Here is a 57,671-nt window from a genome sequence, read left to right on the forward strand (position 1 = left end):
CGCTCCACGATCCTCGCCGCCACCGCCGGCCTGCTGATGTCCCTGGACGGCATGCACTTCGTCCTCTCGCGGGCCGCGCTGCTGGACATCTTCCTAATGTTCTGGATCGTGGTCGCCTTCTACTTCCTGGTCCTGGACCGCGAGCAGCGGCGCGCGAGGTGGCTGGCGGCGCTGGAGCGCGGCGTCGACCCGAGCCGCCCCGGCCCGGCCAACCGGCCTCGCCTCGGCGTCCCCTGGTACCGGCTGGCCAGCGCCGTCTCGCTGGGCCTCGCGTGCGGCGTCAAGTGGAGCGCGCTGTGGTATGTGCTGCTCTTCGTCGCGCTGACCCTGATCTTCGACATCAGCGCCCGCCGCGCGGCCGGGTCGCGGCACAGCGTCCGGGACGGCATCCTCGACGACGGCCGCTGGATGGTCGTCATGGTGGGTCTCGCGCTGGTGACGTACCTCGCGACCTGGACCGGCTGGTTCCTGTCCGACGACGGCTACTTCCGGCACTGGTACGCGCAGGCGAACGGCCGTCCGAGCGACCGGCCGATCATCGACCCGCTGCTCAACCTGTGGCATTACCACCATGAGGCGTACAAGTTCCACACCGGGCTGAGCTCGAAGCACCAGTACCAGTCGTGGCCGTGGATGTGGCTGCTGCTCGGCCGCCCCGTGGCGTTCTACTGGAACACCGACGGGCCGTGCGACGCGAGCAGCTGCGCGTCGGAGATCCTGCTCCTCGGCACGCCCGTGCTGTGGTGGTCGTTCCTGCCGGCGCTGCTGGCGCTCGGCTGGCTGGCGATCGCCCGCCGCGACGGCCGGGCCTGGCTGATCATGGTCTGCGCCCTGGCCGGCATCGTGCCGTGGTTCCAGTCGATGCCCGAGCACCGCACGATGTTCTACTTCTACGCGCTGCCCGCCGAGCCCTTCCTGGTCCTCGCCGTGGTGTACGTCCTGGGCGCCATCATCGGACCCCCGCGGCACGTCAAGCCCGCCAGCGACCACCGGCTGATCGGTTCGATCGTCGCAGGTGCGTATGTGCTGCTCGTAGCGGCATGTTTCGCCTATTTCTATCCGATCTATAGTGGAATGGACATTACGTACACTGAATGGTTCTCCCGGATGTGGCTCGGCTCCCGCTGGGTGTAACTCCGACGGGAGCCTGGGTATCACCTGACTCGACGGACTGCCTTATATTATTTGCCGCACGGCAAGCAAAGGCTTCGGTCGCGATGGTGAAGGGTCACATGTCCGGCGTTGGCTCCATCGAGAAGGCTTTGCGCACTGCCCCACCGGATCGGTTGGTGGAGGTGCTCGACGCCCACCTGAGTGCGTCACACGGGACGAAGAGCAGCACCGTGTGGCTCGCCGACTACCGCTCGACCTCGCTGTCCCCCAGCGGCGTCGAGCCTGACGGCGTTGACGACCTGCTGGCGTCGGCCACCAGAGCGTTCGCCAGCCAGACGGTCGTCGTGGACGCCCGCGAGGGGCAGTCGCTGGCCCGGCTGCACCTGCCGATCACGGCGTGGGGCGAGCGCGTCGGCGTGCTCAGCGTGGTGCTGGACGCCGACCGGACGCAGCAGGCGCGGGAGGGGCTGCGCGAGCTGGCCGGCACCTTCGCCGTGGCGTTGCAGGCGGTGTACCGGCGGACCGACCGCTACCACATGGACCGCCGCCGCAACGGCAGGCTGACGATGGCCGCCGAGATGCAGTGGGACCTCCTGCCCGCCCGGGGCTACGACCAGCCCGGCGTGAAGCTCGCCGGGCAGCTGGAGCCGGCGTACGCCGTCGGCGGCGACCACTTCGACTGGTCCATCAACGGCGACTGGCTCACCGTCACCGCCCTCAACGGGATGGGCACCGGCCTGGACGCCGCGCTGCTCACCACCCTCGCCGTCAACGCGATGCGCAACGCCCGGCGGTCCATCCCCACCGGCCTCAGCGCCCCCGGCGACCTCGCCGACCAGGCCGTCCTCGCCGCCGACGCGATCTATTCGCAGTACGGCGGCACCCGCCACGTGGCGACCCTCCTGCTGTCGCTCAACCTCGCCACCGGCGACCTGCGCATCATCGACGCCGGCTCGCCCCGCATGCTTCTGGTCCGCGGCGGCCAGGTCCGCGACATGGTCCTCGACCCGCAGCTGCCGCTCGGCATGTTCGGCGACACCAGATACGTCGAGGAGCAGGAGCGTCTCCAGCCCGGTGACCGCGTCTTCATCGTGAGTGACGGGGTGCACTCGGCCACCCGGCCGAACGAAGCCGCGTACGGTGAGCGGGAGTTGAGCCGTGCCATACGATCGACCCGGTTGCAACCACCGGCCGAGGCGATCAGCAGCGTCATGCGGAGCCTGCGTGACTATCATGCAGGCGCAGAGCTCGCCGACGATGCGCTGATCGTCTGCCTCGACTGGTCGCCCAGAGCCGACCCGTGATCCCCGCGAACCCCGGAGGACGACGTGCGGACCCGACCCTCACCGCACCCGGCTGGCAGTGACGACGCGGCCTCGATGGCCGCTGCCCTGGTCGACGCCGCGGGCCAGGCACTGGTGCTCGCCACCAGCGCCGCCAACGACAACTCCGGCGTGTCCGCCGCCCAGCTCCGCGTCCTGGGCGTCGTCGACCAGGCCGGCTCGATCAACCTGACCCAGCTGGCGATCGCGCTGCACACCGCCCCGTCGTCCGCCAGCCGCCTCTGCGACCGCCTCGAGGCCGCCGACCTGCTGCGCCGCACCAACGACGACCGCGACCGGCGCGAGGTCTGGCTGGTGCTCACGCCCACCGCCCGCCGCCTGCTCGACGGCCTGGGCCGCCAGCGCCAGGAGACGATCGCCGCCGTCCTGCGCCGCATGTCCCCGGACGACCGCGCCGCCCTGGTCCAGGGCCTCCAGTCCTTCTCCCACGCCGCCGGCACCCCCGTAGCCGACTCCTCCAAGGCCCAGGCCAGCTAGCGCTGCAATTCCCCCACCGCCGCCGCGCCGCCCCCGGCGGGGATGCTGTGCTTCCACCCCACCGCCGCCGCCGCGCCGCCCCCGGCGGGGATGCTCACCCGCACCCCGATGCGCCGCTCCGCGCCGCACTGCCCGCGCCGAGACGCGAGCCAAGCCAAGCGGCGCACGCGCGCCGCATCCGGTGGGGCCGGCCGACGCGAGTGCCCGGCTTGATCCAAGGACAGATCTGGCCGCCCGCACAGCCACGGTTGTCCTTGGATCACGTTGAGCTTCCCCCGCGACGGCACTGCCGCCCGGCCCGGGCGCTGGCACTGCGTCCGCCGCCGTGATCCATGGACGGATCTGGCCGTCCGCGCGGCCAGGGTTGTCCTTGGATCACACGGTCGGCCCCGCGACGGCGCTGTCGCCTGGTCTGGGTGCTGGTGCTGTGTCCGCCGCTGTGATCCATGGACGGATCTGGCGGTGTCCGCGGCCGGGGTTGTCCTTGGATCACATGGTCAAGGTCGGCGTCGGTGCGGGCGGGCGGGTGTCGAGGTGGGCCTGTGTGCGTGCGCGGCGTCTGGGGGCTGGTTGTCGCGGGTGCGTGGCTTGATCCAAGGACGGATCTGGCCGTCCGCGCGGCCAGGGTTGTCCTTGGATCATGTGGTCGGGTCCGGCGACGGGGTTGTTGCCTGGTCCGGGTGCGGTGGTGCGTCCGGCGCTGTGGCCCAGGGGTGGATCTGGCCGTGTGGGCGGCCACTGCTCGCCCGCGCCGCCACAGACGTTGATCAATGCCCGACTATGCGGTTTTTGTCCATAGATGTTGTGCGATCTGCCCGCGATTCAGAGATCGAACTGTGGATGGATCGCGCAGCGTCTATCGGGAGGAGGGGCGTGTGCGGGTATTGATCAACGCATGTTCGCTGGGGGTGGGCTGGGGGTGACGGGTTCGTGATCCGGAAGGGTTTGTGCAGCCCAGGGGTGCAGGCTTCCGGAGCATGGGGAGCCCGGGCACTGCGGCGGGCGGCCACCGGATGCGGCGCGCACGCGCCGCTTGGTCTGCCTCGCGCCATGGCGCGGGCAGTGCGTCGCGGAGCGGCGCATTGGGGCTGCGGGTGAGAATCCCCGCCGGGCCCCGCCGCGGCAGCGGTGGGGGGAATTACAGCGTCACAGGTCGAACCAGTGGTCTTCCTCGCGGGCGTCGGTGACCTCGGCGCCGGGGGCCCAGGCCTCGTAGAGGCCGCGCTCCACGCAGTGGGCGCCCAGGCGGGCCACCGCGTCGCCGTCGGGGCGGCTCAGGCGCAGGCGCAGCCAGTCGCCCTCCTCGCGGATGACGGTGCAGGGCGCGTCGCGCCAGGTGGCGGAGGGGACGCGGCGGGCCAGGGCGTCCAGCGGGTAGCGGGCGGCGCGGGTCTTCGCCGCGATCCGGAACTCGCCCGGCGGGTCGACGATCGCCTCGTAGACGTTGTCGCGGTAGCGGCCGACGTACCGGCTCAGGGGAGTGGTGGTCGGGAAGTACTCCTGGTCGGCGGCGATCGTGTCCGGCAGGAGGTGGCGCCACTGCGGGCCGTGCATGCGGCTCCACGCGCGCTGCTCCGGTAAGTACGTGTAGAGCGTCACCTCGGTGCCGTCGCTGGTGTAGGCGACCAGGGACGTGTTCGCCGGGACGGGGAGCTCGGCCAGGTCGCGGGTCACGAACTCGGGCACGATGTGCCGGCCGCTCGGGCTGAAGCCGGTGCCGATGACAGGGGAGCCGAGGCGGTCGTGCGGGGGCATCGAGACCAGGCCGCCGTACGAGTCGGCGAAAGGCACGTCGTAGTCCCACGGGTCCACGGCCCGCCAGCGGATCGCGAAGACGACGTCTTCGGGGGAGGAGGACGAGCTGAGGATCGCCAGGTCCTGCGGGGTGCGCAGGTGGGCGACGTCGAAGGCGCGGTAGCAGAAGCCGCTGATCGGCCAGCCGCGCAGGTGGCCACCGAGCTGCCGGCCGGTCAGGAATTTGATCATGCGGGTGCCGCGGCGGACCGTGGCCGTGCGGCGGATCGGGGCGATCCACTCGGCGGCGGACGGGGTCTGCGTGAGCTTGTGCAGGCCGGTCCAGTCCAGCGTGCGGGTGACGGGCATCAGCAGCGGCTCGTCCTCGTACACGGACAGGCCGCCGGCGACGACCTCCGTGACGTGCACGAAGCGGCGGAACGGCCAGCGGGCGCCCGGCCGCGGGTTGGGCAGGAAGCCGGGAGCGGGCTGCGTCGCGTACACCTCGAACGCCGCGCCCTGCGCGATCTCCTCGGCGGGGTAGGTGGTCCCGTCGAGCGTCACGCTGTGGGTCGCGGACCCTGCTGTATGCCCGATGACTGTCACCTTCGCGACGCTAGGACCGCCTGGTGAACGAATCGTGAACGCGGAACCGGAGGTGGCATGCTTATGGCCGATGAGTGAGCGAAGCGAGCGAATGATGTTGCAGCGTCTCGTGCCTCGCGGTGCCGGTGAGCGAAGCGAGCCGGCGCCGTGAGTGGGAGAAGACACAGCCGGCAGGGGGAGTTTCCCCCTGCGCCGGAAGCATTGCCGGTCGCGGTGCTAGACAGCCACACCCACATCGACATCACCCTGGAGGGTGACGGACAAAACGGGCCGTCGACGGTCGCGGAGGCGCTGGACCGGGCGAAAGCCGCCGGGGTCGACCGCCTCGTGCAGGTCGGCGTCGACGTGGAGTCGTCGCGGTGGGGTGTACAGGTGGCCGAGGAGCACCCGGACGTCGTGGCGACCGTCGCGCTGCACCCGAACGACGCACCGCGGCAGGCCGACCTGGACGGCGCGCTGCGGGAGATCGAGCGGCTCGCCGCCCACCCGCGGGTCCGCGGGATCGGCGAGACCGGGCTGGACTACTTCCGCACCGGCGACGACGGCCGCAAGGCCCAGCACGAGAGCTTCCGGGCGCACATCAGCATCGCAAAGCGGCACGGCAAGACCCTCGTCATCCACGACCGCGACGCGCACGACGACATCCTGCGGGTCCTCGACGAGGAGGGCTCGCCCGACCAGGTCGTCCTGCACTGCTACTCCGGCGACGAGGCGTTCGCGCGGGAGTGCCTCGACCGGGGGTACCTGCTGAGCTTCGCCGGCACGCTCACCTTCGGCAACGCGAAGGACCTGCGCGCCGCGGCCGCGATCACGCCGCTGGACGGGCTGCTGGTGGAGACCGACGCGCCGTTCCTGACCCCGGTGCCGTTCCGCGGCCGGCCCAACGCCAGCTACCTGATCCCGCTGACCGTCCGGGCCCTGGCCGAGGTGGCCGGGCACGACCTGGACACGCTGTGCGCCGCGATCTCGGCAAACGGCACCCGAGCGTTCGGCGAATGGCGATGACGCTGCTCGGCCCGGCGGAGATCCGGGAGCTGGCCGCGGAGCTGGGCGTGCGGCCCACCAAGCAGCTCGGGCAGAACTTCGTCCACGACCCCAACACCGTCCGGCGGATCGTGCGCGCCGCCGAGCTGAGTGCCGACGACGTCGCGCTGGAGGTCGGTCCGGGCCTGGGCTCGCTGACCCTGGGGCTGCTGGAGGTGGCGGACAAGGTCTGCGCGGTGGAGATCGACCCTGTGCTCGCGAAGGCGCTTCCGGCCACCGTACAGCGGTTCGCTCCCGAGCAGGCCGGGCGGCTGCACGTGATCGAGGGCGACGCGCTGCGGGTCGACGTCGACCAGAAGCCGACCGCGCTGGTGGCGAACCTGCCGTACAACGTCGCCGTGCCCGTCGTGCTGCACCTGCTGGCCACGCTGCCGTCGCTGCGCAAGGGCCTGGTCATGGTGCAGAAGGAGGTCGCCGACCGGCTCGTCGCGGGTCCGGGCAGCCGCGTCTACGGCGTCCCGAGCGTGAAGCTCGCCTGGTACGCGACGGCGAAGCAGGCCGGCAAGGTGCCGCCGAGCGTCTTCTGGCCGGTGCCCAACGTCGACTCGGGTCTCGTCGCGTTCACCCGGCGGGAAACACCGCTCGAGGAAACCGCCGGCGCGGACGCCGGCAACGCGGACGCCGGCAACGCGGACGCCGGCAGGAAGGCGACCTTCGCGGTCGTGGACGCCGCCTTCGCGCAGCGCCGCAAGACGCTGCGGGCCGCCCTGGCGGGCTGGGCCGGCGGGCCGGATGCCGCCGAGCGGATCCTGCGGGCCGCCGGCGTCGACCCCGGCGCGCGGGGAGAGCAGCTCACGGTGCATGACTTCACCCGTATCGCGAGCCAGCGGCAGGCGCAGCCGTCGCACGGGTAGGGTGCACCACGTGACCGAGCCGCTCTTCTCCGAAGACGACGACGAGGAGTTCGACCGGCCGCGCCTGGCCGCGCACGGACCGGTCCGGGTCCGCGTGCCCGCGAAGATCAACCTCCACCTGCACGTCGGTGCCGCGCGTCCGGACGGGTTCCACGAGCTGACCACCGTCTATCACGCGATCGGGCTGTACGACGAGATCACCGCCCGCCGCGGCGACACGCTGACGCTCACCATGGAGGGCGAGGGCACCGGGCAGCTGTCGCTCGGCGAGGACAACCTCGTCATCCGGGCGGCGCGGGCCCTGGCCGCCGAGACGGGCCACGACGCGCACGCCAGGCTGCACCTGAAGAAGCAGATCCCGATCGCCGCGGGCCTGGCCGGCGGCAGCGCCGACGCGGCCGCCGCGCTGGTCGCCTGCGACCAGCTGTGGGGGACCGGGCTGTCCCGCGACGACCTGGCCGGCATCGCCGCGACGCTGGGCTCCGACATCCCGTTCCTGGTCCTGGGCGGCACCGCGCTGGGCACCGGCCGCGGCGAGCTGGTCAGTCCGATCCTGACCGGCGGGCACGCGTGGCACTGGGTGCTCGCCGTCGCCGAGGAGGGCCTGTCGACCCCGACGGTCTACAAGACGTTCGACGAGCTGGGCGCGCAGAGCGAGGCGGGGACGCCTGACGGGTTGCTCGCCGCGCTGCGGCAGAAGGACCCCGACGTGCTCGCCGAGCACCTCGCCAACGACCTGCAGGCCGCCGCGCTGCACCTGCGGCCCGAGCTGCGGGGGGTCCTGGACGCGGGGCTCGACGCCGGCGCCCTGGCCGGGCTCGTGTCCGGCTCCGGCCCGACCGTGGTCTTCCTGGCCGAGGACGCCCGGCACGCCGCGCTGCTCGCGGCCGACCTGGAGGCCGCCAACTGCTGCCGCGCGGTGCGTACCGCCGTCGGTCCCGTGCCCGGAGCGAGAGTGCTGTAGATGGCCAACATCATCAACCTGGACAAGGTCGGCAAGACGTACCCGGCGGGGCGGATCTTCGACGAGGTGTCCCTCGGCGTCGACGACGCCGACCGCATCGGTGTCGTCGGGCTCAACGGGGCCGGCAAGACGACCCTGCTGCGGATGCTGACCAAGGCGGAGGAGCCCGACGAGGGCCGCGTCACACACCGGCGCGACCTTCGGGTGTCGGCGCTGCCGCAGAACCTCGACCTGCCGCCGACCGCCACGGTCCGCGACGTCATCATCGGCACCGCCTGGCTGCCCGCCGCGTTCGCCGCGGAGCACGAGTGGGCCGGCGACGCCGGCGTCCGCACCGTCCTCAACGGGCTCGGCATGCCGCACCTCGGCCTGGACGCGCCCGTCGGGCCGATGTCCGGCGGCGAGCGGCGCCGCATCGCGATCGCCGCGCTGCTGGTGCGCCCCGCCGACCTGCTGATCCTCGACGAGCCCACCAACCACCTCGACGTCGCCGGCATCGCCTGGCTGGCGCGGCACCTGCTGCAGCGCCGCGGCGCGCTCATGGTCGTCACCCACGACCGGTGGTTCCTCGACGCGGTCTGCACGACCACGTGGGAGGTCGCCGACGCGACGGTCCGCGCCTACGAGGGCGGCTACGCGGCCTGGACCCTGGCCCGGGCGGAGCGGCTGCGGGTCGCCGCCGAGGCCGAGTCCCGCCGGCAGAACCTGCTCCGCAAGGAGATCGCCTGGCTGCGGCGCGGCCCGCCGGCCCGCACCAGCAAGCCGAAGTTCCGCATCGACGCGGCCAACGCGCTCATCGCCGACGTGCCGCCCGCCCGCGACACGGTGTCGTTGCAGCGGCTCGCCGTCACGCGGCTGGGCAAGCAGGTCTACGAACTGTCCAAGGTGGACCTGCGGGCCGGCGAGCGGACCCTGCTGTCCGAGGTGGACTGGCTGGTGGGGCCGGGCGACCGGATCGCGATCCTCGGCGCCAACGGGGCCGGCAAGACGACCCTGTTGCGGGTGCTGGCGGGTGTACGGGACCCCGACGGCGGGCGGCTCCTGCGGGGCAGCACGGTGCGGGCCGCGTTCCTGTCGCAGGAGCTCAAGGAGCTGCCGTCGGGCCTGCGGCTGCTGGAGGCGGTCGAGGAGGTCGCGAAGCGGGTCAAGCTCGGCGACCGGGAGCTGACCGCGGCGCAGCTCGCGGAGGTCTTCGGCTTCAGCGGCGCCCGGGTCTGGACGCCGGTCGCGGACCTGTCCGGCGGTGAGCGGCGGCGCCTGCAGCTGCTGCGCCTGCTCGCCACGGAGCCCAACGTGCTGCTGCTCGACGAGCCCACCAACGACCTCGACATCGACACCCTGGCGGCGCTGGAGGACCTCCTGGACTCGTGGCCGGGCACGATCGTGGTCGCCAGCCACGACCGGTACCTGGTCGAGCGGGTCGCCGACGTCGTCTACGGCATGTTCGGCGACGGGAACCTCGTCCACCTGCCCGGCGGCGTCGACGAGTACCTGGAGCGCATTGCCGGGGCCGAGGAGGGGTTCGGCACTGGCACCGGCACCGCCCCCGCGGCGTCGGCCGGCCGGGAGAAGGCCGCTGACCTGCGGGCGTCGGACAAGGATGCCCGGGCCGCGAAGAAGGAGCTGTCGAAGCTCGAGCGCAGCATGGACCGGCTCACGCAGAAGGAGGAGGCGCTGCACGCCCAGCTGGCGGAGCACGCGACCGACTACGCGAAGATCACCTCGCTGGACGCCGAGCTGCGCGCGGTACAGGAGGAGAAAGCGCTCATCGAGGAGCAATGGCTCGCCCTCGCCGAGATCGCGGGATGACCCGGCCCTAAGATACGGTCATGGCCGCTCACTTTCCGATCAACCACCACCTCCGGCCCCTGTACCGGCTGCTCTGCGTCGTCGCCGGTCTCTACATGCTGGTCTTCGGCGTGGTCGGATTCGTCCAGACGTCGGGCAACCAGTTCACCGGCATGGACGGGGCCGAGTGGGTCCTGGGGCTGCGCACCAACCCCGCCTTCTCGCTGCTGTCGCTGGCCGCGGGGGTCGTCGTCCTCGGCGCGAACCTCGTCGGGCGCAACCTGGCGCACTACGTCAACCAGCTCGCCGGCATCGTGCTGACCGTGGTCGGCATGGCGTCGCTCGCGCTGCTGCAGACCGAGGCCAACATCTTCGCGTTCTCGATGGTCAACGTGATCGTCACGTTCATCCTCGGGGGCATCACCGGCACCGCCAGCCTCTACGACCGGGTCGGCAGCGCCTCGGCGGCCGACGCCGAGGAGCACCTGCGGCACAGCCCCCGCACCGCCTGAGCCACTGACAGCGAAGCGGCGCCCCGGACCCGTCCGGGGCGCCGCTTCCGCGTCATCTGCCCTGGCCGGTGACGAGTGTGGGCTTGCCCTCCATGTTGGACAGCCCGTTCCAGGCCAGGTTGACCAGGTGCGCCGCGACGACCTCCTTGCGCGGCTTGCGCACCTCCAGCCACCAGCGGCCGGTGAGCGCGACCATCCCGACGAGCGCCTGCGAGTACAGCTCGGCGAGCTTCGGGTCGAAGCCGCGGCGCTTGAACTCCGAGCCGAGGATGTGCTCGGCCTGGTGCGCCACGTCGTTGAGGACGCTCATGAAGTTGCCGGTCGGCGACATCACCGGCGACTCGCGGACCAGGACCCGGAAGCCGTCGGTCTCGTGCTCGATGTAGTCGAGCAGGGCGAGGGCCGCCTGCTCGAGCAGCTCGTGCGGGTGGCCGCCGGTCAGCGCGTTGGTGAGCCGGTCCAGCAGGTTGCGGACCTCGCGGTCCACGACCACCGCGTAGAGGCCCTCCTTGCCGCCGAAGTGCTCGTAGACGACGGGTTTTGAGACCTTCGCGCGCGACGCCACCTCCTCGATGGAGGTGGCGTCGAACCCCCGCTCCGCGAACAGCGCCCGCCCGATGGCGATCAGCTGCTCGCGGCGCTGGGCGGCGGACATCCGCACCCGTGACTTCGGCAGGGCCGGCGGCGGTGGCGGGCTCTTGCGCTGGACGTGCGGGGCTTCCTCCGGAAGGTCGGTCACCCGCTCATCGTGCCAGCCGTTTGGCGTCCAGCCTGTCCCGCTTCGGCCAGCGCACGTCCGTGGCCCAGCCGAACTTCTCGAAGAGCCAGATGAGCCGGGCGTTGATGTCGATCTGGCCCTTGTCGACCCCGTGCCGGGCGCAGGTCGGGTCGGCGTGGTGCAGGTTGTGCCAGCTCTCGCCGAAGGACAGGATCGCCAGGGGCCAGAAGTTGCTGGCCTTGTCGCCCTCGCGGGTCTCGAACGGGCGCTCGCCGTAGACGTGACAGATCGAGTTGATCGACCAGGTGACGTGGTGCAGCAGGCCGATCCGCACGATGCCGGCCCAGAAGAACGCCGACAGCGCACCCTGCCACGACCAGGTGACGAGGCCGGCGATGATCGCGGGCAGCGTCGCGGACAGCGCGACGATCACCGGGAAGAGCTTGTCGATGCGGCGGATGTCCTTGTCGGCCAGCAGGTCGGGGGCGAAGCGCTCCCGGTTGGACAGCTCGCGGTGGAACAGCCAGCCCACGTGGGCGTAGAAGAGGCCCTTGAGCAGGCCGCCGAAGGACTCCCCGAAGCGCCACGGCGAGTGCGGGTCACCCTCCCGGTCGGAGAACGCGTGGTGGCGGCGGTGGTCGGCGACCCATTGCGTCGGGCTGCCCTCGATCGCGGTGCTGCCGGCGATGGTCAGTGCGATGCGCAGCCCACGGTTGGCCTTGAAGGCGCCGTGGGTGAGGTACCGGTGGAAGCCCGAGCCGATGCCGAGCCCGCCGATCACGTAGAAGACGGTGCCGAGCGCGACGTCGAGCCAGGTGAGTCCCCATCCCCAGGCGACGGGGACGGCCGCCAGCAGCGCGGCGAACGGCAGGACGACGAATCCCCAGAGGGCGATCAGGATACCGGCACTCTGGCGCCCCTCGGTCAGGGCTTTTGGCCCGCGCTCAGGGGTCTGACCAGGGGCGGGATCGAGCAGTACAGCGGACATGCTACCTCTCAGGGATCGACGCTACGCCTACGTCACCGTAACTTACGGAAGCGTAGGTTCGCCAGATTGGCTCTGTGTCAAGCCGATTACCCGCGGTTTTATGTGATCTTCGTCCGCAAACATCGGCTGACCCGCCGAGAGGGTGAGGGGAACCGGCCTCGATACGAGCCGGATCGACGCGACCGGTAGGCTGCACAGGCAGATCTTTGGGGTGTGGGGTAACGGCAGCCCGCAGGCCTTTGGAGCCTCGCAGTCCAGGTTCGAATCCTGGCACCCCAGCCACCTGACTACGATGAGGCGCACCGACACCGTCGAGGAGCGCGCCCGTGCGAAACGTGATCATCCTGGCCGCCGGCGAGGGAAAGCGGATGAAGTCCGCCCTGCCCAAGGTGCTGCACCCGCTGCTCGGCCGGACCCTGGTGGGCCACGTGCTCGCCGCCGCCGAGGAGGCGATCGGAGGCGCCGCCACCGTGGTCGTCGGCCACGGCGGTGAGCTGGTCCGGGCCCACCTGGAGCAGATCGCGCCGGCCGCCGTGCCGGTCACCCAGATCGAGCAGCGCGGCACCGGACATGCGGTGCGCATCGCGCTGGAGGAGACGCCCGACCTCACCGGCACCGTGGTCGTGCTCAACGGCGACATCCCGCTGCTGCGCGCGGAGACCCTCAGCGCGCTCGTGCACACGCACGAGAGCACCAAGGCCGCCGCGACCGTGCTGACCGCGGAGGTCGACGACCCCACCGGCCTCGGGCGCATCGTGCGCAACCGGGGCGGCGAGTTCGCGGCCATCGTCGAGGAGCGCGACGCCACGCCCGCGCAGCGGGGCATCCGCGAGATCAACTCCGGGGCCTACGTGTTCGACGCGGAGCGGTTGCGCGAGATGCTCGGCAAGCTCTCCACCGACAACGACCAGGGCGAGGAGTACCTCACCGACGTCATCGGCCTGCTCTCCGCGGCCGGGGCGCCGATCGTCGCCCACCGCGCCCCGGACGCCACCGAGACCCTCGGCGCCAACGACCGCGCCGAGCTCGCCGGGCTGCGGGCGCTCATGCGGGACCGGATCAACGACGAGTGGATGCGCTCCGGGGTCGCGATCATCGACCCGGCGACCACGTGGATCGACGTCACCGTCACCCTCGACCGGGACGCGGTCGTCGAGCCCAACACGCACCTGCGGGGCGCGACCTGCATCGGCGAGGGCGCGGTCGTCGGCCCCGACACCTCGCTCATCGACGTGATCGTCGGCGAGGGCGCGACCGTCGTGCGGACCCACGCCCTGTCCTCGGAGATCGGGCCGCAGGCGTCGGTCGGCCCGTTCGCCTATCTGCGCCCCGGCACGCGGCTCGGCCGCAAGTCGAAGGTCGGCACGTTCGTGGAGACCAAGGCCGCCGACATCGGCGACGGCGCCAAGGTGCCGCACCTGTCCTACGTCGGCGACGCCGAGATCGGCGAGGGCACCAACATCGGCGCCGCGACCGTCTTCGTCAACTACGACGGCGTGCAGAAGCGCCGGTCGGTGATCGGGGCGCACGCCCGCACCGGCGCCGACAACATGTTCGTCGCCCCGGTGCACGTCGGCGACGGCGCCTACACCGCCGCCGGCAGCGTGATCGTCAAGGACGTGCCACCCGGCGCGCTGGGCGTCTCCCGGGCCAACCAACGCAACATCGAGGGCTGGGTGGAGCGCAAGCGTGCTGGCACAGCCGCCGCGCAGGCCGCGCGCGACGCCCTCGCACGTGAAGAAAACCACGTCGCGCCCGCCTCGGTGGCCGATGCGGGGCCATCCGACGAACAATGAGCCCAACCACGAGATCGGGAGCGGGCGAAACCCACATGGCCAGCATCAGTTCGGAGAACCGCAAGAACCTCATGCTCTTCTCCGGCCGGGGTTTTCCCGCGCTCGCTGAGGAGATCGGGGCGGTGCTCGGCGTCGAGCCGACGCCGATGGACGCTTACGACTTCGCCAGCGGCGAGATCTTCATCCGCTACCGGGAGTCGGTGCGCGGCTCCGACGCGTTCGTCGTGCAGTCGATGGTCGCCCCGATCAACGACTGGCTCATGGAGAGCCTGATCATGGTGGACGCGCTCAAGCGCGGCTCGACCAAGCGGATCACGGTCGTCCTGCCGTTCTACCCGTACGCGCGGCAGGACAAGAAGCACCGCGGCCGCGAGCCGATCTCCGCCCGGCTCGTCGCCGACCTGCTCAAGACCGCCGGCGCCAACCGGATCCTCACCGTCGACCTGCACACCGCGCAGATCCAGGGCTTCTTCGACGGCCCCGTCGACCACCTCTTCGCGATGAACACCCTCGCCGACCACATCGACGCCAAGTACGCCGGGCGCCCGATCACCGTCGTCGCCCCCGACTCCGGCCGGGTGCGGGTCGCCGAGCGCTGGACCGACCGCCTCGGCGGCTGCCCGCTCGCTTTCATCCACAAGACCCGCGACCCGCTCAAGCCCAACCAGGTGGTCGCCAACCGGGTCGTCGGCGAGGTCGAGGGCCGGGTCTGCCTGATCGTCGACGACATGATCGACACCGGCGGCACCATCGTCAGCGCCGCCGACATCCTCTTCCAGGAGGGAGCCGCCGACGTCATCGTCGCGGCCACCCACGCCGTGCTGTCCGACCCGGCCTGCGAGCGCCTCGACGCCAGCCGGATCAGCGAGGTCGTGGTGACCAACACACTCCCCCTCCCGAACGACAAGAAGGTCGACAAGATCACCCAGCTGTCGATCGCCCCGCTGCTGGCCCGTGCCATCCGTGAGGTGTTCGACGACGGGTCGGTCACGACCCTTTTCGGCGGTCTGTCCTGATCCTCCCCGGGGCTTTCCTGGTCTCTTCCATGGCCCTGCGGCCCGTCCGGTTGACACAGGCGCGTGATCTGCACAACCGGACGGGTGCCGTGTGAGGGTGCCCGGAGGTCTCGGGTAAGCTAGTGCGGTTGCCACGGCGAGGGTGCTCCAAGGGCCGGGCGTGCGTTCCAGCGACCATCGCGGAAGCGGTCTTCGTGGGATCGGCATGACGGCCATCGGGCTCCGTGATCGACGCGGTGCTCCGGGCCTGTGCCCCGTGCGCCTCCTCGCCCGTGCGCCGCAAGACAACTGTTACCGGTCGCGCCGGCCGGTGCCCGCCGCACAACCGCATCAGGAGTTTTTGCCGTGTCCGAGGTAAAGATCAGCGCTGAGCCCCGCACCGAGTTCGGCAAGGGTGGTGCCCGCCGCACGCGCCGGGCCGGCAAGGTGCCCGCCGTGCTGTACGGCCACGGCGAAGCGCCCCGCCACATCGCCCTCCCCGCCCGCGAGTTCGCCGCCGCCATCCGGCACGGCGGCAAGAACCAGATCTTCAACATCGAGATCAACGGCGGCGGCACCGCGCTCGCCCTGCCGAAGGCCATCCAGCGCGACCCGATCAAGGACATCTACGAGCACGTCGACCTGCTCATCGTCCGCCGTGGCGAGAAGGTCACCGTCGAGGTCCCGGTCCACCTGACCGGCGAGGCCGCCCGCGACACCCTCGTCATGGTGGAGAGCACCACCCTGTCGATCCTCGCCGACGCGACCAAGCTGCCCGAGTTCCTCGAGGCCTCGATCGACGGCCTGGAGGCCGGCAGCCACGTCACCGCCGGTGCGATCAAGCTCCCCGCCGGTGCCGAGCTGGCCGCCGACCCGGAGAGCATCGTGGCCGTCATCAGCGCCGCCCCGACCGCCGAGGCGCTCGAGGGTGAGACCGCTGAGGCCGCCGCCGAGCCGGCCGCTGAGGCCGCCGAGGCCGCCGAGGCGACCCCGGAGCCGGCCGACGTCTGAGCCCCACCGCTCCAAGGCCGCGGGCGCCCCAAGGGCACCCGCGGCCGCTGTCTGAGCGGACCCCGGCCCAGCCCGGCCCACCGCGACCCTGATGTCGCGAGGACCGGCACACACGCACCGGCCGCTCCCTGGCCCCGCACCGCCATCTCACCGAGCCTGGCCCCGGGCCGTGGGGCCGGCTGTGAGCGCACTCGCCGCCCGCGACCTGTCGTGCGGAGACTTGGCCGTGGCCGAGAGACCGGACTGCGGCTGTGAGACCCGGCTGTGGTTGTGGGGCTTCGGCCATGGGTGGCTGGCTGTAGGCGCTTCCGGCGCCCGCGACCGGCAGCCCGCCGTGACCTGGGCTGTGGCTGCGACATTGGGCGTGACTGCGAGTGCAGGCTGTGGCTGTGGGTGCCTGGCCGTGGACGCTTCCGTCGTCCGTGACCGGCAGGCTGGCGAGACCGCATCGCCGTCACCGCCTCGCCCGGCGGGCGCCTGAGGACGACAGGTGGTCGTGGTGGGCCTCGAGGCGGGACCGGGCTGTGCTGCGAGTCCGGCTTTGGCGGCGGCTTGGCCGTGGGCGCGGTCGGCGGCCGCGACCTGCGTCTCGCGGGCGGCTGGCCGTGGACGCTTTCGGCGCTCGCGACCCGCAGCCCGTCGAGGCTCGGCCGTGGCCGTAGCCGTGGCTGTGACCTTGGCCGTGGGCGCATCCGGCGCTCGCGACGGGGGGCTCGCGGAGGGTCAGCCGTGGCTGCCGGACCGGGCCGTGGCCGCTGCCGGTCGCCGCGCTGGCGGTCCGCCGAAACCTGGCCGTGGTTGCGGGTCGGGCCGTGGGTGCGGCTTGGACGTGGTCGGGGGTCGCGACCGGTGGCTCGCGGGGACCGGGGCGTTGCTGCGAGACTTGGCCGCGGACGCCTCCCGCGCCTGCATCTCGCCGACCTCGACGTGATGAAGGTAGCAGCGAGGTACGACAGTTCTAGCCGGCCGCTCGACCGGCGCTTCGTGGAGACTCGGGGCTCGGACGCCTGGTGGCGGTCGTGGCCTTGCCGCTGTGAGGGGACCTGATGACGGACACCGCGCCCTGGCTGGTCGTGGGGCTGGGGAACCCCGGCCCGGAGTACGCGCGACACCGGCACAACGTCGGCTTCATGATTGCCGACCTGATCGCGCAGCGGGCGGGGCTGCGGTTCTCGAAGCATCGCCGGGTCGCGGCCGACGCGGCCGAGGGGCGGCTGCGCGTCGGGGGGCCGCGCATCGTGCTGGTGAAGCCGCTGACGTTCATGAACCTGTCGGGCGGGCCGGTGGCCGGCCTCGCGCAGTTCTACAAGGTGCCGGTGGCGCAGGTGATCGCCGTGCACGACGAGCTCGACGTGCCGTACGAGCAGCTGCGGCTCAAGCAGGGCGGTGGGGAGGGCGGCCACAACGGGCTGCGGTCCATGTCGTCCTCGCTCGGCAGCAAGGACTACGTGCGGGTCAGGTTCGGCATCGGCCGGCCGCCCGGGCGGCAGAACCCGGCCGACTTCGTCCTGTCGGACTTCTCCGCGGTCGAGCGCAAGGAGCTGGACTTCTTCGTCGACCGGGCCGCGGACGCGGTGGAGATGGTAATCGAGCGCGGCCTGGAGCCGGCGCAGAACCAGTATCACGCGTCGTAACGGCCTGCCTGTCCATCGTCCGTCCGGTCCGAACCTTCCATGCGGGTCCGTGTGTCGCCGTGACGCATGTCCGAGTTGCACGTTGTACTCCAAGTCGCACCTTTTGCAAAGAAGGCGGACTCAAGGAGGCGTGCGTGGCGGTCGACAGCGGGCGAGCGCGGGATGGCTTCCACCGCCCGGCACATCTCCGCCCCGAGGACCGCCCCGGCGGTCTGCGCCGCGAGGAGCGCGCGAACGCGCCGCGCCGCGAGGAGCGCACCGGCGCCGGACAGCGGCGTGAGCACCGCGCCGGCCTGCGGTGGGAGGAGCGGCCGGGAGGTGCGCGCCAGGAGCGCTCCGGCGGCCTGCGGCGCCCGGAACGCCAGAGCAACGCCCTGCAGTCCACGCCGCCGCCACCCGCGGTGGCCAAAGAGCAGGCCCAGCGCACAGAGCAAGCCCAGCGCACAGAGCAAGTCCAGCGCACAGAGCCCGTCCAGCGCACGGAGACCGTCGAGCGTCAGGTGGTACGGCGCCGGCCCAGCCCCATGGGTGCCACCACCGGCCGCCGCGCCGGGCACCCCGAGCGCCTCCCGTCGGCCGCCGCCCGCACCGCCGCCGCCCCCGTGTCGCCGGCCCCCGGCCCACCGGTCCCGCCCGCCCTCGTGTCGGCTCAGCTCGAGGCCGCCGTCGAGGATGCCGTCGGAGGGGCGGCAACGTTCGTACCGGCGACGAAACCGCAGGAAGAGCACCTCGAGCCGGCCAGGACGCCGCGGCACCGGGCCCGCTGGGCGTGGGAGGGGCGTTACCTGCGGACCCTGCTGCTGATCGACTCGGTGATCGGGGTGCTCGCGGGCCTGGTCGCGTTCGAGGTGCGGTTCGGCTCGGTGCTGACGAACTACAACACCCGCTACGCGCTGCTGTCCGCGCTCCTGCCGGTCGCCTTCACCGCCACCCTCGCCGCCAACCGCGCCTACGAGAAGCGGTACCTCTTCGTCGGCACCGACGAGTACCAGCGGGTGCTGCGCGCCGGCCTGGGGCTGACCGCCGCGACCATCGTCGGCGCCTACGCCGCGGAGATCCAGATCGCCCGCGGCTGGTTCGCGGTCGCGTTGCCGCTGGTCACGTCGGGCTGCCTGGTGTCGCGGTTCGTGCTGCGGCAGCTGCTGCACCGCGCCCGCAAGACGCGCGGCGCCTGCATGCGGCGGGTCGTGGTGGTCGGGCACGGGCTGGCGGTCGAGGCGATGACCACGCAGCTGTGCCGGGAGCGGTATCACGGGCTGAAGGTCGTCGGCGCCTGCCTCGCCGAGGAGGGCAGCGTGCCGGGCGTGCCGGTGCTGGGCACGTTCGACGAGATCGCCGGTGCGGTGCGCCGGGCCCGGGCCGACACGGTGCTGGTGCTGTCGTGCCCCGAGCTGGACGGGCACGCCCTGCGCCGGCTCGCGTGGCGCCTGGAGCGCGACGACATCGACCTGATCGTGGCCAGCACGCTGATCGACGTGGCCGGCAGCCGGACCACCATCCGGCCCGTCGACGGCCTGCCGATGCTGCATGTCGAGCACCCCACGCTGACCGGCGCGCGGCGCGTGCTGAAGGCGGTCGTCGATCGGGTCGGCGCCGTCGTCCTGCTGGTCGTGCTGAGTCCCCTTCTGGCTGGTCTGGCGCTCGCGGTTCGCGCGGAGTCCAAAGGGCCGGTACTGTTTCGTCAAGTACGGGTTGGAAAAGACGGTCGTGAGTTCGTGATCGTCAAGTTCCGCACCATGCACACGGACGCCGAAGCCCGCCTCGCCGAGCTGCGGCACCTCAACGAAGTCGACGGCGCGCTGTTCAAACTGCGCAACGACCCACGGGTCACCCGCGTCGGACGGTTTCTGCGCAAGTTTTCGCTCGACGAGCTGCCCCAGCTGCTCAATGTGCTCGGAGGCAGCATGTCACTGGTCGGGCCGCGCCCGCCGCTGCCGGAGGAGGTCGCCGTGTATCCGGACGACGCCCGGCGCAGGCTGGCCGTGCGGCCCGGGATGACCGGCCTCTGGCAGGTGTCCGGCCGGTCGGACCTATCGTGGGACGAAGCGGTCCGCCTCGACCTGCAGTATGTGGAGAACTGGTCGCTGTCGCTCGACCTGGTGATCATGCTGCGGACGTTGAGCGCGGTGACCCGAGGGGCTGGAGCGTACTGATGACCGATCTGCCACCCGCCACCGACGGCGGGTTCGCGCGCTGGCTCGCCCAGCGCGCCGGCGACCTGCTGCTGAAACTCCGCGAGGAGATGGGGTACGCCGACCCGGCCGCCCTGCGCAAGGCCGGCGACCGGCAGTCGCACGAGCTGCTGGTGGCGCAGCTGGAGCGCTGGCGCCCCGCCGACGCGGTCCTGTCCGAGGAGGGCGCCGACAGCGCCACCCGGCTGAACGCCGACCGGGTCTGGATCGTCGACCCGCTCGACGGCACCCGCGAGTTCGGCGAGGAGGGCCGCGCCGACTGGGCGGTCCACGTCGCCCTGTGGGGCCGCACGTCCGCGCGGATCACCGAGTACGCCGGCGACGGCACCCCGCAGCCGCAGCGCGCCGCCGGCTGGGGCCGGCTCCTGGCCGGTGCGGTCGCCCTCCCGGCGCAGCACTGCGTGCTCGGCACCGACGCCCCGCCGCCCTTCCCGCCGATGCCGGGCGTGCAGGGCGAGCCGATCCGCCTCGCGGCCAGCCGGACCCGCCCGCCGGCGCTGCTGACCGCGCTCGCGGAGCGGCTGCCGATCGAGCTGGTGCCGATGGGATCCGCCGGCGCGAAGATCGCCGCGGTGATCGACGGCGCCGTCGACGCCTATGTCCACGCCGGCGGTCAGTACGAGTGGGACTCCGCCGCACCGGTCGCTGTGGCGGTCGCCACGGGTCTGCACGCTTCCCGGATCGACGGGACTACGTTGGAATACAACCAGCCCGACCCACGGCTGCCTGACCTGGTGGTGTGTCGGAAGGCACTGGCGCCTCAGCTGCTGGCCGCGATCAGCGCGTCCGTCGCTTCCTAGGGAAAGGTTTCCGCCAACCATGAGCCGCGCGCCCTACCGCGTCTCGCATCTGGACGCTCTCGAGGCCGAGAGCCTGTTCATCATGCGTGAGGTGGTCGCCGAGTTCGAGCGACCGGTCCTGCTGTTCTCCGGCGGCAAGGACTCGATCGTCATGCTCCGCCTCGCGGAGAAGGCGTTCGCGCCCGGCCGGATCCCGTTCCCGGTCATGCACGTCGACACGGGGCACAACTTCCCCGAGGTCCTCGAGTACCGGGACCGCCGCGTCGGCGAGCTCAACGTGCAGCTGATCGTGGCGAGCGTCCAGGAGGCGATCGACAGCGGCCTGGTGCGCGAGTCCGGCGACGGCATGCGCAACCGGATCCAGACGCCGGTCCTGCTGGAGGCCGTCGAGAAGTACCGCTTCGACGCGCTGTTCGGCGGTGCCCGCCGCGACGAGGAGAAGGCCCGCGCCAAGGAGCGCGTCTTCAGCTTCCGCGACGACTTCGGCCAGTGGGACCCGCGCAACCAGCGGCCCGAGCTGTGGGCGCTCTACAACGCCCGCATCGCGCCCGGCGAGTCGATCCGCGTCTTCCCGCTGTCCAACTGGACCGAGCTGGACGTCTGGCACTACATCGCCCGCGAGGGCATCCCGCTGCCCGACATCTACTACGCGCACGACCGCGAGGTCGTCGACCGTAACGGGATGCTCTACGCGATCAACGAGTTCCTGCCGCTGAAGTCCGGCGAGAAGCCGTTCGTGGAGCGGGTCCGTTACCGCACCGTCGGCGACGCCTCCTGCACCGCGGCGGTCCGCAGCGACGCGGACACGATCGACAAGGTGATCGACGAGGTCGCCGCGACCCGCATCACCGAGCGCGGCGCGACCCGCGGCGACGACAAGGTCAGCGAGGCGGCCATGGAAGACCGCAAGCGTGAGGGGTACTTCTAAGATGACCGCGGTTGTTGAGACGCCCGCCCAGCGGCAGATGGACCTGCTGCGGTTCGCGACGGCGGGCTCCGTCGACGACGGCAAGTCGACCCTGATCGGCCGGCTGCTCTACGACTCGAAGGCGATCTTCGAGGACCAGCTGGAGGCGGTCGAGGCGACGTCGCGCTCGCGTGGCGACGAGTACACCAACCTCGCGCTGCTCACCGACGGCCTGCGCGCCGAGCGCGAGCAGGGCATCACGATCGACGTGGCCTACCGGTACTTCGCGACGCCGCGGCGGAAGTTCATCATCGCCGACACGCCGGGGCACATCCAGTACACGCGCAACATGGTCACCGGCGCCTCCACCGCCGACCTGGCGCTGATCCTGGTCGACGCGCGCAAGGGCTTGGTCGAGCAGTCCCGCCGGCACGCCTTCCTGTGCTCGCTGCTGCGCGTGCCGCACCTGGTGCTCTGCGTGAACAAGATGGACCTCGTCGACTACTCGCAGGAGGTCTTCGAGCGGATCGCCGACGAGTTCACGTCGTTCGCGGCGAAGCTCGAGGCGCCCGACCTGACGGTCATCCCGATCTCGGCGCTGCACGGGGACAACCTCGTCAGCCGGTCGGAGAACATGCCGTGGTACGAGGGGCCGTCGCTGCTGCACCACCTGGAGCACGTGCACATCGCCTCGGACCGCAACCTGGTCGACGTGCGGTTCCCGGTGCAGTACGTGATCCGCCCGCAGTCGACCACGGTCGCCGACTACCGCGGCTACGCCGGCCAGGTCGCCTCGGGCGTGCTGAAGCCCGGCGACGAGGTGATGGTCCTGCCGTCCGGCTTCACCACGAGGATCACGCACATCGAGACCGCCGACGGGCCGCTGCAGGAGGCGTATCCGCCGATGTCGGTGACGATCCGGCTCGCGGACGAGATCGACATCGCCCGCGGCGACCTGATCTGCCGGCCGAACAACGCGCCGGCCGTCGCCCAGGACATCGAGGCGATGATCTGCTGGATGGACGAGAGCCGCCCGCTGACCGTCGGCGCCAAGTATTCGATCAAGCACACGACCCGCTCGGCCCGCACCGTGATCCGCGGTCTGCAGTACCGGCTGGACGTGAACACGCTGCACCGCGACGAGTCGGCGACGTCGCTCGGCCTCAACGAGATCGGCCGGGTGAAGCTGCGCACCACGGTGCCGCTGCTCGCCGACCAGTACCGGCGCAACCGCACCACCGGCGGCTTCATCATCATCGACGAGGCCACGAACCGGACCGTCGGCGCCGGCATGATCATCGAGGCCGGCTGAACATCCGCTCACGGTTGGCGCGGGCGGATCACCGACACCCGCGCCACCCGGCGGCCTTCCACCGTCCTGACGTGCAGGTGCCAGCCGTCGTGCCGCACCTCGTCGCCGGAACGGGGGAGCCTCCCGAGACGGGCCATCACGAAGCCCGCCACGGTCTCGTACGGGCCGGTGGGCAGTGTCAGCCCCGTCCGCTCCGCGAGGTCGGCGAGGTTGAGGCGCCCGTCGACCTCGGCGGTCTTCTCTTCAAGCGGCGGCAGGTCGTACTCGTCGTGGATCTCGCCGACGAGCTCCTCGATCAGGTCCTCCAGGGTCACGATGCCCGCGGTCCCGCCGTACTCGTCGATGACGACCGCCAAATGGTGGCCCTCCCGCCGCATCTCCGACAGCGCCGCCAGGACCCGCTTGCTGGCCGGCAGCCGCTTCACCTCGCGGGTCAGCTCCCGCAGCCGCAGGCAGGGGTCGACCGCGGGCAGCAGGGTCAGGTCGCGCACGTGGACGAAGCCGAGCACGTCGTCCTGGTCGCCGTCGATCACCGGGAACCGGGAGTGCCGGGTGGCCCGCACGACGGTCACCGCCTCGGCGACCGTCAGGCCCGCGTCGAGGAACAGCACCTCGGTCCGCGGCACCATCACCTCACGGACGTGGCCGGTGCCGGTGCCGCCCGCGATCAGCGTGCGCAGCTCCGCCTCGCTGACGTCCGTGGATTCGTCGGTGGTGTGCAGCCGGTGCGCCAAGCGGCTCAGCAGACCCGCCACAGCCTGTCGCAAGGTCCCGGCGCCATGCTGCGACATGCCCGAAATTGTAGGTGGCGGGCACTATGCCGTTCACCTCTGACGTGTAAATTTGTTGGTTCCTGATGACTTTTGGAGGAACGCCGTGAAACTGCTCGTCACCGGGGGCGCCGGCTACATCGGCAGCGTCGTCACCGCACTGCTGCTCGACGCCGGTCACGACGTGACAGTGCTCGACGACCTCTCCACCGGCCACGAGTCGTCGGTGCCGCGGGGCGCCGTCTTTGTCCGCGGCCGGGTCCACGACGCGATCGGCGACGTGCTGACCCGCGACGCCGGGTTCGACGGCGTGCTGCACTTCGCCGCGTTCATCGCCGCCGGCGAGAGCGTGCAGAAGCCGGAGAAGTACTGGGAGAACAACACCGTCGGCACGCTGCTGCTGCTGGACGCCATGCGCGCCGCCGGCACCCGCCGCCTCGTCTTCTCCTCCACGGCGAACGTCTACGGCGACCCCGACGTCGTGCCGATCCCGGAGACCGCCGCGGTGCGGCCGCCCAACCCGTACGCCACCTCGAAGCTCGCCGCCGACCACGCGCTCACCGGGGAGGCCGTCGGCCACGGCATCTCCGCGGTCAGCCTGCGCTACTTCAACGTCGCCGGCGCGCTGCGCCGCCCGGACGGCTCGATCATCGGCGAGCGGCACGACCCCGAGACGCACCTGATCCCTATCGCGCTGCAGGTCGCGCTCGGCCGCCGGGAGAAGCTCCAGCTCTTCGGCGACGACTACGACACCCCCGACGGCACCAACATCCGCGACTACATCCACGTCGCCGACCTGGGTGAGGCCCACCTCCTGGCGCTCGCGACCATGGACGGCCCCGGCCATCGCGTGTACAACCTGGGCAACGGCACCGGCTTCTCCAACCGGCAGGTCGTCGACGTGGTCCGCGAGGTCACCGGCCACCCGATCCCGGTCGAGATGGCGCCCCGCCGCCCGGGCGACCCGGAGCGGCTCGTCGCCGCCTCCGACAAGGCGAAGCGGGAGCTGTCCTGGACGCCGCGGCACACCGAGCTGTCGACGATGGTCCAGGACGCCTGGGACCTCATCCGGACCTGATCCGGGGCTGACGCCCTACTGCGCGTCGAGCTTCTGCCAGGTGGTGCCGTCGACGGAGTACGCGGTGTAGATCGTGGACATCTCGTAGGCGACCCAGCCGGTCTGCGTCCGGGACAGCCGCTTCGTCGGGTGCAGGCCCTGGACCCGCTGCCAGGTGGCGCCGCGGTCGGTGGAGACGAGCCAGTGACTGTCGCCGTCGACGATGACGAGGCGGCCGTCCAGCAGCGGGACCAGGTCGCCGCCGATGGTGGTCGCCGTGAGCGGGCGGGGCTGGCCGAAGTTGGCGCCGCCGTCGGAGGACGAGGCGACGCCCAGCAGGGTGGGCGGGGTGGTGGTGGGGTCCGTCAGCGCCGCGTAGACGTCCCGGCCGAGGAACGACACCTGGGCCGTGCCGCCGCCGCCGGGGAACGTCGTCGGCCTCCACGTGACGCCCCCGTCGCGGGACACCGCCACCGCCGGGTGGCCGCCGTCCGCACCGCCGACCCACCAGGAGCCGTCGCCCGCGCGTACGGGAGCGACCCACGCCAACCCGAGCGGCGGCTGGGCGGGCGGCTGCACCAGCGTGGTGCCGTCGTGCAGCAGCGCCATGAGCCGCCCGTCGCGCAGGACCAGGCGGGCGTCACCGGGCAGTGCGTCGACGGTGGTGGCCGGTTGGGAGGCGGTGTCCCAGTCGGCCCCGTCGGTGCTGCTGGCCCGGGCACCGTCCGCGCCGAGCAGGGTGATCCGCGACCCGGTGACCACCAGCGACGGCAGCGCGCCGCGTGGAGGCGAGCGGAAGGCGCCGGGTGCCTGGGCGGTGCTCCACGTCCGGCCGCCGTCGAGGGTGGCGTTGACCCAGGCGGTACAGGCGGCGGCGCAGTCGACCGTGAGCAGGAACCCACGGTCGGCGTCGATGAACTCGGCGTCCTGGATCTTCCCGGGGAGGTCCCGGGGGAGGGCAGGCAGCCCGTTGATCGTGATCCCGCCGCCCGTGTAGACGGCGCCGGGCGCGGCGGACGGCGAGGCGGCCACCTGCGGCGGCGGCGCCTCGCGCGGGATCAGGCGCGGGATCAGGAACGACGCGGCGACGAGCAGCCCCAGGGCGACCGTCCCCACCTGGGCGGCGCGCCGGCGGCGGCGCAGGACGCGGGCCCGGGCGGTGATCGCGGCCAGCGGCGGCTGGGTGAAGTCGAGCCGCTGGGCGCGGAGCATGGTCTCCAGCTCGTCAGGCATGACGCACCTCCGTGGGCGCATAGCCGGGCAGCCGCTCGGCGAGGGCGGCCCGCCCCCGCGACAGCCGCGACTTGACGGTCCCGCCGGGCACGCCGAGCGTGGCCGAGATCTCCTCGACGCTGAGGTCGGCGTAGTAGTGCAGCACGATGACCTCCCGGTACGTGCGGGGAATGGCGTCGAGGGCGTCGGTCAGGTCGGTGCGCTCCGGCGAGGGGCCGGCCTCGACGTGCCGCTGGACGGCGCGCTCGCGGAGCATGATCAGGTCGAGCAGCTTCCGCCGGCGCCAGCGGCGGCGGACGACGTTGACCGCCACGGTGCGCAGCCACGCCTCGGGGTTGTCGATGCCGGTGAAGCCGCCGGGCCGGGCGGCGGCGCGGGCGAACGCCTCCTGGACCACGTCCTGCGCCTCGGTGAGGTCGGTCGTGAACGCGTAGAGCTGCGTCACCAGCCGCCGGTAGCAGGCGTGGTAGACCCTCTCGAGCTCGCTCACACCGGCCACGATCCCCGGCCGCCTCCTTCGGTTCCCGGGAAATTCCGCTTCCGGGGGAACCTCGTGGTCAGTCCGGCAGGACGGTCGCCGACAGCGCGGCTGACTGCCAGTTGCGGCCGTCCAGGGAGAGCCTGGGCGGGTCGCCGAGCGAGGCGTAGCCGTTGTCGAGCGCGTCGAGCGGGCCGCCGGGGCCGGCGACGATCTCGAAGTGCTCCCCGTCGAGGCTCTGCAGGTAGGCGATCTCGGAGTCGCCCTGGACCCACAGCACCAGCGAGCGGTCGGGGCGCGCCAGCGCGCCGAAGGCGCGGCCGTTGAGCGCGCCGTCGTTGTTCAGCGGCGCCGGCAGCTCGATCTTGGTGGTCACCTCCTGCCAGGTGTGGCCGCCGTCGCGGGAACGGAAGTGCCGGATCCCCTTGCTGTAGCGGATGAACGCGTGGGCGGTGACGCCGTCGAGCGTGACGAGCGTCGGCGCGTCGATGCCCGTGGGCGCGGGGAGCGTGACGGCCTGCCAGTGCCGGCCCTGGTCGGTGCTGACCGCGACCGCGGGCGCGCCGGAGTGGATGTCCGCGCCGGTGACCCACCAGCCGGCCGCGACCGGCAGGTCGCCCACCAGGGACCGGCGGGCCATCGGCGGCTGGTCGACGAGCAGGCTCAGCCCCCCGGTGTCCTGCCGGACGCCGAAGAGGTCGCCGTACTGGGCGAGCTGGAGCGCCCGGTCGGCGGGTCCGAGGGCTTCGCGGGTCTCGGGCCCGATGACCGGCGTGGCGGGCTTGTCGTCGAGACGGAACTTCACGCTGGTGCGGGAGCCGCCGCTGACCTCGCCGCTGAGCATGAACGTCTGCGGGGAGATCCGGGCCAGCTCGATGTGGTCGAGCTTGTCCAGCGGGCTCTGCCGCAGCGCGTCCATCAGGAACGGGCCGCGCCGCTGCGCGGACCCGTCCCGCAGCACGACCACCTGGAGGTTGCACCGGCGGGCCTGGGGCACCTCGACGCAGACGTCCACGGCGGCGACCACGCCGTCGGGCAGGTCGCCGGCGGCCGCCCGGATCGTCCGGGTCGACTCGAACATGCCGCTCGCCGGCGCAGACGCCGACGGCTGCGGGCTCCAGGGGTCGCCGATGTCCGGGTTGGGGCCGAGGGCGGCCGGGGTCGGGCGGCCGAACACGCCGGCCAGGGCGACGGGCGCGAACACGGCGAGCGTGCCGACCAGGGCGCCGGCGACGGCCATCCGGTCGCGCCTGCGGACCCGGCCGGCCCGGCGGGACAGCAGGCTGAAGTCGGGCATCCACGTCGCCGACTCGATCTGCGCGCGGAGGGTGCGGAAGTCCAGGTCAGGGCGCATCGCGCACCTCCTGGACGTCTCGCTGGGGCAGGACCGCGGGGCGGCGGCGCGGGCCGGTGGCGTCGGGGTCGGCGTCACTGAGCAGGGCGGCGAGCATGGCGCGGCCCCGCGACAGGCGGGCCTTCACCGTGCCGACGGGCACGCCCAGGGCGTCGGCGACCTCGTGCACGGACATGTCGGCCAGGTGGTGCAGCACGATCGTCTCCCGCGTCGCCTGCGACAGCTGCTGCAGGGCGGCGACGAGCGCCACCCGGTTGGGGTCGACGCCGGGCACGCTTTCCACCGGACGGGCGACACGCCCGCTGCGGACCAGGGTGTCGAACAGCCGGCGGCGCCGCCAGCGGGTCCGGGCCAGATTCATCGCGACGGTGCGTAACCACGCCTCCGGGTCGGCGACGTCGAGGAACTGCCGCGGGCGGGCCAGGGCGCGCGCGTAGGCCTCCTGGACCAGGTCCTGGGCCTCGGCGTGGTCGCCGGTGAGCGCGTAGAGGGCGGCGACCAGCCGCCGGTAATGCGCCTCGTACGCGTCACGGACGGCCTCGCGTGCCTCGAGCTCTTCACCCACCCCGTCACCCCCTCACCGTTGAAGACCGCTATGACTCGCTCCCGGTTGCGCCACCGCTGTGGTGGTGCTGACAGAATGACGCGCATGTCGCCGTCCGTCAGCACCGACCGTCCTCGGGTGCTCTCCGGGATCCAGCCCACCGCCGACTCGTTCCATCTGGGCAACTATCTCGGCGCGTTGCGTAACTGGGTGGCGATGCAGGACACGCACGACACCTTCTACTGCGTCGTCGACCTGCACGCGATCACCGCCGGCCACGATCCGGCGCTGCTGCGCAAGCGGACCCGGGTGAGCGCGGCGCAGCTGCTGGCCGTCGGGCTCGACCCCGACCGGTGCACCCTCTTCGTGCAGAGCCAGGTGCCGGAGCACGCGCAGCTCGGCTGGGTGATGGGCTGCATCACCGGCTTCGGCGAGGCCAGCCGGATGACGCAGTTCAAGGACAAGTCGCAGAAGCAGGGCGCCGACCGCTCCAGCGTCGGGCTGTTCACCTACCCGATCCTGCAGGCTGCCGACATCCTGCTCTACCAGGCCGACGCGGTGCCGGTCGGCGAGGACCAGCGCCAGCACCTGGAGCTGACCCGCGACCTGGCCCAGCGGTTCAACACCACCTTCGGCAAGACGTTCACCGTGCCGGCGCCGTACATCATCAAGGACACGGCGAAGATCACCGACCTGCAGGAGCCGACCGCGAAGATGTCGAAGTCGGCGTCGACCGCGGCCGGCCTGGTCGAGCTGCTCGAGGACCCGGCGAAGGCGGCGAAGAAGATCAAGTCGGCGGTCACCGACACCGGCCGCGAGATCATCTTCGACCAGGCCGCGAAGCCCGGCATCGCCAACCTGCTCACGATCTACTCGGCGCTGACCGGCCGGAGCATCGACGACCTGGTCGCCGCCTATGACGGCAAGGGCTACGGCGACCTCAAGAAGGACCTCGCCGAGGTCGTGGTGGAGTTCCTGCGCCCGATCCAGCAGCGCACCAACGCCTACCTGGAGGACCCGGCGCAGCTGGACAAGCTGCTCGCCATCGGCGCCGAGAAGGCCCGCTCGGTCGCCGCTGCCACCCTCGGCACGGTCTACGACCGGATCGGGTTCCTCGCACCGGGTGCTGCGCACTGACGTGGCTCGCGAGCAGACCACCATCGGCGTCGCGATCGACCTTCCCGACCCGTGGGGCAGCGAGCTGACCGCCGCCCGGCTCGCCGCGGGCGACCCCGCCGCGGCGCACGTGCCCGCGCACGTGACCCTGCTCGGCCCCACCGTCGTGGCCGCCGCCGACCTGCCCGCGATCGACCGGCACCTCACGGAGGTCGCTGGGCGGCACGCGGCGTTCACCGTGCGGCTGCGCGGGACCGGCACGTTCCGCCCGCTGACGCAGGTCGTCTTCGTGGCGGTCGCCGCCGGCATCAGCGAGTGCGAGCGGCTGCACGAGGCGGTGCGGGCGGCGACCGAGATCGAGGCGGCGGCGTCGTACCCGTACCACCCGCACGTGACGGTCGCGCACAACGTGGCGCCGGAGCGGCTCGACGCGGCCTTCGCCGATCTCGCCGGCTACGAGGCGGTCTTCGACGTGGACGGGTTCGCGCTCTTCGAGCACGACGAGAGCGGTCGATGGCAGCCGTACGCGCAGTACCGCCTGTCGCCGCGCCGGTCCGCGGTCGATCAGCGACGATAGAGAGGTGGGCCTGCTGGACCGGCTGGAGGCCGGCTTCGACAAGGCGGTGGCCGGGGGCCGCCGGCGCTCCCGCGCGTTCGACCACGTGTGGCGGGCCCAGGAGCGCTACTTCGACGTCGACGCGGCCCGCCTCGCCGCCGCGACCGCCTACTACGGCTTCTTCGCCGTCTTCGCGATGGTCGTGGTGGCCTTCTTCATCCTCGGCCGGGTGCTCGGCGGCAACGAGGCCGTCGTCGCCAGGGTCCAGGCCTACCTGGCGGTCAACCTGCCGCAGCTGCACTCCGACCAGATCTTCGCCGGCAGCCAGCAGATCGGGTTGATCGCGATGATCGGCCTGATCATCGCGGGGGTCGGCTGGGTGGAGAACCTGCGCTCGTCGCAGCGCGCCCTGTGGCACCTGCAGGAGCATCCCGGCAACTACTTCGTGCGCTGGCTCGTCGACCTCGCCGTCCTGGTGGCGCTCGGCCTGCTGCTGATCGTGTCGATCGGCATCTTCGCCGGGGTGCAGGAGCTGCTGTACTGGCTGGCCGGCGACTTCGAGCAGGACCCCGTCCGGGTGGCGCTGCGGGGCATGTCGACGCTGCTGTCCGGCATCGTCGACCTGGTGCTGGGCATGGCGCTGCTGGCCGGCGTGCCGCGGCTGCGGATGTCGCTGCGCCGGCTGCTGCCCTCGGCCGCGCTCTTCGCGGTCGGGCTCGGCCTGCTCAAGACGCTGGGGAAGCTCTACATCACCCGGGTCGAGGACAACCCGGCCTACCAGCTGGTCGCCGGCACGATCGGGCTGCTGCTCTACATGTACCTGCTGCACCAGCTGCTGCTGTTCGCCGCGGCCCTGGCCGCCACCGACACGCACGGGCGGGCGAAGGACCTGGCCGGCGGCGCGCCGCGCAGCGACGTGCAGGCCGCGCTGCGGGCGGCCGAGCTGGTCGAGCAGGCCGCGGAGACCACCCAGCGGGTCGCCGCCGAGGTGCGCGCCGACCACCCGCCGCTGGCCGGCGCCGCGGATCCGGAGCCGTCCGCCGCCGGCACCGCCGCCGCCGATCCCCAGTCGGTCGCGGTCGCCGCCGACATGGCGCGCCGGATCGCCCCGTCCGGCGGTTCAGCGCCACCGGAGCCGCGCGACGCGTCATGATGGGCGCCGTGGGTGCACTTGTGACTTTGGACCTGCCGGCCGACGCGCCGGCGCTGACCCTGCCGTGGATCATCACCTTCGGCCCGTTGAACGAAGACGAGGAGTGGGAGCCCGTCGTGTGCGGGCCCTATGAGCGGGCGCACGCGCTCGCCCTCGCCGAGGCCGTCGTGGCCGACGAGGAGCTGATGGCGGTGGTCGAGCCGCTCCAGCCGCACGTCACCGCCGACCAGATCCTCGGCGACATCGCCGCCTCCCGCCTCGCCGCCGAGAACGAGGACCTGGAGACGGCGGCGCTCGACGAGGAGCTCGCCGGCTACGACGACGACCACGGCCACCACCATCACGACCACGACCACGACGACCCGGACCACACGCACGAAGCCCCGTCGATCGAGGAGATCCGCGCCGGCTTCGCCCGGATCGCGGCGAAGCTCACCGCCTAGACGCCCCACCAGGCGGTCGTGTCGCCTGGCAGCTCGCCGGCCATCTCGCTGCTGCTCAGCAGCAGGGTGGCCGGCTCTTCGATCTTCACCGGCTCCGCCGTCAGGTTGGCGGCGACCCGCATGGTCTCCGTCTCGAAGCGCAGCACCCCGTCGGGCGCGTCCAGCCAGCGCAGCGTCGTCGACGGGCGGCGCAACCGCAGCGCGTCCCGGTAGAGCGACAGCGTCGAGTGCGGATCCCCGCGCTGCGCCTCCACCGTCACGGCCGCCCAGTCCGCCGGCTGCGGCAGCCAGGAGCCGCCCGGCCCGAAGCCGAACGGCGGCGCGTCACCCGACCACGGCAGCGGCACGCGGCAGCCGTCGCGGCCGAGCTCGGCGCCGCCGGAGCGGACCCACTGCGGGTCGGTGCGCACCCCGTCCGGCAGGTCGAGCACCTCCGGCAGGCCGAGCTCCTCGCCCTGGTACAGGTAGGCGCTGCCGGGCAGGCCCAGCATGAGCAGCGCGGCGGCGCGGGCCCGCCGGACGCCGCCGAAGCGGGTCACGTGCCGGCGCCGGTCGTGGTTGGACAGCACCCAGGTGGGCGGCGCGCCGACCTGCGTCGCGGCGGCGAGCGACCCGTCGATGATCCGGCGCAGGACGGCCGGGTCCCACGGCGCCTCCAGGAAGTCGAAGTTGAACGCCTGGTGCAGCTCGCCCACCGACACGTAGCGCGCCACCCGGGCCGGCGCGGTGTCGAACACCTCGGCGACGGCCATCCGGTCGCCCGGGTAGCTGTCGAGGATCTTGCGCCAGCCGCGGTGGATCTCGTGGACGTCCTCGTGGTCGAAGAGCGTCACGCCGGCCAGGTCCTTGATCATCCCGTGGGCGACGTCGACCCGGAAGCCGTCGACGCCCCGGTCCAGCCAGAAGCGCAGGATGTCGTCGAACTCGGCCCGCACCTCCGGGTTGTGCCAGTTGAGGTCGGGCTGCTCGGGCGCGAACAGGTGCAGGTACCACTGCCCGTCCGCGACCTGCGTCCAGGCCGGCCCGCCGAAGAGCGACTCCCACCCGTTCGGCGTGTCGCGGAAGATGTACCGGTCGCGCCGGCCCTCCACGAACCAGGGGTGCCGCGACGACGTGTGGTTGGGCACGATGTCGACGATCACCCGCAGCCCGAGCCGGTGCGCCTCGGCGAGCAGGGCGTCGAAGTCCGCGAGCGTGCCGAAGACCGGGTCGACGTCGCGGTAGTCGCTGACGTCGTAGCCGCCGTCGACCATGGGGGAGCAGTAGAACGGCGACAGCCACAGCGCGTCCACCCCGAGGTCGGCGAGGTGGCCGAGCCGGTCGGTGATGCCGGGCAGGTCACCCACGCCGTCGCCGTCGCTGTCGGCGAAGCTGCGCGGGTAGACCTGGTAGATGACCGCGTGCCGCCACCACTCCACAGCGTCACGCTAACGGGCCGCGGCCCGCCCGGAGGGCGTTCAGGAACCACTCCCACCTGTGCATTGTCGCCGGGATCGGCGGCCATCCATTGATTACGGCCATGAGCTGCCAGTATCGCTCGGCGCGCGGGTCGACGGCGAGGGTGAGCTGGTCGATCAGGAGGTCCCGGTCCTCCTCGGCGACGCCCCACCGCCGCAGGACGGCGGCCACCACGGGGACCGCCTGCGGGCTGCCGGGCGCGACGCCCGCGTCCATGTGCTCGGCGATGTGGCCGGTGAACCACGATATTTCTGACATGTCGGTCGGCGCCAGGCGGCGCTCGTCCGTGGCGAAGCTCCGCTTGCCCATCTCCCGCAGCCGGGCCCGGAAGTCCTGCTCGCGGAGCATCCCGGCCAGCTCGATCCAGGCGTCGATCTGCGCGTCGGTGGGGTCGTCGGGCAGGTCGGGGGAGACGCTGCGCATCCGGGCGCTGAACTGCGCGGCCTCCGGCGACTCCTCGGCCCTGGGCAGCTCCGCGAAGATGCTGTCGAAGAACTCGTCCACGATCCGGCGCCGCTCGTCGGTGCTGGCCTGCGCGATCCGGGTCATCCGGTCCAGCTCGGCCGGGGTCGGGCCGCCCCGCTCCGGGTGCAGGGCCACCGCGCGCAGCGCCGCCCGGCGCAGCCGCAGCACCCGGATCTGCACGCCGATCGCCTCCGCGTGCGCGGCGGCCACCGCGCCCAGGTCCTCGCCCCGGTCCAGGACCCGCTTGATGGTCGCGATGTCCAGTCCGAGCTCCCGCAGGGTGCGCACGAACTCCAGCCGGACCAGCGAGTCGTGGTCGTAGCGCCGGTAGCCTGCGTGCGACCGCTCCGCCTCCGGGACCAGGCCGACGTCGGAGTAGTAGCGGATCGTCTTGACCGGCAGGCCGGACAGCCTGGACAGCTCGCCGATGTTCATGCGGCCCATCGTGGACCCTCCAGCTGCTGGAGAGTCAAGGAGGCGCTACCTTGCGCCAGTGGAACCTTTGCGGCTCATCCTCCTCTATGCCCACCTGATCGGCTTCGCGCTGCTGCTGGGCGGGTCGATCACCCAGTACCTCACCGGCAAGCTGCGGATCAACAACGCGATGCTGTGGGGTGCGATCGTCCAGGTGGTGACCGGCATCGCGCTGTCCGCGCCATTGCGCGACGGCCACGAGCCGCCCACCGCCAAGCTGGTCGTCAAGGGGCTCATCGGCCTGGCGATCTTCGCCATGACCTTCTTCTCGCGCAAGCGCGAGGAGGTCAACCGCGGGCATTTCCTGGCTTTGGTGGGGCTAACGCTCGTTAACGCCGCCGTTGCCGTCTTTTGGTAGCAAGCAGGGCGGTGCAAGATCGATGCCGGTACGCTGGAGGGACCTCTGGCACGTCACGGCCCTATAACGCACTCCTCCCAACCCGGCAGCAAACTGCGGAACTGTCGGTCTGAGGGCGTACGCTCCCGCCGTTGGGATTCACCGCGTTGGGGCGGTGCATTGGTGAAGGGAGACCGTCTTGCGCCGAGTGCGTGGGATGAAGGTTCTCGCGGCCGCCGCGGTGGCGATTGTCGCGTTGGGTGCCATGGCCGCTTGCGGTGACGACAAGGGCAGCGACCCGGGCAGCTCGAGCAGCGGTGGCACCACGACGAAGAAGAACGTCAAGGTCGGCCTCGCGTTCGACATCGGCGGTCGTGGCGACAAGTCGTTCAACGACTCCGCCGCGGCCGGCCTCGACCGGGTCAAGAGTGAGCTCAACCTTGAGGTCAAGGACCTGGCCGCGGTCGCCGGCGAGAGCGAGAACGACAAGTACGCGCGACTGAAGCTGCTCTGCACGACGGGTTACAACCCGGTCATCGCGGTCGGCTTCGTCTACGACGGTGCGGACGCCAAGAACGGCCCGCTCGCGCGCGCCGCGAAGGACTGCCCGAACACCAAGTTCGCCATCGTCGACGGCGGCACCACCGCCGACAACGTGGCCGACCTCGTCTTCGCCGAGGAGCAGGGCTCCTTCCTGGTCGGCGCGGCCGCCGCGCTGAAGACGAAGACCGGCACGGTCGGCTTCATCGGTGGCTGCCAGGTCGACCTGATCAAGAAGTTCGAGGCGGGCTTCGCCGCCGGCGCCAAGGCCGCCAAGGCCGACGTCAAGGTGCTGACGAACTACCTGTCGACCCCGGCCGAGGCCTGCAAGGGCTTCAACGACCCCGCGGGCGGCAAGACCGCCGCGACCGGTATGTACGACCAGAAGGCTGACATCATCTACGCGGCCGCGGGCGGCTCCGGCACCGGCGTCTTCGAGGCCGCCAAGGCCAAGAACGCCCTGGCCATCGGCGTCGACTCCGACCAGTACAACACCGTGACCGACGCCTCGCTCAAGACGGTCATCATGACCTCGATGCTCAAGCGGGTCGACAACGCGGTGTTCAACTTCGTCAAGGACTTCGGCGAGGACAAGTTCAAGGCCGGCCCGACGGTCTTCGACCTCAAGGTCGACGGCGTCGGCTACGCCACCTCCGGCGGCCAGGTCGACGACATCAAGACCAAGCTCGACGAGTTCAAGGCCGACATCGTCTCCGGCAAGATCACGGTGCCGACCAAGTAATCCAGAGCTGGACGTGAGGCGGGGGACTGTGATCCGGTCCCCCGCCATCACTTGTTGAAGGAGCATCTCGTGACCGCGGACCCACCCGCCGTCGAGCTGAAGGGGATCACCAAGCGGTTCCCCGGCGTCGTGGCGAACTCTGACGTCAACCTCACCGTCCGCAAGGGCACGATCCACGCGATCGTCGGTGAGAACGGTGCCGGCAAGTCGACCCTGATGAAGATCCTCTACGGGATGCAGCCGCCGGACGAGGGCGAGATCCTCATCGAGGGCAGCCCGGTGAAGTTCCCGTCGCCCCAGCGCGCGATCGAGGCCGGCATCGGCATGGTGCACCAGCACTTCATGCTGGCCGACAACTTCACGGTCACGGAGAACGTGGTCCTCGGCGCCGAGAAGCTGCACGGCATCGGCGCCCGGGCGAAGCAGAAGATCAGTGAGATCTCCCAGCGGTACGGGCTGGACGTCGACCCCGACGCGCTGGTCGAGGACCTCGGCGTCGGCGACCGCCAGCGGGTCGAGATCCTCAAGGTGCTCTACCGGGGCGCCCGCATCCTCATCCTCGACGAGCCGACCGCGGTGCTGGTCCCGCAGGAGGTCGACGAGCTCTTCGGCAACCTGCGCGAGCTCATCCGCGAGGGCCTGACCGTGCTGTTCATCTCGCACAAGCTGGACGAGGTCCGCGGCGTCGCCGACGACATCACCGTCATCCGGCGCGGCACGACCGTCGCGTCCGTCAAGCCCGACCAGGTCACCGCCCGCCAGCTGGCGACCCTCATGGTCGGCAGCGAGCTGCCCAGCCCCGAGGCCCGCGAGTCGACCGTCACCGAGGTGCCCGTCCTGGTCGTCGAGGGGCTCACGGTCCGCGCCGCCGACGGGCGGCCGATCGTCGACAACGCCTCGTTCACGATCCACAAGGGCGAGGTCGTCGGCATCGCCGGCGTCGAGGGCAACGGCCAGGCCGAGCTCGCCGAGGCGATCATGGGTATGCGCGCCACGACCGGCACCGTCACCCTCGACGGCGACGACGTCTCCGACTGGCCCACCCGCCGGCGCCGCGAGGCGGGCATCGGCTACATCCCGGAGGACCGGCACCGGCAGGGCCTGCTGCTCGACGCGCCGCTGTGGGAGAACCGCATCCTCGGCCACCAGACCGAGCGGCCCAACGCGAGCGGCTTCCTCATCAACGTCGGCGGCGCCCGCCGCGACACCACCCGCATCGTCGCCGAGTACGACGTGCGCACGCCCGGCATCGACGTCGCCGCGGTCGCGCTGTCCGGCGGCAACCAGCAGAAGCTCATCGTCGGCCGGGAGATGAGCCACCAGCCGAAGGTGCTCATCGCCGCCCACCCGACCCGCGGCGTCGACGTCGGTGCCCAGGCCGCGATCTGGGACCACATCCGCAACGCCCGGATCGCCGGCATGGGCGTGCTGCTCATCTCCGCCGATCTCGACGAGCTGATCGGCCTGTCCGATGCGCTGAAGGTGATCTACGGTGGTCGGCTGGTGGCCGACGCCGACCCGTCGACCGTCACCCCCGAGCAGCTCGGCGTCGCCATGACCGGCGCCACAGGTGAGGAGATCCCTTCATGAACGGCTTGGAGTGCAGCGGAGGGGCCGTTCATCATCGGCTCGGTGCTCCGCGTGCCTCGTGGCGGCGCCGCGGCGAGGCGGAGGCGTCGGCATGAGCGCTGTCGCCGCGGTCCGGCGCATCGACATCGGCAAGCTGCTGCCGCAGCTGATCGCACCGGTCGCCGCGCTGATCATCGCCGCCGCGATCTCGTCGATCGCCCTGCTGATCAGCGATAAGGACCCCCTGCTGGCGTTCCAGCACATGTACGAGTTCGGCATGCTGCCGGACACGAAGGTGGAGATCCTCAACAAGGCCAGCGAGCTGTACATCGCCGCGGTCGCCGTCGCGTTCGGCTTCAAGATGGGCCTGTTCAACATCGGCGTCGAGGGCCAGTCGAAGGTCGGCGCGTTCTTCGCCGGCGCCCTGGCCAGCGCGTCGTTCATGGACTGGATGCCCGGCGGGCTGCGCATCGTGCTCATCATCGTCGTCGCGATGATCGTCGGCGCGGCGTGGGCGTCGATCGCCGCGCTGCTCAAGACCCAGCGAGGGGTCAGCGAGGTCATCTCCACGCTGATGCTCAACGCGATCGGTGGCCTGGTCATCACCTGGCTGCTCAACGACCACTGGGGCGTCACCGAGCCCGGCGCGCAGATCAAGACCACCGGCATCCTGAGCGAGGACTCGTGGATGCCCGGCCTGCCGATCATCTCCGGGACCGACCAGAAGGTGCTCGGCTTCTTCGCCGTCGCGGTGGTCCTCGGCGCCGCGTACTGGTTCGTGATCAACCGCACCCGCTTCGGCTTCGACCTGCGGGCCACCGGCTACAACCCGTTCGCGGCGGTCGCCAGCGGCGTCAACGCCAAGCGCATGGTGATCACCGCGATGCTGATCTCCGGCGCCATCGCCGGCCTGGTCAACCTGCCCCGCATGCTGGGCGAGAGCCACACCTACACCGAGGGCTTCGGCGGCATCGGCTTCGCCGGCCTCGCGGTGGCGCTGCTCGGCCGTAACCACCCGATCGGCATGGCGCTCGCCGCGATCCTGTGGGGCTTCCTGGCCAGCTCGCAGATCATCCTGGACATCGACAGCATCCCCAAAGAGATCGTCCTGATCATGCAGGGCGTCACGGTCCTCTCGGTCGTCATCGCCTACGAGCTGGCCGCCCGTATCGGCCGCCGGGCCCAGCAGCGCCGGGTCGGCGTGGCCACCGCCACCGCCGCGCCCGCCCCGGTAGTGGAGGAGGCGAAGTGAGCACCGACACGATGCTCTCCGAGGCGGCGGCGCAGCCTCCGGTCAAGACCAAGGGCCGGCGGATGTCGAGCTGGATGATCATGCTGATCATCTCCGGCGCGCTGATCGGCCTGTCGCTGGTCCACCAGCTCGCCAACGCCCCGGACGTCACCTCGTCGGGCGCCATCCAGGCCGCCCTGCAGGCGGCGGTGCCGCTCGGGCTCGCCGGCCTCGGCGGCCTGTGGGCGGAGCGCGCCGGCGTGGTCAACATCGGCCTCGAGGGTCAGATGATCCTCGGCACCTGGTTCGGCGCGTGGGGCAGCCTGGAGTTCGGCCCGTGGGTCGGGCTGCTCATCGGCATCCTCGGCGGCGCCATCGGCGGGCTCCTGCACGCCGTCGCCACCGTGACCTTCGGCGTCGACCACATCATCTCCGGCGTCGCGATGACGATCCTCGCACCCGGCGTCGTGCGCTACCTGTCCTACATCACCTGGGGCAGCGCCGGCGCCACGCAGTCCCCGCAGGTGCCGCACATCCCCAGGATCTCGGTGCCCGGCGTCAACGGTCTCAAGGGCCTCGAGGAGCACGAGTGGTTCCTGGTGAGCGACGTCGCGGGGGTACTGCGCGGCCTGCTCTACGAGGTGTCGCTGGTGACCATCCTCGCCGTGCTGCTGATCCCGCTGACCTGGTGGCTGCTCTGGCGCACCTCGTTCGGCCTGCGGGTGCGCTCCGTCGGTGAGGACCCGCACGCGGCGGAGAGCCTCGGCCTCAACGTCTACCGCTACAAGTACTACGGTGTGGTCATCTCCGGCGCGATGGCCGGCCTCGGCGGCGTGTACCTGTCCACCGTCACCTCCGCGATCTACCGCGAGGGGCAGACCGGCGGCCGCGGCTACATCGGCCTCGCCGCGATGATCTTCGGCAACTGGCGGCCGGGCGGCCTCGCCGTCGGCGCCTCCCTGTTCGGCTACACCGACGCGCTGCAGCTGCGGCGGGGCAGTGAGTCCGTGCACGCCCTGCTCATCCTGGTCGGCGCTCTGCTGCTCGCCCTGGCGGTGTGGGAGTTCATCCGGCGCAACCGGCTCGTGGCGGTCGCTTCCGCCGTCCTCGGCGTCCTTTCCTACGTATTGTTCTTCTCCGTGGACAAGATCCCGACCGCGCTGGTGCAGGCGGCGCCCTACATCACCGTGCTGGTCGTGCTGGCGCTCGCGGCGCAACGACTCAGGCCACCGGCCGCGGACGGCAAACCGTTCCGGCGGGGAGGCTGAGCGTGACGGACGTCGACTGGGTGGCGCTGCGACAGGCGGCGGTCACCGTGATGGCGCGCGCCTACGCGCCGTACTCGAAGTTTCCGGTGGGCGCGGCGGCGCTCGTCGACGACGGCAGGATCGTCGTGGGCTGCAACGTCGAGAACGCCTCCTACGGCCTCGGCCTGTGCGCCGAGTGCGGCCTGGTGTCCAACCTGCAGGTCACCGGCGGTGGCCGGCTGATCGCCCTGGCGTGCGTCGACGGCGACGGGCGGCCGCTCATGCCGTGCGGCCGGTGCCGGCAGCTGCTGTGGGAGCACGGCGGCGCGGACTGCCTCATCGACCACGCCGACGGCCCGCTGCCGATGACCGCGCTGCTGCCGCACGCCTTCGACGACACGGACCTGGGGCGGATCGCCCCGGCCGGTCCTTCCGTCCCGGCCGCGCTCGCCCTGAAGGTCGGCGCCGGCACGGTGTTCGTACACCCTGACATCGCCGACGGCAGGCAGGTCTGGACCGCCTACTGGGAGCGCTCGTCCGGCGCCGCGGAAAGCGAGCCGGCGGGCATCCTGGAGGAGGGCCCGACCTGGGCCACCGCCGACGAGGGGGTCGCCTGGGGCCGGGTCCGCACGTCGCGGGTGATCGTCGTCGACGCCCAGGGCACCGCCAGATGGGCCGGGGAGGCTCCCCGGCCGGCCGGCATCGAGCAGGACTGGAGTGCGGCATGAGCTTCGCGGCCGTGGACGTCATCCGCGCCAAGCGGGACAAGGGCATGCTCAGCGACGAGCAGATCGACTGGGTCGTCGACGCCTACACCAAGGGTGTCGTCGCCGACGAGCAGATGTCGGCACTGGCGATGGCGATCCTGCTCAACGGCATGACCGCCGGCGAGATCGCCCGCTGGACCGCCGCCATGATCGCGTCGGGGGAGCGGCTGGACCTGTCCGGGGTCGGCCGCCCGACCGTCGACAAGCACTCCACCGGCGGCGTCGGCGACAAGATCACGCTGCCGCTGACCCCGCTCGTCGCGGCGTGCGGCGCGGCGGTGCCGCAGCTGTCCGGCCGCGGGCTGGGCCACACCGGCGGGACCCTCGACAAGCTCGAGGCGGTCGCCGGGTTCGGCACCAAGCTGTCCAACGAGGCGTTCGTCGAGCAGCTGCGCACGGTCGGCGCCGCGATCTGCGCCGCGGGGGAGGGCCTCGCGCCCGCCGACCGGAAGCTGTACGCGCTGCGCGACGTCACCGGCACCGTCGAGGCGATCCCGCTGATCGCCAGCTCGATCATGAGCAAGAAGATCGCGGAGGGCACCGGCGCGCTGGTCCTGGACGTGAAGTTCGGCTCCGGCGCCTTCATGCGCGAGGTCTCCGACGCGCGCGAGCTGGCCCGCACCATGGTCGAGCTCGGCAAGGCCCACGGCGTGACCACCGTCGCCCTGCTCACCGACATGGAGGTGCCGCTCGGCCGGACCGTCGGGCACTCCGTGGAGGTCGAGGAGTCCCTGGAGGTGCTCGCCGGCGGCGGGCCGCAGGACGTGGTCGCGCTGACCCTGGCCCTCGCCCGGGAGATGCTGGACGCGGCGGGGCTCGGCGACGCCGACCCGCAGGCCGCGATCGCCGACGGGCGGGCCATGGACTCCTGGCGGGCCCTCGTGCGGGCCCAGGGCGGCGACCCGGACGCGCCGCTGCCGGTGGCGCACGAGGTCGAGACGATCACCGCCGACGCCGACGGCTTCGTCGCCACCATGGACGCCTACGCCGTCGGCGTGGCCGCCTGGCGCCTCGGCGCGGGCCGCGCCCGCAAGGAGGACCCGGTCAGCGCGTCGGCCGGCATCGTCCTGCACCGCAAGCCCGGCGAGGCGGTCCGGGCCGGTGACGTGATCATGGAGCTGCGGGCCGAGGACGCCGGCAAGCTTCCGGCGGCGCTGGCCGTGGCCCGCGACGCGGTCACGCTGTCGGAAACGCCGCCACCCTCCCGACCGCTGATTCTCGACAGGATCTCCTGATGCCCGAACTGATCAAGGCCCCCACCCAGATCCCCGTCCCCGGCGGCAAGATCATCGACGAGTACGTCGGCCGGGTCAACTCCGGCGAGTCCGCGACGTCGATCGCCAAGATGATCGCCCCGGGTGGCTGGACCGAGCCGTTCCAGACGCCCGAGTTCGACGAGTTCACGATCGTGCTCCGCGGCACCGTCAGAGTCGAGCACGACGGCGGCCACTTCGACGTCACCGCAGGTCAGGCGATCGTCACTCGGGCGGGGGAACGCGTCAGGTACACCACCCCCACCGCGGACGGCGCCGAGTACGTCGCGGTCTGCCTGCCCGCCTTCGCCCCCGACCTCGCCCGCCGGGATCCTGAGGGCGACTCCTAGAGACACTGCTGGATCCGGCGGCTACAGTGCCCGGGTGACCGTGACGTCGCCGGATCCGCAGCGGGTGCGGGAGGCGAGCCTCGAAGAGCTGCACCGCCTGCGGCTCCCTCTACCACCGCCCAACTTCCCGCTCGCCTGGGAGCCCGGCGACCTGGTGGAGCTGCGTCCCGGTGCGGAGATCGAGGTGCGCGCGGCGATCCTCAACGTCGTGCTCGCCCGGGTCGCCGGCATGCCGCCGGAGCTCGCGACGCACTGGCTGGACCGGTCGGGGCTGCAGGACCGCCTGACCGGGCCGGAGTGGCAGTTCGTGGCCGAGGGCGACGGCGACGAGCGGTCCTTCGCGCTGCACCTGGAGGCGCTCTTCGCGCTGGCCTGGCTGCTGGGCATCGCCATGGACCTCGATCCGCTGCTGCCCTCCGCCGACGGGCTCATGGAGCGGCTGCCCAACCTGCCGCAGGGCGAGACCTTCTCGGCGTGGCGGCAGCGCACCCTGGCCGCGCCGCGGGGTGCGGGTGACGCCGCGGCGCAGCTCGACCTCTATTACTGCCTGGACTGGTCCTATCTGGAGGCGGAGCGGCGGCGGCTGCCGCTGCCCGGGCAGCTCGACTCCAACGCCGTCGGCCAGCGCCGCTGGGCCCTCGAGTGGGCGGTGGTCTTCACCGGGCCGTACCACGGCGACCCGCCCGGATGGGAAGAGGTCGACCTATCCACCTGAGCGCCAGGTGCTCAGGCGCACCTCCAGCGTCGCGGTGATCGGCTCGGGCATCCCCGCCAGGGTGGCGGTCACCGCGGCCGGGTCGGTGTGCCACGCGCTCGGACCCATCCCGACCAGGGCCGCCGCGGCCGCGCGGTCCAGCGCCAGGGTGGCCCGCAGCGGCACCTCGTCCACCTGCGTGAGCCAGGGGCGCAGGCTCGCCGCGAGCCGCTCCGGCTTCGCCGGGTCGACGCCGACCATGCCCAGCGCCGCCACCAGCTCGGCGAGGTGCCCGGGCGCCGGGGTGACCACCACGGCGACGCCGCCGGGGCGCAGCACGCGGGCGAACTCCGCGCCCGACCTCGGCGCGAAGATGTCGAGGATCACATCGGCGGCCGCGTCGCGGATCGGCAGGCCCTGCCACACGTCGGCGCGCACCGCGCCGATGCGGGGGTCGGCCCGGGCCGCGCGGCGCAGCGCCGCCTTCGACACGTCCACGGCGAGACCGACCCTGTCCGGGCCGAGGGCCCGCGCCAGGTAGCGGCCGGTCCCGGCCCCCACCTCGACGATCAGGCCCGCTCCCGGTACACCTGCCGCCGCTGCCGCGACGGCGTCGGACACGACGTCGAAGTGCCCGGCCTCCAGGAGGGCCTCCCGGGCGGTCACCATCTCGGCGCTGTCGCCGGTGTGCACCGACCGGCCCGCGGTCAGGTCGACATAACCCTGTCGTGCGATGTCGAACGAATGGCCCGCGGCGCAGCGCAGCGCCCGATCGGCGGCGGTGAGCGGGCCGGCGCAGACCGGACACCGCAGATGTGTGATGACGGAGGCGTGCACGCTACTAGTGTCGTTCCATGGTTGCACCCACCTACGACGAGATCCGTCGCGCGCCGAAAGCCCTCCTCCACGACCACCTCGACGGCGGCCTGCGCCCCGCCACCATCCTCGACCTCGCCGCCGGCATCGGCCACGAGCTGCCCGCCGCGACCCCGGAGGGCCTCGGGGAGTGGTTCGTCGCGGCGGCCGACTCCGGTTCGCTGGAGCGCTACCTGGAGACCTTCGCCCACACGGTCGCCGTGATGCAGACCCGGGAGTCCCTGGTCCGGGTCGCCAGGGAGTGCGCCCTGGACCTCGCCGCCGACGGCGTGGTCTACGCCGAGGTGCGCTTCGCGCCGGAGCAGCACCTGGCCCAGGGCCTCGCGCTGGCCGAGGTGGTGGAGGCGGTCCTCGACGGCTTCCGCGAGGGCTCCGCCGAGGCGGCGGCCGCCGGCAACCCGATCCGGGTCGGCACGCTGCTGACCGCGATGCGGCACGCGGCCCGCTCGATGGAGATCGCCGAGCTGTCGGTGCAGTACCGCGACGCGGGCGTGGTCGGCTTCGACATCGCCGGGGCGGAGGCCGGATACCCGCCCACCCGGCACCTCGACGCCTTCGAATACCTCCAGCGCGAGAACTCGCATTTCACCATCCACGCCGGCGAGGCGTTCGGGCTGCCATCGATCTGGCAGGCCATCCAGTGGTGCGGCGCCGACCGGCTCGGACACGGTGTGCGCATCGTCGACGACGTCGCGGCCGACAATTCCCTCGGCCGGCTCGCCGCGTACGTGCGGGACAAGCGCATTCCGCTCGAGCTCTGCCCGTCGTCCAACGTCCAGACCGGCGCCGCCGCCTCGATCCGGGAGCACCCGATCGGGTTGCTGCGTGACCTGCGCTTCAGGGTCACGGTCAACACCGACAACCGGCTGATGAGCGGCACCTCGATGAGCCGCGAGATGGCGCTGCTGGTCGAGGCCTTCGGCTACGGGTGGTCCGAGTTGCAGTGGTTCACGGTGAATGCAATGAAGAGCGCTTTCATTCCGTTTGATGAGCGGCTGGCGTTGATCAACGAGGTGATCAAGCCCGCATACGCGAAGTTGATGTCGTAATTTTGTACCGATTTGTCAGCCGTCATCATCTGCGTGCATCGGGTAAATCGCCCAGCGTAGGGGGATGATCGGCTGAACTTACCGTCAAACGGACTTTTTTCTTCATGCGGAACATAACGGCTAGCGGGAGGCCTGGGCTTTCTTCTTGCGACGGGACATGGTGGAATCTCGGAGGTCTGGCCCAGTAGGGTCGGCCGGTCGCGGGTGCCTGCTGATGCACAAGGCCCCGGTTCGGAGGGCGGTGAAGTGAGCAAACGGCCAACGACGCGGGAGCCGGTCTCGTCGCGTCTGCGTCTCCCGGTGGGCCGGCTCCGAGACCTGCCGATCTGGTCGAAGCTCGGCCTGATCATGATCGTCCCGATCATCGCGACGATCGTGGTCGGCACCAACGGTCTCGTCGACAACATCGGTGACGCCAACGACGCGGACCGGGCCCGCACCCTGTCGGGGCTGTCGGCCAAGGCCTCCTCGCTCGTCCACGAGCTGCAGAGCGAGCGCGCCAACGCCGCGCTCCTGCTCGGCGTGCTCGACCAGCAGGGCAGCGTCGAGGCCCGCGCCACCTTCGAGCGGCAGATCCAGAAGACCGAGGACACGAGCAAGGAATACCGGCTCACCCGGTCCGGCCTGGCCGACCCGCCCGAGGACTTCCGCAAGCAGCTCGCCTCGATCGACACCCAGCTGCTCGACCTGCCGGGGATGCGCAAGCAGATCTCCGAAGGCGGCAAGGACATCCTGGCCAGCACCGTCGTCAGCCGGTATCGGACGCTGATCGACGACCTGCTGAGCATCCGCGACGCCGCCGCCGAGCTGTCCAACAACCCGGCCCTCGGCGCCGACATGCGCGCAGCAGCCGCGATCTCCGAGATGAAGGAGCAGGTCTCCCTCGAGCGGGTCGTCGTGCTGCGGGTCCTGACGACCAGGAAGTTCACGCCGCAGCTGCGCAAGGAGTTCGACTCCGCGCTCAACGGCCAGGATCAGGCCGAGGAGCAGTTCCGGGTCGTCTCCGAGCCGTGGCACCGCGACCTCTTCGACAAGAAGATCGCCGGCTCCGACCTGCGCGAGGCCGCGAAGTTCGAGGGCCAGCTCACCCCGCTCACCGGCGAGGACCTGCCCCAGACCGGCCTGCCCACCGCGGCCGCGTGGGACAACTCGATGGTCAACAAGGCCAACCTGCTGCGCGGCATCGAGGTCGAGTTCGACGAGCACAACATCGAGAGCGCGACCGCGCACCGCAACGACCTGCAGCGCCAGGTGCTCGTCACCGCCGGCGCCCTGCTCGGCATGCTGCTGCTGGCCATCCTCTTCGCCTGGATCGTGGCCCGGTCCATGGCCCGCTCGCTGCGGGAGCTGCGCCACGGCGCGCTGACCGTCGCGCAGTACGGGCTGCCCCAGGCCGTGCAGCGACTGCGCGACCCGGCCCTGGCCGGTCAGATGTCGCCGCACCAACTGGCACTGCAGATCGCCGAGCCACTACCGGTCCGCAGCCGCGACGAGTTCGGCCAGGTGGCCGAGGCGTTCAACGCCGTCCACCTGGAAGCCGTCCGCACCGCCGCCGAGCAGGCCGCACTGCGGGCCAGCGTCGCGACGATGTTCGTCAACCTCGCCCGCCGCTCCCAGATCCTGGTCGACCGGCTCATCGGTCACCTCGACCGGCTCGAGCGCGGCGAGGAGGACCCGGACCGGCTGGCCGAGCTCTTCCAGCTCGACCACCTCGCCACCCGGATGCGCCGTAACGACGAGAACCTCCTGGTCCTCGCCGGTGCCGACTCGACCCGTATCCAGCGCGAGCCCGCGCCGCTCATGGACGTGCTCCGCGCCGCGCAGTCCGAGGTCGAGCACTACACGCGCATCGAGTTCGGCATGATCGACCGGGACATCGAGATCGCGGCCCACTCGGTCAACGACATGGTCCACCTGGTCGCCGAACTGCTCGACAACGCGACCGCCTTCTCCCCGCCGGACTCGGCGGTCATCGTGGAGGCCCGCCGCGTCGGCGACCGCGCCGTCCTGCTGGTCGAGGACCACGGCATCGGCGTCTCGCCCGAGCAGCTCAACGAGCTCAACGAGCGCCTCGCCAACCCGCCGATGGTCGACGTCGCCGTCTCCCGGATGATGGGCCTCGTCGTGGTCGCCCGGCTGGCCGCCCGGCACGGCGTCAAGGTCGAGCTGCGGGCCGCGCGCGAGCGCGGCACCATCGCCGACATGACGCTGCCCGCCGGCGTCCTCGTGCCGCGGGCCCTGTCCGGCCGCGCCAACGCCGGCATGCCGACCGCCGGTATGCCCGCCGTCGGCCCCAACGACACGGTCCAGGCCCGGCCGATCCCGTCGACGCCCGCGCCGCGCTCCCCGCTCGCCTCGCCGCTCGCCCTGGAGAGCGGGCCGGCGACCGTGGGCGGCCCGGCCGGTGGCGGCAACGGCGGCGGTCCGCGCTTCGGGACGCTGACCAGCAGCGGCCTCTTCGGCTCCGGCCCGCACACCGGCGAGCGGCCGACGGTCAACGGCTTCGCCAACGGCACCCCGCCGCGCCGCGAGACGCCCCCCGCCGCGTTCCATGACAGCTTCGGTGGTGCGAACCCCTCCGGCCCGCCGCCGCGTGACAGCTTCGCCGGCGGTCCCAGCGGGGCCTTCCCCCGCATCGACCCGCGCGACGCCGGTCCCGGTCCGCGCGACGGTGGTGGCTTCGGCCCCCGCCCGCCGGCCCAGCAGGGTCCCGGTGCCGGTCGCAGCCTGCCCGCCTGGTCGGACCTGACCGGTGTCGGCGGCGAGCAGCCCGAGGAGCGCCGGACGCCCGGTGACCTCAACCCGCTGCCGCAGCGCCGCGCCAACGAGAACTGGACCGTCGAGGGCGAGGTCGCCGAGGAAGAGGTCAGCGGCCAGATCCCGCGGCAGCGTCCCGAGGCGTCCGACCCGCGCGGCTATGACGTCCCCGCGGCGTACGCCGCCGGTGGCCCGCCGCCCCCGGCCGCGGCGGCACCGCCCGCCTGGCCGCCGGTCTCGTCGGGGCCGCAGCAGCAGCCCGACCGGTTCGCGGCGCAGCCGCCCGCTCCGGCTCCCGCGGCCGCTTCCGCCGATCCGTACGCGCCGGTGGACATGACGGCGGAGATCCCGCGGGTCCGGCTCGACTGGGACCCGGCGTCCTCCGAAAGCGATGCCGGCGACTCCCGCCAGCGCTTCGTCGACGAGACGATGGAGCTGCCGATCTTCCGCGAGCTGGAGTCGGCCTGGTTCCAGAGCACCAGCAAGCGCCCGACCTTCGACGACGAGCCTGTCGCCGCCGCCGCCCCGGCCGCGCCCGCCGCGCCGGCGCCGGCGTCCAACGGCGCTTCGACGCGGCCGGTCGAGGTGACCTACAGCGACACGGCATACGTGCCTCCGCAGCGATTTGAAACCCGGGTTCCGGGTGAAGCTTCGCGAGGTTCGGCCGACCGGGCGACCGGCGGTTCGGCGGTAAACTGGCAGACTGCGGCAGACGAAGGATGGCAGGCGGCCGCCGCACTCGCCCAGGAGCAGGAATTTGCGAAGACCGACACGGGTTTGCCAAAACGCGTGCCGCAAGCGCAACTGGTCCCGGGCGGGGTGGAGAAGAACCCCGCCACGGTCCACCGGCGCACGCCGGAGTCCGTGCGTGGTCTGTTGTCCGCTTATCACCGAGGCGTTCAGCGCGGCCGCACCCGGTCCGACGACTCGAAAACCCCGGAGCCCACTTCGGCCGGGCCTCAAAACTCGCAGGTTGGCAAGGAGCAAGAGGCATGACATCTACACAGGATCTCGGTTGGCTACTGGCCAATTTCGCAGACCGGGTGCCGGGCGTCGCCCACGCGGTAGCCGTCTCGGCGGACGGTCTGCTGCTGGCCGCCTCTCGTGACCTGCCGCGCGACCGTGGCGACCAGCTCGCCGCGATCGCTTCCGGTCTGGTGAGCCTCACGCAGGGCGCCTCCCGCTGCTTCGAGGGCGGGGCGGTGCTGCAGACCGTCGTCGAGATGGACAACGGCTTCCTCTTCCTCATGTCGATCTCCGACGGCTCCTCGTTCGCGGTCCTCGCGGCCCGGGCGTGTGACGTCGGTCAGGTCGGCTACGAGATGGCGCTGCTGGTCGACCGGGTCGGTGACGCATTGACGCCGCCACCCCGGCCGACGGCATCGATGCTCGGCTGAAACTGAACTAGGTGCTTTCCGCTTTAGCGCATGACGCAATAACTGTTGACGCTGTTGACGAGGCCCGACGAGTGAGGAGGTGAACGGCGACCATGGCCGAGCGCGATGAACCAACCGGCGCGTTGGTCAGGCCGTACGCCGTCACCCGAGGTCGCACCCGGCCCAAGCTGGACATCGCGATCGAGGCGCTGGTCGAGACCACCGTGCGGGGTCGCGCGGCCAACTCTCGGCCGGGCGGCGCTCACGGACAAGAACAGCAATACATTTCAACGCTTTGCGACGGTCGCCTGCAGTCTCTCGCTGAGATCGCGGCGCGCATGCAGCTTCCGCTGGGTGTCGCGCGGGTCATTGTGGCGGACATGGCTGCCGACGGACTCGTCGCGGTGTACGAGCCGACCTCGCTCGACGAAAACGAGTCGGTGGGCACAGAACTGCTTGAGAGGGTGCTGAGTGGACTTCGGAGGCTCTGACGTGGCAGTCCGCCCAGGGCGGGTCACGTCAGCGAAGATCGTCATCGCCGGAGGGTTCGGCGTGGGCAAGACCACACTGGTCGGCTCGGTCTCGGAGATCACGCCGCTGACCACCGAGGCCATCATGACGTCCGCCGGCGTCGGTGTGGATGACACCCGCAATGTCCCCGGCAAGACGACGACCACGGTCGCGATGGACTTCGGTCGTATCTCGATCGACCGTGACCTGATCCTGTACCTGTTCGGCACCCCGGGCCAGACCCGCTTCTGGTTCATGTGGGACGAACTGGTCCGGGGCGCCATCGGCGCTGTCGTCATGGTGGACACCCGGCGCCTCGCCGACTGTTTCGCCGCGATCGACTTCTTCGAGCACCGGCGCCTGCCGTACCTCGTCGCGATCAACTGCTTCGACGGCGTGCAGTACCACAACGCCGACGACGTCCGCGAGGCCCTGGCCATCTCCAGCGACGTCCCGGTCGTCTCGTGCGACGCCCGTTCCCGCGAGTCGACGAAGAACGTCCTCATCTCGCTCGTCGAGTACGTCCTCTCGATGCGCCGCACCCGGGCCACCGCCCCCGCGTAACGCACCACCCCCTCTCCAGCACCTCACCGCGCGCACCGTCGCCGCCTCCTCAGCAGGGCGGCCACGGTGCGCGCGCCATTTCCACCCAGTCTGTCGGTGGGCATGCGGGCCGCCTGGGTTCTCTGACGGGTGGGTGCGCGGCGGCGCGCTGTCCCGGCGGGATGGACAGCTCGCCGGTCTGGCGAGTGGTCTGGCGAGTGGTCTGGTGAGCGGGTCGCGTGGTGGCTCGGCGGGATGGACAGGTCGGCGGTCTGGTGGGCGAGTTGTGTGGTGGCCTGGGTCGTGTGGGTGGGTCTGTTGGTGCGCATGCGGTGGCCTAGGTGCTGGCGGTCGGGACGCGCGGCGGCACGGCGACCCGGCGGGGTGGGCAGCTCGGTGGTCTGGTGAGCGGTCTGGTGAGCGTGGTCGCGTGGCGGCTCGGCGGGATGGACAGGTCGGCGGTCTGGTGAGCAGGTTGTGTGGTGGCCTGGGTCGTGTGGGTGGGTCGCGCGGCGGCCTGGTGGGGTGGGCAGTTCGGCGGTTTGGGTGAGCTGTCTGGTGAGCGGGTCGTGCGGTGGCCTGGGCGTGGCGGGAAGGTCGCGCGGCGGTGCGGCAGCTGGGCGGGCGGGCAGCTCGGCGGTCTGGTGGGCGAGTTTGTGTGGTGCCTCTCGGCGGCGGCCGGTGGACGGGCGGCGCCATGGCATCGGTCCGCATCGCAGCCTGGACGGGACGTGCCGGATCGGTCGATGGCTGCGGTTCTTCCCGCGGCCCCGATTGCTGCGTCTCATGTGTGGCGAGTGGCAATCCTTCGGGCATCGGAGGGTGGATCGGGGCGTGGTGGCGGTCAGGTCCGTCCTTCGATGATGACGGCGGGGGTGCGCTTCGAGATGCCGAGCGCGCTGGCAGGGTTCGATGGGGCCTCCGGTGGAGTGAGGTGGAGTCATAGACGGGGCCGCTGGCGCAGGCTGGGCGGTGTGTTGGTGGCGGTGGAGGAGTTGCGGCGGGTCGGGTGGAGCTCACTGCCGGTGGCGACGACCCGGACCGTCGTCGGTGGTATCGCCGTGCCGTGGGCGGGGCCGGCCGGCGCGCCGGCGGGGACGTATCACGTGGAGTGGACGGTTGACGCTCCGCTCACCTGGCTCGGCGACCTCAGGCCGGCCGAAGTGCCAGCCGAAGTGCCAGCCGAAGTGCCAGCCGAAGTGCCAGCCGAAGTGCCGGCGGCGGCCCGGATCGGCGATGGGGACTGCGTCATCCTGCGGGGCTCCCTCCTTCGGACGGTTGACGGCGAATCAGTACTGGAGCTGGCGGGCATCCTCGTTGAGCTCGACGGCGCCCGCGCGCAGATTGCCCCTACGAGCTGTTACCGCCCGCGAGACGGTCCTGGCGTGCCCTGAGACGCCCGTGCGCCCCACAGGTCACACCGAGCCTCCCCAGCGGGGATTGAAGGCTCACAGTTCATCTGAGTCCCCCCAATTCTCCCGGCTGGCCACGGCACGGCGCCAGCGGCGGCCGGTGAAGTCGACGCTCGATCACCGGTGCGTCACGTACGGCGACGAAGCTGGGCAAAGCAAAGGGCCGCCCGAAAGACGGGCGGCCCTGATTGCCGGTAGAGGGTCAGCGGCGGGCTGAGCGGTACTCGAACTCGCGCTCCTGGTAGTCGCGGCTGGCCTCGCGTTCGCGGCTGAAGTCCCAGCCGCCTGCCGCCTCGCGGCCCGGGCGGCCGCCGACGGAGAAGCCGCCGACCTCCTGGCCCCGGCGCCACCCGCGGAAGTAGCCGGTGGTGTGCGCCGCGATCTGCGCCGCGTCGCGGACGATGCGGAGCGGGCGCTCGGGGGAGTTGACGGGGGCGCCGGGCACCAGGTTCTGCTGCGGCACGCGCCGCGGCAGGCCGGTGGACGTCTCGTCACCGAGCTTCGGCTGGCTGGCCTGCTCGGCGGCGCGCCAGGCGGAGTCGTTCTGGTTCTCCCAGCTGACCGCGGGGCGCTCGGCGGCGGCCTCCGACTCGCTGTCGGCGTCCCAGTCGGTGAACCACGCGGAGCGTGCCGCGGCGAATATCAACAGGTCACCGTCCGCCTCGTCGGACTTCGAGGTCGAGGCCGGAGCCGGACCCGAAGCCAGCGCGGATGCCTCGGCGGCCGCGGCGCGGCGGCTGCGGCCGGCACCGGTGCCGCTGCTGCGGGCCGTGGCCCGTTCGGCGGCGGCGGGCCGGTCCTCGACGAGGCGCAGCGCGGGCGGCTCGAAGCGGAACTCGCCGCTGTACTCCCCGCTGAGCTCGTCGGAGTAGCCGGTGAGTGCGGGGTCCGGCACGGGGGCCGGCTCGACCAGGCGCAGCCCGGCCGGCTCGGCCGGCAGGTCGCCGGTCTGCCACGGGGGCGGGACGCGACCCTCGCGCTGGCGGGGCAGCTCGACGGGGCGTTCGGCCCGGGAGCGCTCGCTGCGGGGGATCTCGGTGCGGGCCCGCTCGGACCGCGGGATCTCCGTCCGCGCCCGCTCCGAGCGGGGGATCTCCGTGCGGGAGGCGCGAGGCGTGGCGGCGGCGGCCTCTTCGGCCCGCGCCGACCTGCGGCCTTCCGTCCTTCCGGCGGTCGTTGCGTCGTCGGTACGACTGGCGCGCCGCCCACGCGTCTGCTCCGCCGCGGTCTCGGCCTCGACATCCGTGGAGGCCGACAGGTCGGAGCGGTTGAGCGGGTCCCGGTCGGAGCGGTTGCGGTCGGCCCTGTTGCGCTCGGACCGGCTCAGCTCCGAGCGGTTCAGCAGCTCGGAGTGCTCAGACCGCTCGGCGCGCGAGCCGCGCGAGGAGCGGCGGCCGAAGTCCTCCTCGGCCTCCAGCTCGGCCGGCGGCTTCGGGATGTCGCTCAGCCGCGGCAGGCTGCTCAGATCGGAGGAGAAGGACGACGCGGGCGGCGTGCTCTCCGTTGCGAACGCCGAGGTCGTCATGTTCAGCGGGTCACCGTCGAACGCGTCGCTGGTGTCCGGGCCGCCCAGCGGCCAGCCGCTCCGCGTGCCGGGCGCGGGCGTGCCGGGGTCCATCGTCGGCGGCTCGCCGAGCGCGCTGAGGTCGCTGAGCCGGATCGAGCCGCTGTCGCTCTCCTGAGCGGCCGCCACCGGCGGCGCGGAGGAGGGGCGGGTGAAGTCGAAGCCGGTGTCGGCCAGCAGCGGGGCGATGCCCGGCGGTGGCGTCGGCATGAGCGACGCGAACGTGGGCTGCTCGCTCGCGGCCGGCGGCGGGATCACCGGGGCCGGGGCGACCGGCGGCGGCGCGACCGGGGCGGGCGCGACGGGCAGGGGCGCGACCGGCACGGGCTGCGGCGGCGCCGGCTGCAGCGGGACCGGGATCGACTGCATCGACGCCGGGACCGGCTGCTGCTGATACGTCGGTGGGATCGGCGGCGCGGGCGCGTAGGTCGGCGTCGGCGGCTGGTAGGCGGCCGGCTGGTACGGCGGCGTCGGCGCCCCGGTGCCCGGGCTCTCGAACGCGCCCGGGAAGGTCGGCGTGTAGCCGGGCGGCGCGGCCGGCGGCTGGTAACCGGGCGGCGTCGACGTGACCCCGTACGCCGGAGGCGTCGAGGTGACCCCGTACGCGGGGGGCGTCGACGTGACCCCGGTCGACGGCGGCGCCGACGGGACCCCGTAGGCCGGCGGCGTCGAGGGCACGCCGTACGTGGGAGGAGTGGACGGCACACCGTACGCAGGCGGCGTCGACGTGACCCCCTGCGGCGCCGCGACGCTGAAGCCGGGCGGCGTGGAGACGACGGGCTGCCCGTAGGCCGGCGGGGCCGACGCGACCTGCTGCCCGAAGCCGGGCGGGGTCGACGTGACGGCGGGCGGCGCGGAGGGGACCTGCTGTCCGAAGCCGGGCGGCGTCGAGGTCACCGACGGCGGGGCCGACGGCACCGGCTGCCCGAACGACGCGGCCGCGGGCTGATACCCGGGGGCCGACGGCGGGGCGGAGGGCACGGACGCGGCCGGCGGCGCGGAGACGGCCGGCGGCTGAGCCTGCGCGGGTGCGGTCTGGGCGCGGCGGCGGCCGCCGGTCGCCTGTGCGGCGTTGGTGCGGCCGGTCGTCGCGGGCTGGGCACCGAACGCGGCCGGCGCGGCCTTGGCGGCGCTCGACTCGGCGGCGCGGGCGGCCTCGGCGGCCCGCGCGGCGACCCGGGTGCGGGTCGGCGCGGCGTCCTGGCCGACGGCGGCGACGGCGCCGTGCGAGCCGGCAGCGGCGGCGGCGGGCCCGGAGAGCGGCCCGGCGGGCGCGGCCGGCGTGCTGCGCAGCGGCACGACCGGGGTCAGCGGCGAGCCGGTGCGCTGGCGGCCCGGCAGGCGCGACGGGCTCATCTTGTCGGCGAGGACACCGACGAGCGAGGCGGCCGCGGCGTCGCAGGCGCGGACGGCGGCGACGGACTGGCGGATGGTCTCGGCGACCGCGGCGGTGAGCGCCCGGTTGACGCCGGTGCGGCGGGGGGTCTCGGCGATCGCGACCCGCAGCGCGGTGATGGCCTCGCCGAGCGTGTCGGCGTCGGCAACCCCGCTCGCGGCGAGATCGTTGGCGACCTGGGCGTCGCGGTTACGGCCGGCGGCGCCGCCGCCGAGGATGCCGGGCTCCGGCAGCGCGTCGAGGATCGCCAGCGGGATGGCCTCGGCGGGGTCCGGGTAGGCCCGCAGCGCGGCCGGGTACAGCTCGCGGAGCACCTCGCGCAGCGTCGCCGCGGCGCTCTGGCGGCCGGACACGACCGCGGCGTGCGCGGCGAGGACCGGCTTGAGCGGCAGCATGTCGCGCGGCGGGGACTGCCCGACGGCGGAGAGCACGCCGGCCTGCAGCGCGCGGGCGAGGCCCACGGCGCGGCGCTCGGCGGCGTTGGACTGGATCTCCTCCGGCGACTCGTCGTCGGCGAAGCGCTCGGCGTAGTCGTCGGCCGAGTCGTCGTCGGTGAAGGCGAGGTTGCGCCCTGCGGCGGTGAGCAGCTGGGTGACGACGTGGTCGTCGCTCTCGGCCGCGACCGCGACGGCGGACTGGCCGCCGGAGCGTTGCGCGAGCAGCGCGCTGAGCTCGGCGTAGCCGCCGGCGTCGTCGCTCACCTCGCAGATGTCGATGAGCCGGCCGGCGTCGTCGACGACCGCGACGGTCAACCAGATTTCGGAGCTTGACTGCGGCTCGGCGAGATCAGCCGACGCCAGACCGCAGTACACCCGAACGAGCGCCACCGCGTCGTCCTCCTCTCGGGACATCAGTTGAGCTTTCACCACGTCGGCGGGGACGTGTCCCGGCGCCCCGCCGTGTGTTACCGCAGGTCAAACTGAACGACCTCTACTAAACAGGTTGCGGGCGGGTGACGCGATCAGCCGTTTCGGTTGAATGCCGTTCTCGGCTGATCGTCGCGCACCGCCGCCACCCGTCCGGTCAAAGGCCGGGTCTCGCCCGCCGCGCCAAGATGCTCACGGCTTAGATCCTGTCGGTCACAAATCAATCACGCCAGTCCGTGGCGGCAGAAATCTTGCCAATAATCGTCCGCCAGCCGAGCGCTGCCTGTTGTGCCCCGATTTTCTTGAGCCGCCGCTTGGCGAAGAAGCCGCTGACGCCGCCGCCGGCCGCCGCACGCAGGGCTTCGTCGAGGTCGTCGAGCGGGGAGCCCGGGGAGAGGGCGGTGCGGACGGGCTCGAGCCGGAGCGAATACGCGAGGTCACGGGCGACCTCGCCGGCCGCGATCAGCAGGTCGCCGTCCCACGCGTCCTGGCCGCCACGGAGGTTCTCCACGACGAGGTCCAGCTCATAGCGGTCCTCGTCCTTCGGCACCACCGACGAGGCGGTGATCCGGGTCTGCAGGCTGTCCCAGGTGTCGAGCTGGCGCAGGTCGTGCTCCGCGTCGGACTTCACGAACTCGACGAGCCCCTCGACGCTGCGGAAGAGCAGCAGCTTGCCGCGGTGGCCGAGGAACGCGGGAACCTCCTCGGGCTCCTCCTCGTCCTCGTCGTCCTCTTCCTCGGAAGCCTCGTCGGCGATGACGTCGGCCTCGTCGGTCTCGTCGGCCTCGTCCTCATCTTCGTCCGAATCGTCGGACTTGGCCTTCGTGGGGGCGTCGTCCTCGTCGTCGGAGTCCGAGTCGTCCTTGGCCTTCTTCTTGGCGAGCGAGGCGGCCGGCGTGGGCTCCTCCTCGAACAGCTCCGCGTTCTCGTCGAGGATGATGACCTCGTCCTCGTCGACGTCCGCCTCGCGGCGGTGGAGGATCGCGAAGTCGTCCTCCTCCTCGTCCAGCTCGGTCGGCGTCAGCTCGGTCGAGAGCCGGTAGGCCCGCAGCGTGTAGCCCACGCCCTTCGGCAGCGCGATCTCGACGGGCTGGACGTTGACGTCCTCCCACATCGCGTCGGCCTGCGCGGAGCGCTCCCTGCCGCCCTCCTCCTCGTCGAAGTCGGCGTCGTCGGCGTCGTCGGACTCGTCGTCGGACAGCGCCTCGACCTCGTCGTCCTCGGTGGCCTCAATGGCCTCGACCGCGTCGACGTCGTCGATGACGTCGGCCGTCTCGGTCGTGTCCGAGATCTCAGGCTCGGTGACGGCGGGCGCCGGCGTGCTCTTCTTCGCTGCCGCTGGGCGCGACGACGCCGGACGTGATGAGGACGGACGGGAAGACTGGCGGGCCACTGTGACCTCCGTAGTCGGCTCGGCGTGCGGGCACACTGCTCACTGAGATGGCCTCGCGCACAAACACCCTAGTGTGCCCGGTTGGCGACGGTCAGACCCCCTTGGGGTGCCAGACCGTCTTGATCTCCAGGAGAGCCACCATGCGGGACACCCCCGGATCGGCCGTCCAGTCCGGGTCCGCAGGTCGGATCACCCGTTTCAGGTTTTCCGCCGCCGCGACTTCCAATTCCTTCGCGAGGGTGGCGTCCGTCACACCCGTGAGATCGACGGCGTTCACGTCCATGTGGGCCGCCAGCCACGGCGCGATCTCGGCGACCTTCCCGGTGAGCACGTTGACGACCCCGCCGGGCAGGTCCGAGGTGGCGAGGACCTCGGTGAGCGTGACCGCCGGCAGCGGCCGGTCGGTCGAGGCGATCACCACGACGGTGTTACCGGTCACGATCGCCGGCGCGATCACGCTGACCAGGCCCAGCAGCGACGACGCGGCGGGCGCGACGACGGCGACGACGCCGGTCGGCTCCGGCGCGGACAGGTTGAAGTACGGCCCGGCGACCGGGTTGGCGCCGCCGTGGACCTGCGCGAGCTTGTCCGACCAGCCCGCGTACCAGACCCAGCGGTCGATCGCGGCGTCCACCTGCGCGGCGGCCTCCTTGCGCGACCCGCCCTCGGCCGCCTTCACCTCGCTCACGAACTGGTCGTGGCGGCCTTCGAGCATCTCGGCGACCCGGTACAGGATCTGGCCGCGGTTGTAGGCGGTCGCGCCGGCCCACTTGCCGGCCGCCGCGCGGGCGGCCTTGACCGCGTCGCGGGCGTCCTTGCGGGAGCCGAGCGCGGCGTTGGCGAGGAAATCGCCGGAGGCGGAGTGCACCTGGTAGGACCTCCCGGACTCGCTGCGGGGGAACGCGCCGCCGATGTAGAGCTTGTACGTCTTGCGGACGGCGAGACGCGCCGGTGACTCAGTGCTCAAGGTAGGCCTCCAGCCCGTGACGGCCGCCCTCGCGGCCGTAGCCGGACTCCTTGTAGCCGCCGAAGGGTGACGTCGGGTCGAACTTGTTGAACGTGTTGGCCCACACCACGCCGGCCCGGAGCCGGTCCGCGACGTGCAGGATGCGCGACCCCTTCTCGGTCCACACCCCGGCGGACAGCCCGTATGGCGTGTTGTTGGCCTTCTCGACGGCCTCGTCCGGCGTACGGAACGTCAGCACCGACAGGACGGGACCGAAGATCTCCTCGCGGGCGATCCGGTGCGCCTGCGTGACGCCCGTGAAGATCGTCGGAGCGAACCAGAAGCCGCGGTCGGGCAGCTCACA

The 57,671-nt window shown here is 72.0% G+C and carries 51 protein-coding genes and 1 tRNA gene (1 of these 52 running past the window's edge); 37 read left to right on the forward strand and 15 right to left on the reverse strand.

What is annotated here, in order from left to right; genetic code table 11:
- The 3 genes from AB0I21_RS37400 to AB0I21_RS37410 form a co-directional block, all read left to right on the forward strand.
- The coding region (locus AB0I21_RS37400; protein WP_360568393.1) for a phospholipid carrier-dependent glycosyltransferase at window positions 1–1,134 on the forward strand (1,134 nt) is incomplete at its 5' end.
- A gap of 155 nt (window positions 1,135–1,289) precedes the next feature.
- A complete protein-coding gene (locus AB0I21_RS37405) occupies window positions 1,290–2,417 on the forward strand; it encodes a PP2C family protein-serine/threonine phosphatase (protein WP_360568395.1) in 1,128 nt (375 codons plus the stop codon).
- Window positions 2,418–2,492: 75 nt separating this feature from the next.
- The gene (locus tag AB0I21_RS37410; protein ID WP_344503876.1) at window positions 2,493–2,933 is read left to right on the forward strand and encodes a MarR family transcriptional regulator; all 441 of its coding nucleotides are present in this window, start codon (window positions 2,493–2,495) and stop codon (window positions 2,931–2,933) included.
- Window positions 2,934–4,079: 1,146 nt separating this feature from the next.
- Here the strand turns inward: AB0I21_RS37410 and AB0I21_RS37415 are convergent.
- Window positions 4,080–5,273 (reverse strand): hypothetical protein, encoded by a 1,194-nt coding sequence (locus AB0I21_RS37415; protein ID WP_360568397.1) that lies wholly within the window; start codon window positions 5,271–5,273, stop codon window positions 4,080–4,082.
- A gap of 213 nt (window positions 5,274–5,486) precedes the next feature.
- Here AB0I21_RS37415 and AB0I21_RS37420 point away from each other — a divergent pair, with 213 nt between their 5' ends.
- The 5 genes from AB0I21_RS37420 to AB0I21_RS37440 all read left to right on the forward strand — a co-directional run bounded on the left by AB0I21_RS37420 (window position 5,487) and on the right by AB0I21_RS37440 (window position 10,435).
- Window positions 5,487–6,278 (forward strand): TatD family hydrolase, encoded by a 792-nt coding sequence (locus tag AB0I21_RS37420; RefSeq protein WP_360568399.1) that lies wholly within the window; start codon window positions 5,487–5,489, stop codon window positions 6,276–6,278.
- Window positions 6,275–7,171: a 16S rRNA (adenine(1518)-N(6)/adenine(1519)-N(6))-dimethyltransferase RsmA gene (gene rsmA / locus AB0I21_RS37425; RefSeq protein WP_360568494.1), complete on the forward strand. Its 897-nt coding sequence runs from the start codon at window positions 6,275–6,277 to the stop codon at window positions 7,169–7,171. The genes AB0I21_RS37420 and rsmA overlap by 4 nt, the downstream gene beginning before the upstream one ends.
- Before the next feature lie 64 nt (window positions 7,172–7,235).
- Window positions 7,236–8,135, forward strand: coding sequence for a 4-(cytidine 5'-diphospho)-2-C-methyl-D-erythritol kinase (locus tag AB0I21_RS37430; RefSeq protein WP_360568495.1), 900 nt, complete (start codon window positions 7,236–7,238; stop codon window positions 8,133–8,135).
- Entirely contained in the window at window positions 8,136–9,944 is a 1,809-nt protein-coding gene (locus tag AB0I21_RS37435) for an ABC-F family ATP-binding cassette domain-containing protein (RefSeq protein WP_360568401.1), read from the forward strand. It begins immediately after the preceding gene.
- A 20-nt stretch (window positions 9,945–9,964) separates the two neighbouring features.
- Window positions 9,965–10,435, forward strand: coding sequence for a DUF4383 domain-containing protein (locus AB0I21_RS37440; RefSeq protein WP_360568403.1), 471 nt, complete (start codon window positions 9,965–9,967; stop codon window positions 10,433–10,435).
- Window positions 10,436–10,487: 52 nt separating this feature from the next.
- Here the strand turns inward: AB0I21_RS37440 and AB0I21_RS37445 are convergent, their stop codons facing one another.
- Together AB0I21_RS37445 and AB0I21_RS37450 are read right to left on the reverse strand one after the other, a co-directional pair.
- The gene (locus AB0I21_RS37445; protein ID WP_344504024.1) at window positions 10,488–11,090 is read right to left on the reverse strand and encodes a TetR/AcrR family transcriptional regulator; all 603 of its coding nucleotides are present in this window, start codon (window positions 11,088–11,090) and stop codon (window positions 10,488–10,490) included.
- Between the two features lie 88 nt (window positions 11,091–11,178).
- Complete coding sequence (locus AB0I21_RS37450) at window positions 11,179–12,141, reverse strand: acyl-CoA desaturase (RefSeq protein WP_360568405.1); 963 nt, start codon at window positions 12,139–12,141, stop codon at window positions 11,179–11,181.
- Window positions 12,142–12,348: 207 nt separating this feature from the next.
- Here AB0I21_RS37450 and AB0I21_RS37455 point away from each other — a divergent pair.
- From AB0I21_RS37455 to cysN, 9 genes are all read left to right on the forward strand, one after another.
- A tRNA-Gln gene (locus tag AB0I21_RS37455) sits at window positions 12,349–12,423 on the forward strand.
- A 44-nt stretch (window positions 12,424–12,467) separates the two neighbouring features.
- Window positions 12,468–13,937, forward strand: coding sequence for a bifunctional UDP-N-acetylglucosamine diphosphorylase/glucosamine-1-phosphate N-acetyltransferase GlmU (gene glmU / locus AB0I21_RS37460; RefSeq protein ID WP_360568407.1), 1,470 nt, complete (start codon window positions 12,468–12,470; stop codon window positions 13,935–13,937).
- Between the two features lie 35 nt (window positions 13,938–13,972).
- The gene (locus AB0I21_RS37465) at window positions 13,973–14,953 is read left to right on the forward strand and encodes a ribose-phosphate diphosphokinase (protein WP_344503867.1); all 981 of its coding nucleotides are present in this window, start codon (window positions 13,973–13,975) and stop codon (window positions 14,951–14,953) included.
- 345 nt (window positions 14,954–15,298) lie between these two features.
- Entirely contained in the window at window positions 15,299–15,943 is a 645-nt protein-coding gene (locus tag AB0I21_RS37470; protein ID WP_360568409.1) for a 50S ribosomal protein L25/general stress protein Ctc, read from the forward strand.
- Between the two features lie 1,043 nt (window positions 15,944–16,986).
- Window positions 16,987–17,577 (forward strand): aminoacyl-tRNA hydrolase, encoded by a 591-nt coding sequence (pth, locus tag AB0I21_RS37475; protein ID WP_360568496.1) that lies wholly within the window; start codon window positions 16,987–16,989, stop codon window positions 17,575–17,577.
- Window positions 17,578–17,711: 134 nt separating this feature from the next.
- Window positions 17,712–19,730, forward strand: a complete 2,019-nt coding sequence (locus AB0I21_RS37480) for an exopolysaccharide biosynthesis polyprenyl glycosylphosphotransferase (RefSeq protein ID WP_360568411.1) — start codon at window positions 17,712–17,714, stop codon at window positions 19,728–19,730.
- Window positions 19,730–20,569, forward strand: coding sequence for a 3'(2'),5'-bisphosphate nucleotidase CysQ (locus tag AB0I21_RS37485; RefSeq protein ID WP_344503864.1), 840 nt, complete (start codon window positions 19,730–19,732; stop codon window positions 20,567–20,569). The genes AB0I21_RS37480 and AB0I21_RS37485 overlap by 1 nt, the downstream gene beginning before the upstream one ends.
- A 19-nt stretch (window positions 20,570–20,588) precedes the next feature.
- Complete coding sequence (gene cysD / locus AB0I21_RS37490; RefSeq protein ID WP_360568413.1) at window positions 20,589–21,497, forward strand: sulfate adenylyltransferase subunit CysD; 909 nt, start codon at window positions 20,589–20,591, stop codon at window positions 21,495–21,497.
- Window position 21,498: 1 nt separating this feature from the next.
- Window positions 21,499–22,788: a sulfate adenylyltransferase subunit CysN gene (cysN, locus tag AB0I21_RS37495; protein WP_360568415.1), complete on the forward strand. Its 1,290-nt coding sequence runs from the start codon at window positions 21,499–21,501 to the stop codon at window positions 22,786–22,788.
- Window positions 22,789–22,796: 8 nt separating this feature from the next.
- On the opposite strand, the gene AB0I21_RS37500 is transcribed toward cysN, so the two are convergent.
- Window positions 22,797–23,579 (reverse strand): hemolysin family protein, encoded by a 783-nt coding sequence (locus AB0I21_RS37500; RefSeq protein WP_360568417.1) that lies wholly within the window; start codon window positions 23,577–23,579, stop codon window positions 22,797–22,799.
- Window positions 23,580–23,664: 85 nt separating this feature from the next.
- Here AB0I21_RS37500 and galE point away from each other — a divergent pair, with 85 nt between their 5' ends.
- Window positions 23,665–24,636 carry a UDP-glucose 4-epimerase GalE gene (gene galE, locus AB0I21_RS37505; protein ID WP_360568419.1) on the forward strand — a complete coding sequence of 324 codons (972 nt, stop codon included), beginning with the start codon at window positions 23,665–23,667 and terminating at the stop codon, window positions 24,634–24,636.
- A gap of 15 nt (window positions 24,637–24,651) precedes the next feature.
- Here galE and AB0I21_RS37510 read toward each other — a convergent pair whose 3' ends face one another.
- From AB0I21_RS37510 to AB0I21_RS37525, 4 genes are all read right to left on the reverse strand, one after another.
- A complete protein-coding gene (locus AB0I21_RS37510; RefSeq protein ID WP_360568422.1) occupies window positions 24,652–25,848 on the reverse strand; it encodes a sialidase family protein in 1,197 nt (398 codons plus the stop codon).
- Window positions 25,841–26,338 (reverse strand): sigma-70 family RNA polymerase sigma factor, encoded by a 498-nt coding sequence (locus tag AB0I21_RS37515; protein WP_360568423.1) that lies wholly within the window; start codon window positions 26,336–26,338, stop codon window positions 25,841–25,843. The genes AB0I21_RS37510 and AB0I21_RS37515 overlap by 8 nt, the downstream gene beginning before the upstream one ends.
- A 67-nt stretch (window positions 26,339–26,405) precedes the next feature.
- On the reverse strand, window positions 26,406–27,680 hold the full coding sequence (locus AB0I21_RS37520; protein WP_360568425.1) for a sialidase family protein: 1,275 nt from the start codon (window positions 27,678–27,680) through the stop codon (window positions 26,406–26,408).
- The gene (locus AB0I21_RS37525) at window positions 27,670–28,245 is read right to left on the reverse strand and encodes a sigma-70 family RNA polymerase sigma factor (RefSeq protein ID WP_360568427.1); all 576 of its coding nucleotides are present in this window, start codon (window positions 28,243–28,245) and stop codon (window positions 27,670–27,672) included. Before AB0I21_RS37525 ends, AB0I21_RS37520 begins: the two co-directional genes overlap by 11 nt.
- A gap of 84 nt (window positions 28,246–28,329) precedes the next feature.
- Here AB0I21_RS37525 and trpS point away from each other — a divergent pair, with 84 nt between their 5' ends.
- The 4 genes from trpS to AB0I21_RS37545 are packed head-to-tail and all read left to right on the forward strand — an operon-like array spanning window position 28,330 to window position 31,492.
- Window positions 28,330–29,361: a tryptophan--tRNA ligase gene (trpS, locus tag AB0I21_RS37530; RefSeq protein ID WP_344503854.1), complete on the forward strand. Its 1,032-nt coding sequence runs from the start codon at window positions 28,330–28,332 to the stop codon at window positions 29,359–29,361.
- On the forward strand, window positions 29,348–29,917 hold the full coding sequence (locus AB0I21_RS37535) for a 2'-5' RNA ligase family protein (protein ID WP_360568430.1): 570 nt from the start codon (window positions 29,348–29,350) through the stop codon (window positions 29,915–29,917). The genes trpS and AB0I21_RS37535 overlap by 14 nt, the downstream gene beginning before the upstream one ends.
- Window positions 29,918–29,921: 4 nt before the next feature.
- Window positions 29,922–31,049, forward strand: a complete 1,128-nt coding sequence (locus tag AB0I21_RS37540) for a YhjD/YihY/BrkB family envelope integrity protein (protein ID WP_360568432.1) — start codon at window positions 29,922–29,924, stop codon at window positions 31,047–31,049.
- An 8-nt stretch (window positions 31,050–31,057) separates the two neighbouring features.
- Window positions 31,058–31,492, forward strand: a complete 435-nt coding sequence (locus AB0I21_RS37545; protein ID WP_360568434.1) for a hypothetical protein — start codon at window positions 31,058–31,060, stop codon at window positions 31,490–31,492.
- Here the strand turns inward: AB0I21_RS37545 and AB0I21_RS37550 are convergent.
- Together AB0I21_RS37550 and AB0I21_RS37555 are read right to left on the reverse strand one after the other, a co-directional pair.
- Window positions 31,489–32,910: a glycoside hydrolase family 13 protein gene (locus AB0I21_RS37550; protein WP_360568436.1), complete on the reverse strand. Its 1,422-nt coding sequence runs from the start codon at window positions 32,908–32,910 to the stop codon at window positions 31,489–31,491. The two genes, AB0I21_RS37545 and AB0I21_RS37550, sit on opposite strands and share 4 nt — an antisense overlap.
- 4 nt (window positions 32,911–32,914) lie before the next feature.
- A complete protein-coding gene (locus tag AB0I21_RS37555; protein ID WP_360568438.1) occupies window positions 32,915–33,850 on the reverse strand; it encodes a MerR family transcriptional regulator in 936 nt (311 codons plus the stop codon).
- Window positions 33,851–33,908: 58 nt separating this feature from the next.
- Between AB0I21_RS37555 and AB0I21_RS37560 the strand changes: the two genes are divergently transcribed.
- From AB0I21_RS37560 to AB0I21_RS37600, 9 genes are all read left to right on the forward strand, one after another.
- Window positions 33,909–34,247, forward strand: coding sequence for a hypothetical protein (locus AB0I21_RS37560; protein ID WP_360568440.1), 339 nt, complete (start codon window positions 33,909–33,911; stop codon window positions 34,245–34,247).
- A 196-nt stretch (window positions 34,248–34,443) separates the two neighbouring features.
- Window positions 34,444–35,508 (forward strand): BMP family ABC transporter substrate-binding protein, encoded by a 1,065-nt coding sequence (locus tag AB0I21_RS37565; RefSeq protein ID WP_360568442.1) that lies wholly within the window; start codon window positions 34,444–34,446, stop codon window positions 35,506–35,508.
- Between the two features lie 69 nt (window positions 35,509–35,577).
- Window positions 35,578–37,098, forward strand: a complete 1,521-nt coding sequence (locus tag AB0I21_RS37570) for an ABC transporter ATP-binding protein (RefSeq protein WP_360568444.1) — start codon at window positions 35,578–35,580, stop codon at window positions 37,096–37,098.
- A 91-nt stretch (window positions 37,099–37,189) separates the two neighbouring features.
- Complete coding sequence (locus tag AB0I21_RS37575; RefSeq protein ID WP_360568446.1) at window positions 37,190–38,329, forward strand: ABC transporter permease; 1,140 nt, start codon at window positions 37,190–37,192, stop codon at window positions 38,327–38,329.
- Window positions 38,326–39,576: an ABC transporter permease gene (locus AB0I21_RS37580; protein WP_360568448.1), complete on the forward strand. Its 1,251-nt coding sequence runs from the start codon at window positions 38,326–38,328 to the stop codon at window positions 39,574–39,576. The genes AB0I21_RS37575 and AB0I21_RS37580 overlap by 4 nt, the downstream gene beginning before the upstream one ends.
- A gap of 2 nt (window positions 39,577–39,578) precedes the next feature.
- A complete protein-coding gene (locus AB0I21_RS37585) occupies window positions 39,579–40,283 on the forward strand; it encodes a cytidine deaminase (RefSeq protein ID WP_360568450.1) in 705 nt (234 codons plus the stop codon).
- A complete protein-coding gene (locus tag AB0I21_RS37590; protein WP_360568452.1) occupies window positions 40,280–41,557 on the forward strand; it encodes a thymidine phosphorylase in 1,278 nt (425 codons plus the stop codon). Before AB0I21_RS37585 ends, AB0I21_RS37590 begins: the two co-directional genes overlap by 4 nt.
- Entirely contained in the window at window positions 41,557–41,925 is a 369-nt protein-coding gene (locus AB0I21_RS37595; protein WP_344503841.1) for a cupin domain-containing protein, read from the forward strand. The genes AB0I21_RS37590 and AB0I21_RS37595 overlap by 1 nt, the downstream gene beginning before the upstream one ends.
- A 34-nt stretch (window positions 41,926–41,959) precedes the next feature.
- A complete protein-coding gene (locus AB0I21_RS37600) occupies window positions 41,960–42,640 on the forward strand; it encodes a DUF4272 domain-containing protein (RefSeq protein ID WP_344503840.1) in 681 nt (226 codons plus the stop codon).
- Here AB0I21_RS37600 and AB0I21_RS37605 read toward each other — a convergent pair.
- Window positions 42,629–43,456 carry a putative RNA methyltransferase gene (locus tag AB0I21_RS37605; RefSeq protein ID WP_360568455.1) on the reverse strand — a complete coding sequence of 276 codons (828 nt, stop codon included), beginning with the start codon at window positions 43,454–43,456 and terminating at the stop codon, window positions 42,629–42,631. The genes AB0I21_RS37600 and AB0I21_RS37605 overlap by 12 nt on opposite strands.
- Before the next feature lie 17 nt (window positions 43,457–43,473).
- Between AB0I21_RS37605 and AB0I21_RS37610 the strand changes: the two genes are divergently transcribed.
- From AB0I21_RS37610 to AB0I21_RS37635, 6 genes are all read left to right on the forward strand, one after another.
- Window positions 43,474–44,544, forward strand: coding sequence for an adenosine deaminase (locus AB0I21_RS37610; RefSeq protein WP_360568457.1), 1,071 nt, complete (start codon window positions 43,474–43,476; stop codon window positions 44,542–44,544).
- Window positions 44,545–44,844: 300 nt separating this feature from the next.
- Complete coding sequence (locus tag AB0I21_RS37615; protein WP_360568459.1) at window positions 44,845–48,297, forward strand: nitrate- and nitrite sensing domain-containing protein; 3,453 nt, start codon at window positions 44,845–44,847, stop codon at window positions 48,295–48,297.
- Complete coding sequence (locus tag AB0I21_RS37620; RefSeq protein WP_033358336.1) at window positions 48,294–48,698, forward strand: roadblock/LC7 domain-containing protein; 405 nt, start codon at window positions 48,294–48,296, stop codon at window positions 48,696–48,698. The genes AB0I21_RS37615 and AB0I21_RS37620 overlap by 4 nt, the downstream gene beginning before the upstream one ends.
- A gap of 92 nt (window positions 48,699–48,790) precedes the next feature.
- Entirely contained in the window at window positions 48,791–49,168 is a 378-nt protein-coding gene (locus AB0I21_RS37625) for a DUF742 domain-containing protein (protein WP_033358337.1), read from the forward strand.
- The gene (locus AB0I21_RS37630) at window positions 49,149–49,751 is read left to right on the forward strand and encodes an ATP/GTP-binding protein (protein WP_203848113.1); all 603 of its coding nucleotides are present in this window, start codon (window positions 49,149–49,151) and stop codon (window positions 49,749–49,751) included. The genes AB0I21_RS37625 and AB0I21_RS37630 overlap by 20 nt, the downstream gene beginning before the upstream one ends.
- Before the next feature lie 320 nt (window positions 49,752–50,071).
- A complete protein-coding gene (locus tag AB0I21_RS37635) occupies window positions 50,072–50,200 on the forward strand; it encodes a hypothetical protein (protein WP_360568461.1) in 129 nt (42 codons plus the stop codon).
- 1,144 nt (window positions 50,201–51,344) lie between these two features.
- Here AB0I21_RS37635 and AB0I21_RS37640 read toward each other — a convergent pair.
- The 4 genes from AB0I21_RS37640 to AB0I21_RS37655 form a co-directional block, all read right to left on the reverse strand.
- Window positions 51,345–54,953, reverse strand: a complete 3,609-nt coding sequence (locus tag AB0I21_RS37640) for a hypothetical protein (protein ID WP_360568463.1) — start codon at window positions 54,951–54,953, stop codon at window positions 51,345–51,347.
- A 235-nt stretch (window positions 54,954–55,188) separates the two neighbouring features.
- Window positions 55,189–56,361: a DNA primase gene (locus AB0I21_RS37645; RefSeq protein ID WP_360568465.1), complete on the reverse strand. Its 1,173-nt coding sequence runs from the start codon at window positions 56,359–56,361 to the stop codon at window positions 55,189–55,191.
- Between the two features lie 91 nt (window positions 56,362–56,452).
- A complete protein-coding gene (locus AB0I21_RS37650; RefSeq protein WP_360568467.1) occupies window positions 56,453–57,328 on the reverse strand; it encodes an aldehyde dehydrogenase family protein in 876 nt (291 codons plus the stop codon).
- On the reverse strand, window positions 57,318–57,671 hold the 3' end of the coding sequence (locus AB0I21_RS37655) for an aldehyde dehydrogenase family protein (RefSeq protein ID WP_344503831.1). The gene runs 1,077 nt beyond the window's last position; the window shows 354 of its 1,431 coding nt (coding positions 1,078–1,431); the start codon falls outside the window, past its right edge; the stop codon is at window positions 57,318–57,320. The genes AB0I21_RS37650 and AB0I21_RS37655 overlap by 11 nt, the downstream gene beginning before the upstream one ends.

It is taken from the genome of Dactylosporangium sp. NPDC050588 (assembly GCF_040654975.1).
GTDB classification, from domain to species: Bacteria; Actinomycetota; Actinomycetes; order Mycobacteriales; family Micromonosporaceae; genus Dactylosporangium; species Dactylosporangium maewongense.

What these genes read in the sequence shown, in the direction of transcription:
- AB0I21_RS37410 (WP_344503876.1), top strand. Translation starts at nt 2,493, where the DNA reads ATGGCCGCTGCCCTGGTCGACGCCGCGGGCCAGGCACTGGTGCTCGCC.
- rsmA (WP_360568494.1), top strand. Translation starts at nt 6,275, where the DNA reads ATGACGCTGCTCGGCCCGGCGGAGATCCGGGAGCTGGCCGCGGAGCTG.
- AB0I21_RS37435 (WP_360568401.1), top strand. Translation starts at nt 8,136, where the DNA reads ATGGCCAACATCATCAACCTGGACAAGGTCGGCAAGACGTACCCGGCG.
- AB0I21_RS37440 (WP_360568403.1), top strand. Translation starts at nt 9,965, where the DNA reads ATGGCCGCTCACTTTCCGATCAACCACCACCTCCGGCCCCTGTACCGG.
- AB0I21_RS37445 (WP_344504024.1), bottom strand. Translation starts at nt 11,090, where the DNA reads ATGTCCGCCGCCCAGCGCCGCGAGCAGCTGATCGCCATCGGGCGGGCG.
- AB0I21_RS37450 (WP_360568405.1), bottom strand. Translation starts at nt 12,141, where the DNA reads ATGTCCGCTGTACTGCTCGATCCCGCCCCTGGTCAGACCCCTGAGCGC.
- AB0I21_RS37465 (WP_344503867.1), top strand. Translation starts at nt 13,973, where the DNA reads ATGGCCAGCATCAGTTCGGAGAACCGCAAGAACCTCATGCTCTTCTCC.
- AB0I21_RS37485 (WP_344503864.1), top strand. Translation starts at nt 19,730, where the DNA reads ATGACCGATCTGCCACCCGCCACCGACGGCGGGTTCGCGCGCTGGCTC.
- cysD (WP_360568413.1), top strand. Translation starts at nt 20,589, where the DNA reads ATGAGCCGCGCGCCCTACCGCGTCTCGCATCTGGACGCTCTCGAGGCC.
- cysN (WP_360568415.1), top strand. Translation starts at nt 21,499, where the DNA reads ATGACCGCGGTTGTTGAGACGCCCGCCCAGCGGCAGATGGACCTGCTG.
- AB0I21_RS37500 (WP_360568417.1), bottom strand. Translation starts at nt 23,579, where the DNA reads ATGTCGCAGCATGGCGCCGGGACCTTGCGACAGGCTGTGGCGGGTCTG.
- AB0I21_RS37510 (WP_360568422.1), bottom strand. Translation starts at nt 25,848, where the DNA reads ATGCCTGACGAGCTGGAGACCATGCTCCGCGCCCAGCGGCTCGACTTC.
- AB0I21_RS37520 (WP_360568425.1), bottom strand. Translation starts at nt 27,680, where the DNA reads ATGCGCCCTGACCTGGACTTCCGCACCCTCCGCGCGCAGATCGAGTCG.
- trpS (WP_344503854.1), top strand. Translation starts at nt 28,330, where the DNA reads ATGTCGCCGTCCGTCAGCACCGACCGTCCTCGGGTGCTCTCCGGGATC.
- AB0I21_RS37555 (WP_360568438.1), bottom strand. Translation starts at nt 33,850, where the DNA reads ATGAACATCGGCGAGCTGTCCAGGCTGTCCGGCCTGCCGGTCAAGACG.
- AB0I21_RS37565 (WP_360568442.1), top strand. Translation starts at nt 34,444, where the DNA reads ATGAAGGTTCTCGCGGCCGCCGCGGTGGCGATTGTCGCGTTGGGTGCC.
- AB0I21_RS37575 (WP_360568446.1), top strand. Translation starts at nt 37,190, where the DNA reads ATGAGCGCTGTCGCCGCGGTCCGGCGCATCGACATCGGCAAGCTGCTG.
- AB0I21_RS37590 (WP_360568452.1), top strand. Translation starts at nt 40,280, where the DNA reads ATGAGCTTCGCGGCCGTGGACGTCATCCGCGCCAAGCGGGACAAGGGC.
- AB0I21_RS37595 (WP_344503841.1), top strand. Translation starts at nt 41,557, where the DNA reads ATGCCCGAACTGATCAAGGCCCCCACCCAGATCCCCGTCCCCGGCGGC.
- AB0I21_RS37610 (WP_360568457.1), top strand. Translation starts at nt 43,474, where the DNA reads ATGGTTGCACCCACCTACGACGAGATCCGTCGCGCGCCGAAAGCCCTC.
- AB0I21_RS37620 (WP_033358336.1), top strand. Translation starts at nt 48,294, where the DNA reads ATGACATCTACACAGGATCTCGGTTGGCTACTGGCCAATTTCGCAGAC.
- AB0I21_RS37625 (WP_033358337.1), top strand. Translation starts at nt 48,791, where the DNA reads ATGGCCGAGCGCGATGAACCAACCGGCGCGTTGGTCAGGCCGTACGCC.
- AB0I21_RS37640 (WP_360568463.1), bottom strand. Translation starts at nt 54,953, where the DNA reads ATGTCCCGAGAGGAGGACGACGCGGTGGCGCTCGTTCGGGTGTACTGC.